We start from the raw sequence: 57,671 nt of genomic DNA on the forward strand, positions 1-57,671 counted from the left end.
ACGATAGCACTAAACTACAGCTAAATTCCTGATGAAAATACTATTAAATAAAAGCTGCTGGACATCTATTGGACATAATTAAATATAATAAAACACAAGTAAAAGTTACATGATTTGATAGTTTTTTTATTGTGAGGGAGGAATTATGGAACGATTAGGTGTATTTGACAAAAAGCGGAAGGTTGCTGAACCAATAAATAGTTCAGCAACCTTCTTTTTTAAATATAATCCTTTATGAAGAAGCACTCTCTTTACTTAATCAAAGCAGTCCTCGCCAAATCTAACCTTGGCATATGCCTTGATAGCCTCAACACACTTTGCAAAGCCAAGCTTACCACTGTCGAGGCAGAGGTCATAGTTCAGTGCGTCAGTCCAGTTGTGGCCAGTGTGGTACTCGTAGTAATCCGCTCTTGCCTTGTCAATCTGGGCAATGTATTTCTCAAGATCCTTACCTGTCAGGCTCTGCACTTTTCCAGCCTCCTGCATAAGGAAGTCATGATCAGCATGAACGAAAACTCTGAGTGCGTTGTCGTAGTCCTTAAGGACAAAATCAGCACAGCGGCCAACGATTACACAAGGCTCACCCTTTTCAGCAAGGCTCTTTATTGCCTTGGCCTGATAGCTGAAGATATTTTCATCGGAAGTAAAATCGGAATCTCCGGGCTTTTTTACACTGCCGTCATAGATTGTTGAGATAAGAGAGAGCTTGTTTTTCCAACTCTTCTTTACCTTCTCATCTGCATCCACAAAGTAGCTCTCGTTGATTCCGCTTATTTCGGAAGCAACCTTGGAGAGTTCTTTGTCGTAGTAGTGGATTCCAAGCTCATCTGCCAGCATTTTGCCGACGGTTCTTCCGCCGCTACCGTATTGCCTTGCTATGGTTATGACTATGTTTTTCATGCGTTATTCCCCCAGATATGCTTTTCTGATCGATTCGTCGTTCAGGAGGTCGTTTGCGTTGCCTTCCTTTACGATACTTCCTGTCTCAAGGACGTAGGCTCTGTCTGCGATGGTGAGCGCCTTGCGGGCGTTCTGTTCAACCAGAAGGACAGTAACTCCGTCCTTGTTAACATCCTCGATGATGCTGAAAATCTCGTTAACAAAAATGGGTGATAATCCCATTGAAGGTTCGTCCATAAGTATAATATCGGGATGCGACATGAGTGCTCGTCCCATGGCAAGCATCTGCTGCTCACCGCCGGAAAGTGTTCCGGACAGCTGCTCCTTTCTCTCCTCAAGTCTGGGGAATCTCTTATATACCATCTCAAGAGTTGACTGGAATTCAGCTGTATCTTTTCTTGTGTAGGCTCCCATCTTGAGGTTCTGCAGAACTGTCATATCCTTAAAAACTCTTCGTCCTTCAGGAACATGTGCCATTCCCAGAGATACGATTTTGTGTCCCGGTGTGGTTACCAGGTTCTGGTCTTTATATGTAATTGTTCCGCTCTCAGGCTTAAGAAGTCCTGAAAGGGTATGAAGTGTTGTGGTTTTGCCGGCGCCGTTTGCACCGATAAGGGCTACGATTTCTCCCTTGTCTACGTGAAAGGAAATGCCCTTAAGGGCTTTGATAACGCCGTAGTTCACGCTTAAGTTTTGTACGTCAAGTAATGCCATATTTTTTATTCTCCCAGATATGCCTTTATAACTTCCGGATCTGCGAGTACTTCCTTAGTCTCGCCCTGTTTTAAAACTCTTCCGAAATTAAGCACCGTCAATTTTTCACAAATACCGGATACCAGCTTCATGTCATGCTCAATAAGAAGAATTGTCATATCAAATTCCTTACGGACAAGCGCAATAGTATCCATGAGCTCTGCTGTCTCGTTGGGGTTCATACCTGCTGCAGGCTCGTCGAGAAGAAGGAGCTTTGGTGATGTCGCCATCGCTCTTGCTATCTCAAGCTTTCTCTGTTTTCCGTATGGAAGATTGCTTGCAAGAACATCGCGCTCTCCATCTAGATCAAAAACCTTAAGGAGCTTCATAGCTTCTTCATCTATCTGCTTTTCCACGCTCTTATATCTTCCAACATGAAGAATTCCTTCAAGTGCGCTGTATCGGAATCGTTCCGTGAGTCCTACCTTTACATTGTCTATTACCGGCAGTTGATGAAAAAGACGGATGTTCTGGAAGGTTCTTGCTATTCCGGCATGATTGATTTTTATTGTATTGTCTCTGGTGATATCCACACCATCGAGTTTAATTCTCCCTTCATTAGGCTTATAAACACCTGTGAGAAGATTGAAAACTGTTGTTTTTCCTGCTCCGTTGGGGCCTATTAGTCCGTAGAGCTCTCCCTTTTCAATATTGATGCTAAAATCGTCTACAGCACGGAGTCCGCCAAATGCGATGCTAAGGTTATTTACTTCAAGTAGTGCCATGGCTTCCTCCTTTCCTGAATCTCGCCAAAAGTTTCTTGCGGGTATCAATTACCCCGGGTGACCAGTTAAAGATCATCATTACTATAAGAACAACTGCATAAATGAGCATACGGTAGTTATTCAGTCCTCTAAGAAGCTCAGGCAGCATATAAAGAATAACCGCTGCGATAACTGAGCCTCTGATGTTTCCGATTCCGCCAAGTACAACATAAACAAGAATCATAATTGACGCATTGTATCCGAAATACTGTGAAGCCGCTGTAAGTGATGTGATGTTGTGTGAAAAAAGTACACCTGCAGCTCCTGCAATTGCAGCGGAAATTGTAAACGCCATCATTTTATATCCTGTGACATTTATTCCCGTTGACTCAGCCGCAATGCTGTTATCTCTGACAGCCATGATTGCACGGCCATCCCTTGAATTTATAAGATTCAGTACTACAAAAAGTGAAAGAAGCAGAACCACAACAGCAATTGTGAAATTGGAATCATGAGGTGTTCCTGTAATTCCCATGGCTCCGTTTATGATAATCTCACCTCCGGGCTCAAGATTTAAATCCATTGAGCTCTTAAGTGACATATGTATTCCCTTTGAATCGATGCCCAGATAGATGGCATTTATTACATTTTTAATAATCTCACCAAAAGCAAGTGTAACGATTGCAAGATAGTCACCGTTCAATCTCAAAACCGGAACACCAATGAGAAATCCAAACAGTGCCGCAAAAGCAATTCCTATTACAAATGCCAGGAAAAATCTGGGTGCAGTGGGAAGAATATTTTCAGTAACCTTTGAAAAGAAGGCACTGAAAAATGCTCCGATACACATAAAACCGCAGTGTCCGATACTAAGCTCACCAAGTATTCCGACACAGAGATTAAGTGCAACCGCAATAACCGCATAATAAGTCATTGGTACCAGAAGACCTTTCATATGACTTGAAAGGTTGCCGGTTTTTATAAGTATTTCCATTATGATATAAGCCGCTATCACAATTCCGTAGGTGATAAGCTGGTCTTGAATTTTCTTATTTTTCATATATAGCCTCAAATCGACCTTTCATAAACTATTTGACACCTTTTTAATGAACTTCGATCAAACTTTGATCTGTATCTTTTTACCTAAAATTCCGGTAGGCTTCACGAGCAATACTATTACAAGAATTCCAAATACGATTGCATCGGAAAGCTGTGATGAAATATAGGTCTTACTGAGAATTTCAATAATCCCCAGAACGAGGCCGCCGATCATGGCTCCGGGTATTGAACCTATTCCGCCGAGAACCGCTGCCACGAATGCTTTAATTCCGGGCATTGCTCCTGTATAAGGTGAAAGTGAAGGATATGCTGAGCAGAGAAGCGCTCCCGCAACTGCTGCAAGTGCAGATCCTATTGCAAAGGTAAGGGTTATTGTTCTGTTTACATTGATGCCCATAAGAGTTGCAGCACCTCTGTCCTCTGCAACCGCAAGCATAGCCTGACCTTCCTTTGTCTTATGAATGAAAAGCTGTAAAACTATAAGAATTACAACACTGACAGCGATAGTTACAATTGTAACTCCCTGGATCTTGAGGGCTCCATCTGCGAAGGATAAGCCGCTCCATTTAATTACAGAGGAAAATGATTTGATATCTGCACCAAATATAAGAAGTGCAAGATTTTCAAGAAAATAGCTGACACCGATTGCAGTAATAAGAACTGCCAGCGGTGATGCCGCTCCCCTAAGTGGTCTGTAGGCAACCTTCTCAGTTGTGATACCAAGCAGGGTGCAGAGAATAATTGCCATTATTATTCCCACTATTGTATTACCGCTCAGTGTGGAGCAGATGGTGAAAATAACATAGCAGCCAACCATGATGAAATCACCATGTGCAAAGTTCAGCATTTTAGCGATTCCATAGACCATTGTATAGCCAAGTGCGATGATAGCGTAGATACTACCAAGGCTCAGGCCATTGATCAGGTAGGTTAAAAAGCTCATACAAGTTCCTCCAAAAAAAACTAAATTCAAATTCTATAAATATTTTACAACAAAACTTTGTGTTGTAGTTAAAAAACTGCGAGGGGTGCCGAATTTTCAGCATCCCTCGCCGATAGTCCATGAAATAATATTCTTTTTCACAAGGAAGTTCTGCTCTACTCTGTATGACATCTCACCAAACTCGATAATACCTCGTTAGGTGATCTGCACATCGCTTCGCTCGCCAGAACGACGTTCACACTAGGTTCGACAAAACCTCACCAAGTGTTCTCAGTCTGCAGTTACGTAAGCACCATCCTTGATTACGACAGCCTTAGGCTCTTTGTTGGGCTCGCCGTTAGCTTCCCATGTCATCTTAGCTGATGTAAGACCTGAAGCCTCAATCTCTGTCATAGCGCCCTTAAGAGCTTCGCAGAGGTCGCTTGTGCTCATGTCAGGTGTTGCTCCCTTAGCTTCGAGTGCCTGCTTGATGATGAAAACTGCATCATAAGCATCTGCTGCGAACTGGTTCGGAACCTCACCGTATTTTTCCTGATAATTCTTAACGAAGTTAACTGTAAGATCATCTGTTGCATCTGCTGCAAAAGGTGTAAGGAGCATAAGTCCCTCAGCAAGAGATGTGTCGAAGTTCTCAACTGTAAGGATACCGTCCATACCATCTACACCGAAGAATACGGGCTTGTAACCCATTGTGTCAGCCTGTGTAAGGATAAGTGAAGCATCCTTGTAGTAGATAGGAAGGAATACGAGGTCAGCACCTGCATCCTTAGCCTTCTGAAGCTGTACTGAGAAATCTGTGTTGTTATCTGCTGTGAAAGCCTCAGCTGAAACTACTTCGTAGTTCTTACCGTTTGACTCTTCAACGAACTTCTGATAAATACCGCTTGAGTATACATCTGAGCTGTCATAGATGATACCAACCTTTGTAGCAAGGTTGTGATCATTGATGTACTGAGCTGATGCAATACCCTGGTTAGGATCTGAGAAGCATACACGGAAAACATTGTCATATTTTACACAGTCCTCAGCAGAACCTGAAGGTGTGATCTGGAACATGTTGTCCTCTTTTGTATACTCTGAAACTGCGATTGAGCAGGCACTGGTTGTTGAACCAACAAGAATCTGCATACCCCAATCCTTAAGTGTGTTGTAAGCATTAACTGACTTCTCAGCGTTGAGCTCGTCGTCTTCCTTGCTGTACTCAACCTTGTAACCATTGATACCGCCTGCTGCATTTACTTCTTCAACCGCAAGCTCTGCCGCGTTACATACTGCGTTACCGTAAGCTGCTGCACCGCCTGTAAGGGGTCCGATGGCACCGATCTTGAATACACCGCCTGCGCTCTCTGATCCGCCCTGAGCCTCAGTAGATGTCTCCGCTCCTGCATCTCCGCCTGCATTACCACCTGCATTACCACCTGCTGCATTTCCACCACAACCAGCGATAGTGCCAAGAAGCATTGCTGATGCTGCCATTACACTTACTACGCTTTTGAATCTCTTCATAATTTTTTGTCCTCCTCGTAATAATCACGCTCTCGCGTTTCTTATTCGCATTGTATAAACAGAAAATACGTGTATACAATGTAGTTATTTAAAACTTTACAGTAATGAAGTGATTATGTCAACCAATAAATATTCTCTGATGCCTTGTAATTATTTTACTCAGATTTCGCACACCGGATAGTTGACTGAGTTATCTTATCATATTCACCGCTTCCTGAATTGAGGAAACACCTATTATTTTTATATCTTTAAAAGAACTCTTCAGCTTAGCCTCAGCTGACTTGGGAACAAGACAGGTCTTAAAGCCAAGCCTGGCAGCCTCAGATACCCTGACATCCGGCATTGTAACCGAGCGTACTTCACCGGAAAGCCCAACCTCGCCAAAGGCAATGACGTCATCAGGTATAGGCCTGTTGCGGAAGCTTGAAACTATCGCCATGCACATGGACAGGTCAAGCGCAGGTTCTATAAGCTTCATTCCACCTGCAAGGTTTATGTAGCAATCGTAGGACGAAAGCTCTAGTCCCACTCGCTTTTCAAGAACTGCCATCAATAGATTTACTCTGTTGTAGTCAGTTCCATTGGCCTGCCGCCTTGGGAAGTTAAAGTTGGTATGACTGACAAGCGCCTGTATCTCTATAAGGATTGGTCTTGTTCCTTCTATTGAACAGGTAACCACTGATCCACTGGCATTCTCAGGCTTTCCCTCAAGCATGAATTCGGAAGGATTCTCAACTTCAGCAAGTCCCTCCTGCCTCATCTCAAATACTCCGATCTCATTTGTGGATCCAAAACGGTTTTTCACCGCTCTGAGTATTCTGTAGGAAGCATGTCTGTCTCCCTCAAAGTACAGTACAGTATCAACCATGTGCTCGAGAACCCTTGGTCCTGCCACAGTTCCTTCCTTCGTAACATGTCCCACTATAAAAACCGAGATTCCAAGCTGCTTCGCAATACGCATCAGAACTGCTGTGGACTCTCTTACCTGGGATACGCTTCCGGGGGCAGAGCTTACATTCTCGTTAAACATGGTCTGAATTGAATCAATAATCACAACTTCAGGAGCGTCACGCCTTATGACCTCTTCTATAGTTCCAAGGTCTGTCTCACACAAAAGCGTCATGTCGTCCGTAAACTCACCTATTCTGTTGGCACGAAGCTTAATCTGCTGAAGTGATTCCTCACCTGATATGTAGAGAACCTTTCTATGGTCTGATGCCAGAAGTCTTGCTGTCTGAAGGAGAAGCGTTGATTTACCTATTCCCGGATCTCCTCCGACAAGTGTAAGAGAACCTTTTACAAGACCACCACCCAGTACCCGGTTTAACTCTCCAATATGAGTATCAAATCTGTCTTCCTCATTTAATGTGATTTCTGAGAGCTTCATGGGCTTGTTCTGACCATCTCCCGCAGAGCCATAACCACTTCCACCAATTCCTCTTCCCCCTGCACCTTTTCCTGATTTTCCGGTAATCGAGGGTTTTATTGTCTCCTCCACAAAGCTGTTCCACTCCTTACATCCCGGGCATTGTCCCATCCACTTCGCAGATTCATATCCACAACTCTGACAAAAGAATACTGTCTTAATTTTTGTTGCCATTAGTTATTGTTTTCCTCTTCTTAAATTCATAATTTTAATTTTCTTAAAAAAGGCTTCACATAATAAGTTGTGCCTATAGAAATATTCTCAATCTGAAAAATCCATTTCAAGTTGATACATTTTCTATAAATGATACCACAGTATTTATGCGATGATATATGTACTTTTTTATATAATATGGCGCGTTACAACTAATGCCCTGATATCATCGAGATTTGTTGTTTTCTGGGTAATCACAGTACAACTATTACCCTGATTCTTTCTTATTTTGTTGTATGCAGGGCAGGCTTGTACAACAACTACCCTGAAATCAGCATATTTTGTTATTTTCAGGGTTATCACTGTACAGCTAGTACCCTGATATTATCTTATTTTGTTGTATCCAGGGTAGACCCTCACAACAACTACCCTGAATCCAGCACATTTTGTTGTTTTCAGGGTTATCACTATACAGCTATTACCCTGATTTTATCTTGTTTTGTTGTATTCAGGGTAGACCCTCACAACAACTACCCTGAATCCAGCATGATTTGTTGTTTTCAGGGCTTTCCCATTACAGTAAATGCCCTGATTTTATCTTGTTTTGTCGCACACAGGGTAACTGCCATGTAAACATAATACACAGCAAAAAGGGCTGTAAATACAGCCCTCTTAATCTAACACGATATTTATTTATGAATTTCTACTTTTGATGGAGCTGTACCAAGTGGAACACTGAAGCTAAGTTTGCCTCCTACTCCTGTCTGCATCGGACCAATATTCTTACCATCCACGAGGATGTGATAACCTGTATTTTCCTCAAGTCCGACTGTAATCTGTGCGTCGCCGGGTCCTTCAACCTCAAATGCTACGCCTCCTTCACTCTCCTTAAAGTGAGTGACCGTTGTCCCCGGAACAGATTCGTAAAGGAACATCTCGTTCTGCTCAAGCTTTGTAATGTCCTTAAAGGTCTTTACCTTCAAAACATTACCTTCGTGCTTGAAGTCATCAAGCTTCTGTTTAGCAGGTAACTCATAATTGCCAAAGCTAATTGTCCCATCAGATTCCGCCCTTAGTAACTGTTCTACGACAGCCATTTTCTACCTCCTGTTTTAGGCACTGCACAGAATACTCTGTGACAGTAAATAATAGAATGTTTTCTCACTTAATTATAAAGCATATACCACTATAATTTTATTAAAAATTTATGAATCCTTAAGAGCCTTTGGCGACATTTTTGCAAATATCCGCATTTTAAGTCTTAGTCAGCATTTATAAAAATATGATTATTTTTTTGTACCCGTTTTACCTGCGGTAGTTTTCTTTGTTGTAGACTTTTTAGCAGATGCTTTCTTTGCAGGTGCCTTTTTTCCTGAAGACTTACTACCGGATGACTTTGATACTTCGCCCTTATCACCTTTTTGCGAAAAGACAATCTTATCGTCCTTAAGTCCAATAGTAACCTTGCTGTCGCGCTTGATATTACCCTTAAGAAGCTCCTCAGCCATAGCATCCTCAATAACTGACTGGATTGCTCTCTTAAGAGGTCTGGCACCCATCTTAGCATCCGAGTATTTCTTAACAAGATACTGCTTAACCGGCTGTGACATCACGAGATCGATGCCAAGCTGCTCCTTGCATCTCTTACTGAGATTCTTACTAAGAAGCGCCACAATCTCCATCATTTCCTTCTCATTGAGAGGATGGAATACCATAATCTCATCGATACGGTTTATGAATTCTGGTTTGAAAAGTCGTTTAACCTCTTCCATAACGCCGCTCTTCATGTGCTCATAATCCTTCTTTTCATCGGAAGCTGTATCAAAACCAAGCTTCTTGGGCTCGATGATTCGCTGAGCACCGACGTTTGAAGTCATGATAAGAATCGTATTCTTGAAGCTGACCTTACGTCCCTTGGCATCAGTGATATGACCATCATCAAGAACCTGCAGGAGCACATTGAAAATATCAGGGTGTGCTTTCTCAATCTCATCAAAGAGAATGACTGAATACGGATGTCTTCTTACCTTCTCTGAAAGCTGCCCGCCCTCATCATATCCAACATAACCCGGAGGTGAACCGATCATCTTGGATACTGAATGTCCTTCCATATACTCGGACATGTCAACTCTTATAAGGGCATTCTCATCACCGAACATAGCCTCTGCAAGTGCCTTTGAAAGCTCTGTCTTACCAACACCTGTGGGTCCGAGGAAAAGGAATGACCCGATGGGTCTGTTTGGATCCTGCAGACCTACGCGGCCTCTTCTTATTGCCTTTGATACAGCAACTACTGCATCCTCCTGCCCGATAACTCTCTGGTGAAGGATTTTCTCGAGCTTAAGAAGTCTCTCGGATTCCTTCTCGGCAATCTTCTTAACAGGTATCTTGGTCCACATCGCAACTACTTCCGCAATGTCATTTTCAGTAACAATATAGTCTGCGTTCTTTTCCTTCTTATCCTCTGCAGCCTTCTTGCGGTTGTACTTTTTGATAAGTGCTTCCTGCTCACGGTGTACCTGTCCTGCGCCTGCAAAGTCCTCCTTTGCAAGGAGCTCTTCAACCTGAGAGTCCATCTCTCTGATCTCCTGCTCCATGTCACGAAGTGCAGATGATGATCCTGTAAGTCTCAGCCTTACAGCTGATGAAGCTTCATCAATAAGGTCAATGGCCTTATCGGGAAGATTTCTGTCATTTATATAACGACTACTGAGGTCAACAGCTGCCTGAATAGCCTCAGGTGTAATCTGCACATGATGATGCTCTTCGTATTTTCCGACGATTCCATTCATAATAGCAAGTGTCTCGTCCCTGTCAGGTTCCTCTACACTTACAGGCTGGAAACGTCTCTCAAGAGCTGCATCCTTCTCGACATACTTGCGGTACTCAGTTATGGTTGTAGCACCTATCATCTGAATCTCGCCTCTTGCAAGAGAAGGCTTTAAAATATTTGAAGCGTCTATTGCACCTTCAGCACCACCGGCACCGATAAGTGTGTGCATCTCATCCACGAAAAGGATAATATTTCCGTCATCAATAACTTCACGGATAACTCTTTTTATACGCTCCTCAAATTCACCTCTGTACTTGGAACCCGCAATCATTCCTGATAAGTCAAGTGTAAGCAGTCTCTTATTCTGCACAGTAAAAGGAACATCACCTGACACGATTCTCTGGGCAAGCCCCTCCACTACTGCTGTCTTACCTACACCGGGCTCACCGATAAGGCAGGGATTATTCTTGGTTCTGCGGCTAAGGATCTGTATAACACGCTGAATTTCATTGTCTCTGCCAATTATGGGATCGAGCTTATTATCAGCAGCAAGGGCTGTAAGATCGCGACTGTACTGGTCAAGCATGGATGCTTTTTTCTTGGCATTGTTCTTTCTTCCAAGATCCTCTTTTACCAGACTTGCATCCTCTCCCATGGCTGAAAGTGTCTCAGCATAAATCTTCTGAATTGAAACATTCATGGTGCCAATCAGACGAACGGCAACATTCTCACCCTCCTTAATAAGCGCAAGAAGAATGTGCTCCGTACCGATCTTGTCAGCACGAAATCTTGATGCCTGCCTGTCAGCCTCATCAAGTACGCTCTCCGCACGGGGAGAAAAACCTTCCTTATCAAGGAGTGTAATATTACCACCCTCAACAATAAGGTCTCTGATGACATCCATCATCTTGTCTTCATTGATTCCGTTATCAATAAGTATTCTTGAAGCCACGCAGCCCTCTGTCCTTATGAGTCCCATAAGCAGATGCTCCGTACCAACATAATTAAGTTTAAGTGTTCTTGCGGTTTTTCTTGCAAGCTTAAGCGCTTCCTGCGCTTTCTCAGTATATTCTTTGCTCAAGCAAACTCCTTTCTGACTCTCACAGTCAAGTCCCGGATATTAGTCATTCTCACATTCCATAGCTGCCGTAGATTCTGTCTACCATCTCGTGTATCTCATCCTTGGTCACGCCCTTACACATGGCCCTGGCAAGAACCACACTGAGCATATCCTGGGCCTCCTCAAGTGCTTCCAGCTTATTTAAGTCAATGGCTATTATGGCACCACGCCGTCTGTCTATCTTGACAAAGCCTTCCCTCTGTAAAATGGAATAAGCCTTGTTGACTGTATGCATGTTAATGCCAATCATGTCTGCAAGCTGTCGTACACTTGGAAGCTGTTCACCCTCCCGGAACTGAGACGTTGCTATGCCCATTATGATCTGATTACACAGCTGAACATACAGGGCTTCATCACTGTTAAAATCAATTTCAATTACCATGAACAGTCTCCTTTCCTGTGATACATCTAGTATAACAAAGGAGACTCTCATGTCAATAAAAAAAGCTATGTGGTTTTCTAAAATAAAAAACATGGATATCTCCTCTCTCGTTGTTCGAAACAGTCGATATCCATGTTTTATTAAATTTTGAAAACCATCTCCTCGTCCGAGAACTGCAAATCTATGATACCCACATCCTGGGCTAAATAAAATTTACTTTATGGTTTAAATATTAATTCTTATCATCATTGTCTAAATCAAGGAACTCGAATTCAAAGTCCTCATCGTCGATTAAGAAATTACGTGATTTACGTGTTGCAGGCTGTGCCGGCTTGGGTTCAACAACTCTGCTCTCACTTCTGTCTCTGGAAGGAGCCGGTCTCTCAGGTCTCTCTACTCTTTCAGCCCTCTCAGCTCTTGAATCTGAAACAGGTCTTCTTGAAGGCTTATCATCAGAAAGAAGAGATGCAGCTGTTCCCATGGGTGCTCCCCTTCTTACTGCGGAAGAAGCAGCGGGCTTTTTGCTGTCTGCAACAACTCTGCCTGCTGACTTGGGCTCATCATCAACCTTATCTCTGTCAAAGAACTTTCTGGCCGGTTTCTGAGGCGGAAGCTCCTCATACTTGTTTTTCTTTGAATTGGACTCCTCTTCGTCATCCTCGTAGTACATATAATCACGAAGCTTGTAAACAAGAAGAAGTACTGCAAGTACCAGAACCAAAATAACAATGCCCATTCCGATAAGTGCACCGCGAAGCTTTTTAACCTGACCCTCAAGGGCAGTAGCCTGCTGGCCTGTCTTAGCATAGTCGAGAAGATCGTTAAGCTTAACCTGTGTACTCTCAACATTATCGTAAAGGTACCATGTCTCTGTACCTGTTCCGTCATCCTTATACGCAAGTGAGAACTCGCCGTTGCCTACTACTGAAGTGTCAACTGCAGGCTGTTCTGTAGGCTGCTCACCCTCTGCAGGCTGCTCTCCTTCTACAGCTTCACCGCCCTCAGCTCCTTCTGCAGGTTGCTCACCCTCTGACGGAGCCATCTCTCCGTCTGTCTGGGGATCATCTGTCTGTGCAGGTGCAGGAGCGCCCATCTGAAGAAGATCTGCGCGAACAAAGCCTGTTCTGCCGCTGTCACCAAACTTTATCTGATACCACTGTTTACTATCTGTTCCTGTAGCTTCACCGGTTACGGTAACACCCTCACCACTTTTTACAGTACCAACTGTGCTGTATCCGGTTCCTGCTCCTGATCTTACATTTGCACTTGCAACCGTTACTGTTGCAGCCTGTTCTTCAACAGCAGTTACCTGTGTCTCAGGCTGTGCAGCATTACTTGTTCCGGCATCAGTACTCTTAGTCTCTCCTGACTTAGAAATCAGATCACTTCTTACATAGCCGTATTCCTGGCCGTTTACATAAATTCTGTACCATACATAGCCCTGTGCATCAGTTGTCTCATCTATGATATCAACCGTATCTCCTGAATCCAGGCTTGATACCTGCTGAGAAGATGTGCTTGCCTCTGATCTGACCTTTACATTTGAAGATGTTACGGTTCCTGTAGCAGCAAGAGCCATTATGGGCTGGCCAAAAACCAAAGCACCTGCAGTAATTACTGATGCAGCATATATGGCCTTGCGCCCGTATTTCTTGTTTATCATGTGTTCTACCTCCGGTATGTGCAGCGATGATATTTAAAAAGCATAATATAATGAATGAGTATCGCTATACACACATTATTAACAACATTTGGTGTCATTATAGCATATAACCACTATATTTACAGCTTAAATGTAATATTTTTGTAAAAATTCAAATGTCATAATCATGATAAGTAAAAACCGGCTCCCAAACGAGAACCGGCCTTATTATGTATTTTTGTTTAAAGCTTACGCTTCATCAATCGCTTTTCCTATGTCATGGCGCATGTATTTATTCTCGAAGGAAACCCATTCTGTTGCTTCGTAAGCCTTCTTTCGAGCCTCGGCAAGCGTATCTCCCTTAGCGGTAATTCCAAGGACACGGCCTCCGTTTGTAACAACCTTGCCATTCTCGTCGAACTTCGTTCCGGCATGGAAGCAATAGTAACCATCCTTGCCCTTAAAGTTCTCAAGTCCTGTTATTTCCTTGCCCTTTTCATAGCTTACGGGATAGCCGTCGGATGCAAGAACCACGCAGACTGCTGCCTTATCTTCAAATTGAAGGTCAAGCTTATCCAGAGTTCCGTCTATTACTGCCTCGCAAACTTCAATCATGTCGGTCTGTAGTCTTGGAAGCACAACCTGTGCCTCAGGATCTCCAAATCTTGCATTGTACTCAAGAACCTTAGGGCCATCCTCTGTGAGCATCAGTCCGAAGAAAATTACTCCCTTGAACTCTCTGCCCTCTGATCTCATGGCATCAACTGTCTTCTGATAGATGTGCTCCTTACAGAACTTATCTACCTCTTCAGTATAGAAGGGGCTTGGTGAAAAGTTGCCCATTCCGCCTGTATTCAGACCTGTATCACCGTCTCCTGCTCTCTTATGGTCCTGAGCAGAGCTCATAAGCTTAATTGTTTTTCCGTCAACGAATGAAAGAACCGATACCTCGCGCCCTGTCATGAATTCCTCGATAACCATGCGGTTTCCTGCATCCCCAAACTTCTTGGTCTCCATGATTTCGCGCACACCTGCTTCAGCATCTGCCTTTGTTTCGCAGATAAGAACGCCCTTCCCGAGAGCAAGTCCGTCAGCCTTAAGCACGATGGGGAACTTTGCTGTCTCAAGATATTCAAGCGCTTCCTTGGGATCATCAAAGGTCTCATAGGCAGCTGTAGGTATGTTGTATTTTTTCATAAGGTCCTTGGAAAAGGCCTTACTTCCTTCAAGTATAGCTGCGTTTTTCCTAGGTCCGAATACCTTAAGTCCCTCGGCCTCAAATGCATCAACTATGCCGCCAACAAGTGGATCGTCCATTCCGACTATTGTGAGATCAATCTGCTTTTCCTTAGCAAATGCGACCAGTTTATCAAATTCCATCGGGGAAATCGGAACACATTCAGCAAGCTCTGCGATTCCGGCATTACCGGGCGCACAGTATAATTTATCCAGGTGCTTGCTTCTGGAAACTGCTTCTGCTATGGCGTGCTCACGGCCGCCGCCACCAACTATAAGTACGTTCATTTCATCCTCCTAATATAGTCCGGCGCCTCGATAATATATGCAAATTTTTCTCTCGTTGCTTCCGCATAATCGTTCAAAATTTGCATATATAATCTCAGCGCCTCACTCATCTATCAGCACTTTTCTTATTCATTTCACGATTTATTCAGATAGTATCCGGGTCGTAGTCTTCTATCACAACCTTACCGTCAACCACCTTTACCTTATTATTTGCGATGAGATCGATGGCCTTGGGTAGTAGCTTCCATTCAGCCTGCTCCATGATGCGCTGCTGAAGCGATTTTGCAGTATCATCAGGACGAATCATCACGGGTTTCTGAAAAATAATCGGTCCTGTGTCAGTACCCTCATCAACAAAATGAACTGTCGCTCCGGACACTCTCACACCGCGCTCAAGCACCTTTTCATGAACCTTAAGTCCGTAATAGCCTGTTCCGCAAAAGGACGGTATAAGCGAAGGATGGATGTTTATTATCCTTCCCGAAAAAGCCTTTACAATCTTCTCCGGAATTACCACAAGGCAGCCGGCAAGAACAATAAGATCGGGATTCTCGGTCACTAAGAGGTTATAAAAAGCTTCATTAAAAGCATCGCGGTTTTCAAATTCCTTTGGAACAAGAACCTCTGTCTTTATCCCATGCTTCTTCGCTCTCTCAAGAGCATAGGCATTGCGGTTATTTGAAAAGACCATTCCTATTTTAGTATTGGTAATAGTGCCGTTTTCCACAGCATCTATTATGGCCTGAAGATTTGTTCCACCTCCGGAAACAAGGACTGCAATGTTTAGCATATCTCCACTCCCTTGTCACCTGCTTCTACGGAACCTACAATCCACGCCTTCTCACCTGAAGCCTTGATTGCTTCAAGAGTCTTATCAGCATCTGCAGGATCCACAGCTATAACCATTCCAAGACCACAGTTAAAGGTATTGAACATCATCTTTTCATCAAGATTACCAGTCTTTTTCATGAGTGCGAAAATAGCGGGAGCTTCATAGCTGTCCTTCTTAATTACAGCCTTCACACCATCGGGAAGCATTCTCGGAATGTTTTCATAAAAACCGCCGCCTGTGATGTGACTGCAGCCCTTAACCTTGACGCCTGCATTTTTAATGCTTTTAAGCATCTTTACATAAATTCTTGTGGGCTCAAGAAGTGCCTCTCCAAGTGTGCATCCGAGTTCGTCATAGTACTTCTCAAGGCTCTCTTTTGTCATGTCGAATACTTTTCTTACAAGTGAAAAGCCGTTTGAATGAACACCGCTGGAGCCTACGCCGATAAGTGTATCGCCGGCCTTTATTGTGCTTCCGTCGATCATATCCTCTCTGTCGACGACACCTACTGCAAAGCCTGCCACATCATACTCATCCTCAGGCATAAGTCCGGGATGCTCAGCAGTCTCACCACCGATAAGAGCACACTCTGACTGCTTGCAACCCTCAGCAACACCCTTAACAATTGCAGCAATTTTCTCAGGATAGTTCTTGCCGCAAGCTATGTAATCAAGGAAGAAAAGAGGCTCACCACCTGCGCAGATTACGTCGTTTACACACATTGCAACGGCGTCAATTCCGATGGTGTCATGCTTATCCAAAAGGAAAGCCAGTTTAATCTTTGTTCCTACTCCGTCAGTTCCGGACAAAAGCACCGGATCCTTCATATTCTTAATATTTGCAAGGGAAAAGGCTCCAGAAAACCCTCCAAGACCACCAAGGACCTCAGGTCTCATGGTCTCCTTTACATATCCCTTGATCATCTCCACTGACTTGTAGCCCGCTTCGATATCGACACCTGCGTTTTTGTAGTTAAGCTCTGCCATGTTTTCCTCCATCCCCTCATCCGGCACTTCGTGCCACCTGTCTTCGCTCCGCTTCGGTCCGCGCAAAACCGACGTCCCCCGGACGTCGTGCGCCCCCACGGGGAAGGCTTCTAAGGGTTCTTGCATTTTTATTTGTAATTTTGATAACCAACTTCCTGAAGATGCTCGTCCTTTTTGATAACGGCTTCCTTCAGGCCTTTGGAATAATCCTTAAGCTTGGATAAAAGCTGTGCATCACTTGTAGCAAGAATCTTTGCTGCAAGAAGTCCTGCGTTAGCTCCTCCGTTTATAGCAACAGTCGCAACAGGAATACCTGTAGGCATCTGTACAATACTGTAGAGCGAATCTCTACCGCCTAATGAAGTTGTATGCATGGGAATTCCGATAACAGGCATTGGGAAAATAGCGGCGCACATACCAGGAAGATGTGCTGCCATTCCTGCTCCGGCAATGATAACTTTGAAACCTTTGTCCTCGGCGCTCTTCGCATAGTTAAAGAACTCCTCGGGTTCACGATGTGCTGAAATAATGTTCATCTCGTAAGAAATACCGAGCTCGTCAAGTATTCCAGCTGCTTTGGCCATGACCGGCATATCCGAGTCAGAGCCCATAACAATTCCAACCTGTGCCATATTTTCCTCCGAACTTGATAAAACAGCAAAACTTGATATAATAGAAGTATCAAAGGGTGATAGCAGAACCCTTGTTAGTAATTAACGATTAAAAACCGCTCACTACTATCGCAGGCAGGAGCGGTTTTTGATTACTTTCTGCTTATAGTATAGACAAGTCCTATAAGCTCTACCAGAAAAATACCCATCGTGAATATCTCTGTCATACTCATAGGCTGCCCCTTTCCCTAATACAAGGGAAACCACTACCACCAGAAAAGAATATATCATAGTTTCCATTAACAATCCAATAAGCAATTTTAATAAAATTTACCCATGCGCTTCACTATCCCCGAGCATATATAACAGTCCGAAAGCACCGCTGCCATGTATAGCAGCCATGGATGCAGATTCCTTCTGGACGATTATCTCATCAAAAACCATTATGTTAGCGATCCACCTCTTGATTTCCTCAAGTTCGGCAACCGACAGATCCGTATGCGTCAGGAACAGAAGCTTCCTGTCGATTGGTGCAAAGCGTGTAAGCTGATCATCCACATAATTTTTTCTGCACTTCTGGGCAGGCCCCACCATCATCCTTCCAAGAGTTCCTCTTCCATCCCTGAAAAGTATGGCCGGTTTCAGCATGAATACTCTGCTAAAGCCACCCACTCTTCTTTTAATTCTTCCCATACGTATCAGATAATCAATATTATCAACAAGGAAGCTGGTATGTACGCGCTTTTTGATCACGTTGAGCTCCGCTATACATTCCTGAACATTTCTGCCCTCCTGACAAAGTCTTATTGCCTGAAGGACAAGTATGCCAATGCCGCTGGAGAGGCTCTCGGAGTCAATTACAGTGACCTTATCAAAGGAAGCTGCTGCCTCCCTTGCCACATGGTAAGCACCACCCGCTCTTCCCGACATACTGATATGAATGATGTTCTCAGCATCAGATAAATGCGCAGCAAAGAAATCCTCATACTCCTGAACTGACGGAATATCCGCCGCAAGATCTTCGGAACCGCCTTCGCTCATGTACTTTAATATTCCCTCTGTCTCTACCTCAACGCCATCCAGGAAAACTCCGGTCTTGGTTTTTATATAAAGCGGAATTGTAGGAATTCTGAGCTTTTCAAGCATCTCCTTTGGTATATCGCAGGCACTCTCCGTCGTAATGAGAATAGGCAGTCTCTCCTTATCCGACATAAGCTTGTCATCCTCGGGATTAATGTACATAGGAGTGATTCTTCTGACCTTGTCTGCAGGAAGAACACGAAGTAACGTGTTTTCAAGCATCTCTCCGGAAACAGGCTTAAGCAGATATCCATCAAAACCGGCTACCCTGTACTTCGCCTGGTCATCAGCTGATGAATATGCGGTAATAACTATGACAGGAGTCTCACGGCACATACCACCCACCTGGGAACGGAGCTGTCTGAGCGTCTCTATACCATCCATTTCAGGCATCTCGTAGTCCATGAAAATGCAGTCATATTCCACATCAGCACATCTGGACAGACATTCTGCACCGCTCTCTGCCTGATCGATGACCATCTTGGTATCCCTTAAGAGCTTGGCAGTCACAATTCTGTTCATAACATTGTCATCAACAATGAGAACCCTGCATGACGGAGCTTCAAAGCTCTGTCTGTAGAACTGTGTTGCCTCACGTTTTTTAAGAGTTTCAAGCGCAAGCTCTCCAACAGGATCAGGATTAACAACCTCCTGCGGAATAGTAACCGTAAAGGCAGAACCCTTTGTATAAATACTGTTTACCTGTATCTCGCCATTCATGGCATCAGTCAGCTGTTTTACAATCGCAAGTCCGAGACCGGTGCCGCTTATTCCTTTTGTCTCCTCAACATTTACTCTCTTGAACTCATCGAACAGGTATGGCATGCTGTCCCTCTTAATACCCATTCCGGTATCTTCTATGGAAAAAGACAGCGATATCTGGCTATTACTGAGAGGTTTCCACTTAACTGTAAGTTTTACACTACCCTCACTTGTATACTTGATAGCATTACCTATGAGATTCATAAGTATCTGCTCTATTCTTACATCGTCACCAAGAAGTCTCTTTGGAATTGTTTTATCAATATCAACATGAAAAGCCAGACCTTTTCGTGAGGCCTCTCCCCATATCAGATTAACCGTCTCCGACAAAAGCAGCGCCACATCATACTCCGCAGGAACGATTTCCATCTTCCCGGACTCAAGCTTACTCATATCAAGAACGTCATTCATAAGCGACAGAAGAATTTTGCTTGCACTTTTTATATTACTTGCATTCTCTGCAATCTCATCAGTAGTCGCATTCCTGAGGATCATCTCATTGAAGCCCAGTATGGTGTCAATGGGAGTTCTGATCTCATGACTTACGCTTGAAAAGAATCTGCTCTTCGCCTGTCCAAGCTCCTGAATCTCTTCCTTCTGCTGCTCAATCAGCTTATTCTCAGATTTGTATATCTGATTCTGAAAAAGAATCATGACCGTCATCAATGCGCTGACAAGCAACACACTTGTAAGCGAGTCAAAATGCGCAGCCTCAACAGTATGCTGCGTTACAAAATTTGGAAAGGTATAGGAACAATAATATGAAACGGCTGTCATTATTCCGCCGATTACAAGAAGAACATATTTCCTTAGTCCCTCCACCGTCATTCCGATAAAGGTAAATCCAAATACAAACCAGATCGGTGATCCGCCATAGATTCCGCCACCAAGAATAAAAGCCACAGGAAGAATGAAAAGCACAAGTATGGATGCTATTATCGTCGCTCCAAGCTGTACCTTTCTCTTTTTTATGGAGAACATTACAATGCCCGAAAAGATTACAAGAAAGACAGATATAATAAAGATATTTATAATATCATCACCAACCAGTATTCCTATAAAAATGAGCAAAAACATGGTAAGAAGCCCTATTACAGGAATGACGGCAAACATCTTTTCCTGAAGGGTTTTGTTCCTATCGTATGCCACGTTGAACAAGCGCTTAAAAATCATGATGCACTACCTCCGTAAAGCCGCATAATATCCGATCTTACGGCATCAATTTGTCGTTTCAGGTCATCGTGATTTGCAACAACAAAAGCTTCCCATTTTTCTTCGGCAGCCCTCTCTATCTCGCCTGCCTTCCTGGAAAGATCATTTGCACCTATTATTCTTGATGAGAGCTTAAGCCCCTCAAGCTTTATCCTGTAGTTATCCCAGTCTCTTGCATCGTAAAGCCCCTGAAGCTCTGAGATAATTCCGTCCGCCTCTCTGTCAAATTCAAAGAGCATCTCAGCATAAAATTCATTGCTTCCGCGGCATATTCTCACGCCGTTTTGCTGATTGAGCATTCCAAAATTCATGGGCATATCTGTACCGTTATAGCCACTTAATGCACTTGCTTCGTCAACTTCCTCCTTGACTGTCACATATTCCCACATGGTTGAAGGCAGCAGCTTTTTCAGAACTCTTTCAAGCTCTGACAGTTCGATGGGCTTTGCAAGGAATTCATCAAAGCCTTCCTTCATGAACATTTCCCTGACACCACTAACCGCATTTGCAGTAAATGCAATTATCGCAGTGCGGTCATCGGAGCCTGCATTTTGTCTTATGAGCTTCATCGCCTCCACACCGTCAACATCAGGCATCATATGATCCATGAAAACAATGTCATACTTCTTTTTCTCGCAGAGAGTAACAGCTTCCATTCCGCTATGGGCAAGATCTGCATCCATTCCATAGCCTGCCAGAATCCCCTTTGCAACTATAAGGTTCATTTCCTCATCATCAACAATGAGAGTATTTACATTCTTAAATACAAGCTTTTTACCGCTTGTCTCAGGATCAAACTCCCATACAGCCATTTTTCTGTTAACCGCATTAACAATGGAATGGCTGAAAATGGGCTTTCTGATATAGGTAACATTGCTGTTTTCAGGTATTCTAAAGCCCGGTGATACTGTAGCAATTACAGAAATCTCCGACTTAACATTCTCATAGTATTCTGTATTCTCAAGGTATTCTTCCTCAGCTATGATAATATGCGTAATCTGACTCTTAGCGCACAATCTCTTAAGCTCGTCGAATTCAACTACTCTGTGGATTGGAACAGAGAGTCCCTTAAGAATATGCATTATCATTGTTGTATAATATTCTCTTACAGCAGGGCTCTTATACTTGTCGTTTCTGAGATAGCAGGCTATCTCCAGCTTTTCGGGGTGATCTACTACTACACTTGGCTTTTCATCGATTACCTTCTGTGGAACACTGACTGTTACTTTGGTTCCATTTTTCAGCTCGCTCTCGATTCTTGCAAAACCTCCCATTTTTTTAGTAAAACCATATACTATGGAAAGTCCGAGACCGATTCCCTCTACCCTTCTGCTTCTTCCGGAATCAATCTGATAGAGTCCTTCTATAACCCTTTTTCTCTCCTCATCAGTCATACCGATTCCGGTATCCGTAACCTCTATGCACAGGTTTACGCCATATTCCTTTTTTCTGGCAAAAACATGAAGATTAACACAGCCATTGCCATCCGTAAACTTGACGGCATTGACCATAAGATGCCTTATTATCCTTTTTATTCTTGCGGAATCTCCTACCATTCGCGCAGGAATATTTGCATCCATATCTATGATTATCTCAGGTGCGCCCTCCTTCTGGAGTCTGAACTCGGTTGAAATATCATTAACCACTGAGGATATGCGATATTCATCCTCCGACAAAACAAGGGAGCCCGTATCTATCTCAGTATAGTCAAGAATATCTTCGATCCTGCTGAAAAGTCTGCGACCTGCACCCTGAATGGCACTTAGATCGGCCTTCTTTTTTTCTTCCTTTTCACTGTTTAAAAGAAGTCCCGAAAGACCTGTTACCACGTTGATTGGTGTACGCAGTTCATGTGAGATGTTGGCCATGAAATCCTCTGATTTTTCCTTCATCTCAGCCATCTCTTCTTCCAATTCATCAGCCATACTCTTGGAAACAGCGAACATTTCGCAGATATAGCTCGCAACTCTGTCAGCAATTGTTACTGCCATACAGTCCAGTATAATGGTTCCCACATTAAACTGACCTCTCTGCTCAATATTTGTCAGTATCATAATGAGGTGATACCCCAGAAGCATCGCATATGCCATAAAAAATATGCGAAGAACAGGCTTTTCCTCAGTAAGAGAAAAAAGCATCATCGCAAGTACAAATATTAGCGCCGCATTATTAAACTGTTCAACATGGGATCCGTAATAGAACACCGCGAGCGAGATAAAGCCCGCATAAACGAAGACCCGGAACCTGAAGACAAACTGTCCGGATATATAAATACTCCAGGAGGTAACGGTTCCGATTACAATAATCGGAATCGCCCACAACTCCCATTTTTCAATAATTGAGACAACAATAAGCCCAAGCGAATACAGCGAATAGCACACAAGTATCACTATCTGTATACTTTTTCGCATTTCCTCATTCCGCCTGCCTCTGTCCATAGCTGCACCTCATAAAAATGAAAAGTACAATAGCAACCCTACCCATATGAGCGAAAGCACATTGAGTATTATCCCCAAAGTCGGAAATAGCCTAAATATATCCTTTTCCATCCTGGACATTATTCCAAGTACAAGACCCGCTATGGAGTACACCAGGCAGATCATAACTGCCACGGCGTACTTACCTTCAGCCTCTCCGCCATTTTTATAGCTTAGAAAAACAGCATATATAATGGTGACTACCGAAATAAGTCCCAGTGCCGCCGAAAGAACTCCTTTCTCAGGATGTTTCTTGTCAGTAAACACGTATCTGCCGTGCCCCCGGCCAGGAAACTTTATATTCAGTTTTCTCCTCTTTTTTCTCTCCTCCATATATCAGTCAGTTCGCAGAAGCTCCGCCTGCGCCATACTCCTTGTAGTACTCATCGATGGCTTTCTTGATATTCTTGTCGATAATGACCTCGCCATCAAAGGTCTTACCATAAAGATGCTCAACAACCTCCTGCATTGTTACAATAGCACCTGCCTCAAATCCGTATCTCTCACGAATCTCGTCAAGGGCACTCATATCTGTCTCAAGGCCCTTCTCCTGTCTGTTGAGTGAAACCATAAGGCCTACTATATCTGCATCCGCCTGCTCTCTGATGATTGGAACTGTCTCCTCGATGGATTTACCGGAGGTTGTGACATCCTCGATGATCATGACTCTGTCGCCGTCTCTAAGCTTTGTGCCGAGAAGGATACCCTTATCACCATGATCCTTTATCTCTTTTCTGTTTGAGCAGTAGCGGATCTCTCTTCCGTAAAGCTCGCTGATAGCGATTGTTGTTGCAACAGTAAGGGGTATTCCCTTATATGCAGGTCCAAATAACACATCGAACTCAAGTCCGAAGGTGTCATGAATTGCTCTTGCGTAGTATTCGCCGAGCTTCTTAAGCTGAGCGCCTGTAACATATGCTCCGGCATTCATGAAAAACGGCGATTTACGTCCACTCTTTAAAGTGAAGTCTCCGAATTTAAGGACATTGCTGTCCACCATGAATTCAATAAATTCTTCTTTGTATCTTTCCATTGTAGATATTCTCCTTTGTTCCCCTCATCCGCCCTTCGGGCACCTTCCCCCAGAGGGGGAAGGCATTATATTGTTCTTACCCCTTTGGGAAAGGCATTATATTGTTCTTACCCCTTTTGGGGAAGGCATTATATTGTTCTTACCCCTTTTGGGAAAGGCATTATATTGTTCTTACCCCTTTTGGGGAAGGCATTATATTGTTCTTACCCCTTTTGGGAAAGGCATTATATTGTTCTTACCCCTTTTGGGAAAGGCATTATATTGTTCTTACCCTTTTGGGAAAGGCATTATATTGTTCTTGCCCCTTAAGAAAAAGATTTCGGATGATATTATTCATATTTTATCTGAGCGCGCCTGCGATGTCTTCCTTCATATCAAGAACTGCTGCTCTTGCTGCTTCTCCGAGGAGTTCCTTTGAAGGATCCGCGAATTTTTCATTTTTCCATGCGGCTATTATTCCTCTTGAGGAATTAACAATTGCTCCGAGTCCGTCCTTGTCAAAGAAATGAACCAGGTCAGAGCCCTTACCACCCTGTGCTCCGTAGCCGGGAACAAGGATAAATGCGTGGGGCATGATATCACGAAGTACCTTACCCATCTCAGGATAGGTGGCTCCTACTACCGCACCGACATTACTGTAGGATCCGTCCATTGATTCCTGTCCCCAGGTTTCAACCAGCTCTCCTACTGTCTCATAGAGTGGCTTACCATCTGCGATCTTATCCTGAAGCTCACCACTGCTGGGATTTGAAGTTTTTACAAGGACGAATATTCCCTTGTCAAATTCATTACATACATTTATGAAGGGCTTTACTCCATCTGAGCCAAGATATGGATTGACTGTTGCAAAGTCTGCATCAAAGCCTTTTACAAGTGTATCGCCAACCTTGGATGCTCCGAGATGAGCAACTGCATAGGACTCTGAGGTTGAGCCTATGTCTCCCCTTTTCACATCAGCGATAACAAGGAGTCCCTTTTCATGACAATAATCTATGGTCTTCTTGTAAGCAATAAGGCCCGGCAGTCCATACTGCTCGTACATTGCAACCTGAGGCTTAACTGCAGGAACAAGGTCATAGATATGATCAACTATTTCCTTATTGAATTCGAAAAAGCTCCAAGCCACAGCCTCGGCTGTCTGCCCGTACTCTGAAAAGGCCTTATCAAGGATCCTTTTAGGAATGAAATCGGTCTTAGGATCAAGACCTACAACAATAGGTGCTTCTGTCTTTTTGATTCCGTCAATCAATCTTTTTATCATGGGGTTCTCCTTGTGAAAAATATTCAGTTACATTCCACGATAGTATACATGATTTTTATATGTAAGTTAAGATTGATTTTATCATTTTTTATCATCAAAAAAATCATCTATGCTGCTTATGAGCTTTGCCTTGGGCATGGTCTTAAGAAGATACTTCTCAGGCCTTAGTGCCGCAACGGAAACCACGCTCTCCTTGTCACTCTTGGAGGTGAGGAACATTACGGGTAAATTCTTTAGCTCATCGCTTTTTCTTATCTGCACAAGAACCTGCGGTCCGTCCATCTGAGGCATCATATAATCAAGAAGGACCAGGTCAACATCATTGCTCTGTAAAAAATTCAAGGCAATTTTACCTGAGCTTGCCATATAGACTCTGTATTTTACCGAAAGCCAGGTCTTTATCATTCTGAGCATTGTGCCATCGTCGTCCACTACCAGAATCTTCTTTTTCTGCTCGTCTCCAAGGGCATTGCTCTGAACAACCATATCAAGCTGCTCTGCAAGCTGGTTGACATCAAGAGGTCGCAGGAAGCTCTCCGTGATTTTAATCTTGGACAAAAACTTTGCTGCATATTCCAGCTCATCGGTATTTCCCACTTCATATAGATAGAAGCGTTCCTTGTCGATGGCTTCGTCCAGATATTTCAGCTGTTCTATGCCGTTTCGCTCGGGACTTGCAGGGTCTATATCACCGAGGTAGAGAACGTACATCTCGGGCTTGTTCTCAATTGCTTTGATATCCTTTTTGGTAAATTCGCTTTTTATTACTTCATAGCCTGCATTTTCAAGTCCTTTTGCAATGGCACTTACCATGAAGCTTTTTTGTGATCCTATAAGTAGTACGCGTTTATCCATAGTATCCCCTCATCCGGCACTTCGTGCCACCTTCCCCCCTAGGGGAAGGCTATAGATTGTTTATATCCTTTTTCCCAAAGGCTTTATATTTTTTCCAAAGGCTTTATATTTTTTCTAAAGGCTTTATATTTTTTCTAAAGGAATCAGATTTTCAATAATTCCAACAATCCGTCTCTGTCTACTGCTGCCAGGAGTCGTTTTATCTCCCTGTAGGTACTCTTGAAGTCATCCGGCATCCGGTAATCATCCATCATGGAAACTACATCATCTGCACTGTCAAAATAGGATCCTTCCACAAATTCCCTAAGGCTCGTCAGGGCGCCCTTTAGTTCCTCCGGTTCTATCAGAGGTTTGTTCATATCCTCCTCTGTATCACCTTCCGCCACTTCGATAAGTGACTTGAAAAAATCCAGATATCGTTTGTAATTTTCAAGCAGCTCAGGTGTGCGTCTCTCAATTTCATCTATGTCCTTCTTAAGTCCACACTGTTCAAGGTACGCCGCCAGATTGGAAAGCTCCGCGGCACCTATTGCCCGTGCTGAACTCTTAAGTCCGTGGACATAGGTAGTATAGTTCTCATAATCCTCGTAGTGCCAGGAATCCTCAATGGATTTGGCATTGGACTCTATTGCAAGAGCAAAGTTGGTAGCAACGTCTTTTAATGCAGCAGGACCTCCACAATTTTTGCAACCCGCTTCGTAATCGATGCCATCAAGGTTGGCAACCATTCCGATCGCTTCAAGCTCATCTGCTCCAATTGCCTCAGCTTCCATAACAGCGTCAAAGCCTTCATCCTCAGGCCTTATTACCAGCTCCGGAGGAAGAGCCTTCAATATGGCATCCTCAAGCTTAGCTGAATCTATCGGCTTTGGAAGATATCCTTCGAAGCCTTCCTTTAGGTACAACTCCCTTGCACCGCTTATTACATTGGCTGTAAGTGCATATATCGGCACGTCCTTGTTTAAGTTTTCATCAAGATCCTTCATGGCGCGTAGCGTCTCTACACCGTCCATCTTGGGCATTCTGTGATCCAGGAAAATTATGTTGTACTTATTTTCACATACCTTTTCAAGTGCCTCAAAGCCACTCTCTGCAATGTCCACCTTAATCTGTGTCTGCTTCAAAAGTCCCTGGACTACCGTCAGGTTGGCAATGGTGTCATCCACAACAAGTATACGTGCTTCCGGTGCGTGGAAGGCCTCATGGTAAGTCTCCTGTCCAAGCAGTGATTCTTCATAAGTAGCAGCGAAATCGCCCATAGGCGTTCTGCTTATAACTTTCTGTTTTATCGAAAATGAAAACTCACTGCCCTTTCCGTATTCACTACTGACAAGCAACCTTGAATCCATAAGCGCAAGGAGCTGCTTTACAATGTTCATTCCAAGCCCCGTGCCCTCTATAGTACGGTTCCTGTTTTCCTCTATGCGCTCAAAGGGAGCAAAGAGTTTATCCATATCCTCCTTGCGGATTCCGATTCCCGTATCCTTCACCCTGAATCTGAGGAGTATATTTTCATCATCAAGTTCCTTGTAATCGATGCTTATCGTAACGCTGCCTTCATTGGTATATTTGATGGCATTTGTAATGACATTCATAGCGCACTGCTTTATGCGGATTTCATCTCCCATGAGCATGCAGGGAATGTCAGTTGATATGTTGGTTTTCAGCTCCAGATTCTTGCCCTTCATACGCATGTAAGCCGTATTCACAAGATCATTTATCATCGAACTAAGGTCATACTCAACCGGAATTATCTCCGTTTTTCCTGCTTCTATTCTTGAAAAATCAAGAATATCATTTACAAGACCAAGAAGGAGCTTTCCTGAGCTGCTGACGTTGGAGGCATACTTTATTATCTCCGGATCCTTACTTTCCCTGAGTATCATTTCATTAAATCCGAGCATGGCATTTATAGGTGTTCTTATCTCATGCGACATACTCGAGAGGAAATTGTTCTTTGCCTCGTTTGCAAGTTGCTGGGACCTGAGCTCATCCGCAAGTGATTTCTGTGCCTGTATCATTTTGATATAGTTCACCATGGTCTCAGCTGTTTGGGTAAAATTGGTATACATATACTCAATTTCATCATTGGTGTGAATATCCAGTTCGCGAAGCTGCTCCAGATTTTCATCCATTCCCTTGGCACCCTTGTCATAGAATGCCTGTATAGAATCAGCCAGCTTCATTATAGGTCTCGCTATTCTGTACTGCGCGTACTGGTTTGCAATCAAACTTAACGGAATGACCACTATCAGAATAAGCAGGATAAGCTTGGTATCGAAAATAAGCGTGTCATTGTTTAATTCAAGCCTTATATATCCCGGAGTCTTAGCTGCCTCAATCTTACTTACTTCCTGCTCCAGCACTATGATATTTGTCATAGTACTCCAGTCGATTTCATCAGTTATACTCCTGACTTCCTCATTGACGTCCGTATCAACCGAATTTTTAATAGTAGGTATCAGGGTGTTGGCATATATAGCCGCTGTCAGTCCAAGAGCTATTGACAGCACAAAAATAATCTGTGCCACTATCTGGCTAAGTTTACTTTTCCTGATATCCGCCATTTTTCTTGTAAGCGAATCTATATCACTTCTGTAATATACTCCGCTGAAAAACAGAGCCTTAACACTGTCAGGCATTTTGGCATAAACGACGTAGATTATGACAACTGCCACAAAAGCTTCAGGCATCTCGTTTATGAAATAGAAAAAAGAGCGCGTGGGCATAAACTCTTTGAACCCGCGTCCTGCAAGAATTCCCAGGCATCCGCCCCATACACTCCCATATAAAAACATGTAAAACAGCATGACCATAAGCGCTGTTCTTTTCTTTTTAAAAAACTCACTCATGGTGAAGTAATGAGTAGCAGCTGCTCCTACAATATATATACCGGTAACAAATGCAAGCTCTTTGTTTATTGACGTCTTAACCGCAAAAAGAACAAAGCATGACAAAATTGAGGGAATAACTCCCTCAAAAGCAGTAAGTACAATCAGGGGTGAAAACTTGAAAAGATAAACAGATACATACTGCCATTTGGTCAGAATATCCCCATTATCTATATGCAGGTTATTTTTGATTGTGATTGTTGTAGTAAATATAAACAATGCTATCAGAACAATAATTCTGATATAAAACTGTTTATCACGCTTACGGTTCATGTCTTTAACCTCTTTATCACAAGAGTGTATTGCCTGTTATTGTTTATACATCATTCCCATTCCTTTTCCGGCATTTTTTGCAGCACAAAGTGCGGTATCAGCTTTTCTGTACAGGTCATGGTATCCCCTGCCCTGATCAGGATGTATTACATATCCTGCTGAAACAGTAAAAGTAATCCTGTCTTTATGGAAGCCTACCTTAAAGATATTATCGCAGAGCTCGGAAATCCTGCTTTCAAGATTACTCATCTCCACATTTTCAATAAAAATCAGGAACTCATCCTGATCGATATGGCAAACTATTCCATCTCTTCCGAAGATTTCATCAAGCTTTGCCGATATACGCCTAAGGACCTCATCTCCCGCAAAGCTTCCGTATTTGTCATTGATTGTCCTGAAGTTATCAATATCCGCCATAATAAGCGCAGACTTACCATTCTGATGTCTGTAAAGTCTGTTTCTTATAAGCGGCACAGCTGTATGTCTGTTGTAAAGTCCTGTGAGAGAATCCCTCTCAGCCATCTGTCTCACAAGATCCTTGGATCTCTTGTACTCATCAATATCAAAGGACAGGAAATATGCAATAATATCCCCATCTTCCTCCAAAATCTGATAGATGGTGTGAGTCCATCTCGGTGCCATTTTTATATCAACGATCCGGTGGAATTCAAAATCATCAAAGGTTATTCCACTGTGATACGCAAGTATGAGTCTGTCTTTATTAAAAAATTCCAATGCAATGCTATGCTCGTCAGCTATGACAGATTTTTCAACGATTTCATCTATCATGGCACTGTAGGATTCCTTTTTGTGATAGGACTTATCAAGGATCTTGCGCTTGCTGCTAAGATGTACTCTCAGAAGCTCATCCCTGGACAGGTTGGCAACTATGAAGAAGGAATGCTTCTGGAACTGAGAGTATGAGTTGTATTCAAGGAGCGATACAAAGCCTCTTGCCGCAAGGCTCAGATACACAGGAGATTCCGACATAAATATTTCATCGTCCTCTATACCTGTGCGGTCCTCTTCCTCCTCTTCCTCCTTTTCTTCCTCTTCCTTCTTAAGCTCAATTATGTTTTTCCCATAATCAAGCGCTGCATTATCCTCTGTCTCTGCCTTTTGTGCAGGAGAACCTTTTTCCTTGTCCTCATCAAGATAGTCGAGGCACTCTTCCTTGGTCATTGGTCTTCCAAAGAAGTATCCCTGAGCCTTCTCACAGCCCACGCGCTTAAGGAAATCCCAGGCTTCAAGCGTCTCAACACCTTCTGCCAGTGTCTGTATTCCAATCTCCTCAGCCATGTTTATAACGTTCTCCCAAATGGCTGTCTCTCTGGGATTAGAACCGAAATTCTGCAAAAACTTCATGTCGAATTTAAGTACGTCAAATTCATAATCCTTCAACAGATTAAGAGATGAATATCCTGCTCCGAAATCATCCATCCAAACCTGATATCCGCCACGTCTGAATTTATCGATAGTCCCCCTGAGGACATCCTGATTGTCGTCCATGGCACTCTCAGTAACCTCAATGTGAATGAGGCTTTTAGGAATGTTGGATATTTTAACCGCATCATTAACCACGCGGTACATGTCTCTCTGATGAAAATCTGTACGTGATAAATTTATTGAAACAGGGTGTGGCTTTAATCCCTGATCCATAAATTCCCTGATATCCTCGCACACCTGTCTGACCACAAAGGCATCAAGCTTGTAAATAAGATGTGCATCCTCTAAGATAGGTATGAAAACTCCGGGCATAAGAAATCCGTGAATAGGATCAACCCAACGCGCAAGCGCCTCGAATCCGCAGACTCTTCCTGTAATTACTCTTACAACAGGCTGATAATAAACCTGTATGTATCCTTTGAGAACTGCTTCGCTTATGTTATGAATAATGTAATGAGCAAGGTCAAGCTGATTTCCCAGTTCCTGGTCATAATATCTGAAATTATAGTCGTAGTTTTTCTTAATACTGTTGCAGGCAATCCTTGCCTTGTCACAGGCTATACTTATATCCGTGTCGTCGGGCTCAAGCTCATATATTCCGGCTCTCAGTTCTATACCCGCATCCGGATTATAGCTGTGTACACGTCTCTCCAGATCATCAATTCTGGCTTCTATGCTGTTAAAGGATGACAGCGCAACGAAATGGTCATCGGAAAATCTGGCAACAATAAGCTCCGGGAATATCTTCTGAATATGTTTAGCCATATTCTGCAGAAACCTATCCCCAGCCTCAAATCCATATCTGGAATTGTAGTTTTTGAAATTCTGCACATCAAAATAGATGATGGCGAATTCTCTTTCACTCTTTTTCCTCTCATCCATCAACTTCTGTGCATCTTTTCTGAAAGAATACAGATTTGGCAAACCTGTCAGCTGGTCAATCTCTTCATTTCTTAGCATAATTTCCTCACAAGAAACTATATCGTTCCTATTAATTCACAGTTCTTACAGCAAAGTACTGATTATTCTTGTTTATGATCACAGGTGCTGTACTGAATACTTCATCACCTATATAGCATCTGTCCTTCTGTTCATCACATTCAAAGGTTCTTCCGTCAGGGTCATTTTTTATGACCTCCTCAAGAGCCTGACTTAAGGTCTCATCAGGCTGGCACAAATACATTTTCATTTACTCCTCCTGCTATTATTGGCAATTATAATCTAATGCTATTCTACAACGAAATATCCCCTAAAAAAGGTTTTTTATTGTTTTTTAAGGAACTGTTCAGAAATCAGTCTTAAAACTAAAAAGCTCCCGCAGAAAATAACTGCGGGAGTGTAAAACAAAACAATAATTTATGCAAATTTGAATACCTTCTTTTTAAGGAACATGCCTACAGCAGTAATTGTAGGGCCAAGAAGAAATACCATAAGGATTGTACAGATCTCAAGTCGTCCGCCAAAAAGGAGACCGATCAAAACCACTGTTCCGTCAAAGGCAATGCGCACAAACTTAAACGGTACTTTCTTAAATACCAGATTGCTGAGTATATTTGGAATCGCATCGTAAGGGGCAACTCCCATATCTGCATTCATATAAAATGATGCTGCTACAACAAAGCAAAGAAGCGCAACTATAAACACAGCTGCTCTGTAGGGCCACTGTTCAAAAACAAACCTTGGAATGGTCTTACTCCAAACCCATCTGCAGAAATCAGAAATGTATCCGATAAATACCATATTGGCAATTGTTCCGGGTCCTATCTGATGGCGATCAAATAATACGACAAATACAAAAAGTACCAGGTTCAGTAACACCTGCCAGGTTCCGAAAAGAATGCCGAGACGCCCTGAAATTGTAAGATTCATAAATGTGCAGGGATCAGTCCCAAGACTTACCTCGATAAGAAATGAAAGGAAGAATCCCATAAGAGCTACACCCAGAGCCATTATGATGAATTTCTTTTTAAAGCCTTCCTGATGAAAATATTTGTCAATCTTTTTCCCGATATTCATATATATATAAACCTCCCGGAATAAATCATTCTTAGATTTGTTCAAAAACGCAACACACCTATTTTGATTTATTTCGAGAGGTTTGTAAAGACAATTTATTTAATTCTCTTCTTCAGTTTTTGTATCTGTATCAGCCTTATTCTCTTCTTCACTCTTCTCGAGCGTCTTATCTATCAGGTCCTCACAGGTTATGAGTCTGATATCATCAGCGGTAGGCTTCTCCATTCCTGCAATTCTTCTTGCCTGATTGGTTACGATTTCCTCGAAGAGGTTACGTATTTCACGGGCGTTGGCAAAGTTCTCAAGGCGGGTGAGTTTTCGCTGGTTTATCATCTCACGAATATGCTTCTTGGCATCCTCTTCAAGCTCATACTCGTATTTGTTCAGGTTCATGTTGAAGATTTCCTCAAGCTCATCCACGGAATAATCCGGGAATTCAATGTACTTGTTGAAACGGGACTTAAGTCCGGGATTGGAGTTTATGAACTTCTCCATAGGCTCTGTGTAGCCTGCAACAATGACAACCAGGTCGTCTCTGTGATCCTCCATCGCCTTAAGGATTGTGTCTATTGCTTCCTGACCGAAGGCATCATTTTCCTGAGAGAGCGCATATGCCTCATCTATGAAAAGTACACCGCCAAGTGCCTGATTTATCTTTTCCTGGGTCTTAAGAGCTGTCTGACCAACATAACCTGCCACAAGTCCCGAGCGGTCTACCTCAATAAGCTGTCCCTTTGAAAGGACACCAATCTGTTTGTAGATTCTTGAAATGATACGGGCAACGGTTGTCTTACCTGTTCCGGGATTACCTGTAAATACGAGATGAAGTGAAACCGGAACGGACTTCATTCCCTCGTCTTTTCTAAGCTTCTGAACCTTGGCAAAATCCGTAAGTTCCCTGACATCGTGCTTAATTGATGTAAGTCCGATAAGTGCGTTTAAATCATCCATGGGATCTGTCTCAGGTTCCTTTGGCTTTTCCTCCTGCTCAGGTACCTTCTCCCCGGTTGCTGTCTGAGTCGGCAGCGGAGCCTTAGGCTTATTGGCATTTTCGAAAAGAGCGCGGGCTTCATTTAAGGCTTCATCTGCACTTACACGACTCTGTTCATCATTTGAAAGCTGCTCTATTTTGTCAGGAACAGGTCCTGTTATATCCTTGCCTTCTTTTATTTTTTTGAAATCCTCGCTAACCTTTTTCTCTATTTCTTTTCCCTTGTCAGGATCATCAAAGACCGGAGGTTTACCATCTCCGCCTGATCCGGGGCCAAAAAAATCATTGTACATGTTACCTAAATAGTTGTCCGACATTATTAATGCTCCTTGATTTAGTCTTAATTATATAGATGCCTCAAGCAGTCTCCTGCCTGAGGCATTTAGGAAATTCATATTACTTGTACCAGTTTGATACATCACAACGGTTTGCTACACCATATCCTGTTGCATTTGAAGTATACTGCCATGCGAACTTACTTCCGCCATATCCGCAATATCCACGGTAATCAGCAACCCATACGGAGAAAGGAAGCTGAGACATATCAACTCTGTTATACAGCCAGCTTGTAGAACCGTAAACACCTGCGGGAACTCCACGAGCCTGAAGCTGTGCACAGGCAGCTCTTACAGCTGTTGTTCTGTCTCCCTTGCTTAAGTTGTCTGATCTTCCGTTACCGGTTCCACTGCTCTCAGTATCGATAAATACAGGCATTGCAATGTTCATTCCCGCAAGCTCATTAGCGATCCAGTTACCCTCTTCAGCACCCTCAGCTGCATTTACAGCTGTTGTAAAGAAGTATACTGAGAAAGGAATTCCATGCTGCTGACAGTTATATACATTACTTCTGAACTTGATGTCCTCCTGAAGTGTTCCATTAGTATATCCTCTGTAGCCCACTCGGATAATTACGCCATCGCAGCTATTCTTAAGCTGTTGCCAGTTGTTTACAGTATTATGGCTTGAAATATCCACCAGCTTACCCGTGTTATATGTAAGGGAAGAGATTCCGGATGAGCCGTTATTCTCTGAATCGTCAGGATTCTTGACCTTCATGGTACATTTTGCAGTAATGCCGTTTGAACCTCCCTTACAGTATATCTGGCAGGTTCCGTAACCCGTAATCGTTACCAGTCCTCTGTTATTTACTTCTGCAACACTATCATCAGTTGTGCCCCAAAGAAGCGGAATATCTGTATGTTTCTTAGGCTTTACTTTTGCTTCCAGCTGGAACGTCTTTCCAATCTTCTTAAAGTTCTTGCTTGTCTCATTAAGCTTAATGCTTTTTACCTTGACCGTTTTACCGACTGTCATGTGGATAACGTAAGGAACGCCATCCTTTTTATTGGTTACAGTGATATCACACTTGCCTGCTTTTAATGTGGTAACAAGTCCCTTCGCAGAAACCTTCGCTACTTTTTTATTGGATGATCTGAATTTGAAATTCGACTTGTTCTTGTTTGTGTTGACTTCATCACCGTATCTCGTCACACCGATAACAAATTTCATGCCTGTCATTACACGTACGCTTTCGGACTGTACATCCTCAGGATTAGCCACTGTAGCACCTGTAGTGGCAGCTGCAGATGACGCTGTAGCTGATGCCGATGATGCACTATTATCGACTTCATCGATTGAAATCTCTTTGGTGTAAACACCTGAATATTTCAGTGCAGCCGCATTTGCATGAAATGCAGGCATAGCCATAGCTATAACAGCAGCGGAAAAAAGACCCGCGATTATACTTTTTTTGATTTTCATGGAAAATACCCCCGAACTAACAAAACTTCTACATCAAATTAAGTATAACATATGAGGTTTTGCTATGCCATATAATCAGGGTGAAAAAAAATCGCGCAAGAATTCTGAGTTTCTTTTAAAGAACACAGAATTCTTGCGCAGTTTTAAAACACGTAGTCAAATCTTTCTTGCCTTAAGTTCAGGATGCTCAGCATAGAAAGCTTCCTTATCCCTATACATTTCAAGATCAGCATTTCTCATGGCTATACGTATATCATCGCCATTCCCCGAGTAATGTGAACCGATGGACATGGTAATTTCTGCGGGATATGAAGTCTTTTTTCGTAAGTGTTCTATTTTTTCATAGAAACTATCCTCTGAATCCTTCGTACAGAAAACTGTAAACTCATCTCCACCTGCTCTGTAAATCTCATCTGCACCGAATACCGAAGAGATGATTGACGCTGCAGTCCAAAGCATCTGGTCTCCGGCCTCGTGACCGTGTTTGTCATTAACATATTTTAATCCGTTCAGATCTATGAAAACCACGCCATAGGGTCTGTTTCGCAGCTCAGCATCCGAAACATAATTATCCACGCGAAGGTTCATCGCATTGCGGTTCATGACCCCGGTGAGCATATCGCGATTGCTAAGCTCCTTCATCTGCTCCATAAGCGTGTTGTTTGCAAGCTCTGCAGCCAGGAAGAATGAAGTATGTTCCAGAAGCTCTTTTATTTCAATCGTTCTGCTTGTGTCAAAATTGATAACATAAAGATATCCGATAGTTATCTTGTTTTGCATAAGTGGTACAAAGCATATGCTTTTAATACCATTTTCCATAAGTGAATCAGCCCATCCGGGATTTCTCCCTGCAAGGCTCTTCATGTCGGATTCATCAGTTATAATAAGGCAGTTGCTCTGCTCAATAGTTTTTGCCCAGGTTTTGACAACATCAGGTGGAATATTTTCTACTTCCTGCTCGCGTTCGGTCTCATCATCATATCTTGAAGTTCCGCCAATATATCTGAGTCCCTGTGTCAATTCATCGACACTTACAACGAATACGCGTTCTGCATCGCATTTTCCCAAAAGCTCATTGACCACCTCGCTCACAGCACTTTTAAAGTTGTCTGCGGTACGAAATACAGCGCAGCTCTTTATAACGGAAGTTGCTGTATTCATGGTAACATTGCCTAATCTGTCCGGATCCATTGAATCTGTAAGCTCATATAAAAAAATACAATAGCCTATATCTTCTCTGTCTGAAGTCAGTGGAATATATAGCTGATCCATCCATTTATTTATTACTTTGGCTTCAATATATGTATGAATCTGCTTATGCTTTAGTGCAGCGGTTGCGACGAAATGCTCAAATTTCCTATCCATCGGAAACAGCTCAGTATAAAGCATTCCATCATAATATATGGGAGGCAGGGAATTCCTGTAATTATCGTTAGCTGCAACAATACGCAGTTCCCCTATATCTCCATTTGGAAGCTTCTCCACCGACAATATACACGCTATTGAGTTAATCGAATTTACTACAGCTGAAAAGTCCATACACTTCACCACATAAAAAGAAATCTAAAAAAGCATTCTTTCACAAATATCATAGTTATAGCTTTACTACTATTGTATATGATATATCGTGAAAAAATGCTTAAAAGAATATAAACTTTTTCTTGATAGATTTTGCTTATTATATTTGAGTTTACACTTACAGATTTTTAATGATCAGAGCCAGTCCTGATATTATGAGAAGAACAATGACAAGTTTCTTTACCAGCTTTTCATTTAGTACTGTTGCACTTTTCATTCCGGCAAAGACACCTGCAAGCATGAATGGAACAAGACAGACAACCAGTTTTAATGAATCAGGTGTGATCAGACCAATTGTTCCATACATTATTATCCGGAAGATATTTTCAACAATAAAAATCACGCTGAGATTTGCCTTGAACTCCTCGCTTGTATTGGTGACCCGGCTCACACATGCCGCCATAAGTACACCTACCCCAAAAAGTCCGCACATGAGTCCGCCCAGAAGCCCTACTATCATGAGAACTATCTTTGAGTCCTTCATGTGTATCCTGTCGTATTCCTTAAGCATCATCTCGGTTCCCACAAGTACCACGACCACACCGAATACAATCTTGATATTGCGCGCATCAACATTTTTTAATAAAAATGCCCCCGGAATACTTCCCAGAAGGACAAGAAGAATCATGGGCAGATATATTCTTGCATCAAGTTTCTTCCTGTTTTTCCACGTTAATATGCAGTTGGAAGGGAACCCCAGTACCAGCTCCACCGGGGAAATATTCACATTGTTTACCCCAAATCCGAGTATTGTTGTAAACACCAGAGTGTTGGCAAAGCCGCATAGACCCTTAATAAAAAATGCGGCAAAGGTAGCAATAATCCACGTTATCATAGATCAATTTCACTTTCATTTTAGTTTCTTTCTTAAGCGCAACGGGTCTATGATAGAACATTTTATGCAAAAAGAAAAGCGCCGCGAAATATAAATTTCGCGACGCCATAAACTCACGCTCTTCAATAAAGTAGTGTGATCTTAAAACTTACCAGCCTTTGCAGCTTCCTCGATGGAAACGGCTGTAGAAACAGTCATACCAACCATCGGGTTGTTGCCAGCGCCGATAAGACCCATCATCTCAACGTGTGCAGGAACTGATGAAGAACCAGCGAACTGAGCATCTGAGTGCATACGACCCATAGTATCTGTCATACCGTAGGAAGCAGGACCTGCTGCCATGTTATCGGGATGAAGTGTACGTCCGGTACCACCACCTGAAGCAACTGAGAAGTACTTCTTACCAGCCTCAGTACGCTCCTTCTTGTAAGTACCAGCAACGGGATGCTGGAATCTTGTAGGATTGGTTGAGTTACCTGTGATAGATACGTCAACGTTCTCCTTCCACATGATAGCAACACCTTCCTGTACATCGTTAGCGCCGTAGCAGTTAACCTTTGCACGAGGTGAATTTGCATCCTTTGAATAGCACTTTCTGAATACTTCCTCTACCTCACCTGTGAAGTAGTTGTACTTTGTCTCTACATATGTAAAGCCGTTGATACGGGAAATGATCTGTGCAGCGTCTTTTCCAAGACCGTTAAGGATAACACGAAGAGGCTTTGTACGAACCTTGTTAGCCTTCTCTGCGATACCGATAGCACCCTCAGCAGCTGCGAATGACTCGTGACCTGCAAGGAATGCGAAGCACTCTGTATCCTCTTCAAGAAGCATCTTACCAAGGTTACCATGTCCAAGACCAACCTTACGACGGTCAGCAACAGAACCGGGGATGCAGAAAGCCTGAAGGCCGATACCGATTGCTGCAGCAGCATCAGCAGCCTTGCGGCAGTTCTTCTTGATTGCGATAGCAGCACCTACTGTGTAAGCCCACTTAGCGTTCTCAAAGCAGATAGGCTGAATGCCTTCGATGAGGCTGTATACATCAATGCCTGCTGCCATTGTAATTTCTTTACACTCTTCTATAGAAGAAATCCCATACTCCTTAAGGCAAGCCAGGATCTGGGGCTCTCTTCTTTCATATGATTCAAATAAAGCCATTATTTTTTCCTCCTTACCTTATCACTGTTTTCTGGGATCGATGAATCTTGCAGCGTCTGCTACACGGCCATACTGACCCTTAGCCTTCTCAATAGCTGTGTTTGCATCATCACCAGCCTTGATGAAGTCCATCATCTTTCCAAAGTTAACATACTTATATCCGATGATCTCGTCATTCTCATCAAGAGCAAGGTCTGTGATGTAACCATCTGTAAGCTCAAGATAACGAGGTCCCTTATCAAGTGTTCCGTATGTAGTACCAACCATTGAACGTGATCCCTTACCAAGATCCTCAAGACCGGCACCAATCTGAAGTCCATCCTCTGAGAATGCAGACTGTGTTCTACCATAAACAATCTGAAGGAACAGCTCTCTCATAGCTGTGTTGATAGCGTCACATACAAGATCAGTATTGAGCGCTTCAAGAACTGTAAGACCGGGAAGAATTTCAGCTGCCATAGCTGCTGAATGAGTCATACCGGAACATCCGATAGTCTCTACAAGTGCCTCCTGGATGACACCTTCCTTAACATTAAGGGAAAGCTTACAGCCACCCTGCTGAGGAGCACACCAGCCAATACCGTGTGTATAACCGGAAATGTCCTTAATCTCTTTGGACTGAACCCACTTAGCCTCTTCAGGAATGGGAGCAGCACCATGATGTACCCCTTGTGTTACGGGACACATATTTTTTACCTCTGTTGAGTAAATCATAAGTACCTCCTTAGAAATTTAAGATATAGTGATTTTATAGTGATGATTTTTTCAATCTATCTGCAATGGAAGATACCCTGTTATAGATGCCAAAAGGGCGCACTCTTCCCTGCTTACTACACACTACAATTGTGATACTACCAAAAATAGCTAGCATTATCAAGGTTTATCTATTCTTTTCCTTTATAAAAAATTGATAAAATATATAAGGGACTTCACCCGGATGATCTATCATCCAAAGTGACGTCCCTTATTAACGTTACAAATTTCTCCGTACTTATTATGAGAGCTTGTACTCAGTCCCTTTTATGAGAGCTTGTACTTAGCGCCTTTTGTTATCTTCTTTTTAAGAAGCTTTTTGTATGCTGTCTTGTGTTGACTGTCAGGGCAGTATACTGCGCATTTAGCGCGAACGTTCTTGAATGCATCCTTGCCAACTGTGTTAAGAACTGTTGTATTGAATCTGATTGTCTTTAATTTCTTGCAGTTGCAGAAAGCAGCCTTGCGGATTCTTGTTATATTCTTACCAACATAGAGAGTAGTCAGCTTGTTTGCTCCCTTAAAGGCATTCTTATCAATCTCAGTAACAAGATATGATATACCGTTGATTGCTACCTTATCCGGAATCTTCAAAGTCTTGGGACATGCATTTTTATCTGCAAGGCCTGTTACTGTAGCTGTACCTGTTCCATCACCCCTTACATTTGTGATCTTGTAAGTGAAGCCTTCTGACTTAGCCTGTGCATTCTTGGGAACTACTGTGGTGTAATAAACTGTAGGGGAGTAAACGCAATTTGTAACCTTAACAGTGCTTTCCAGTGCAGATCTGTAGTTCTGAATTGAGCCAAGTCTTACACGGATCTTGTTAGCAGGATATCCAAGTGCGATAAGGTCAGCATCATCTGGCTTCAATGTGTAAGACGTAACTCCACCATTACCAATCTGTCTTACTCGTGTTTCCTTTCCGTTATTAAGCTCAAGCTGGAATCCATCATATGAGCAAAGGCTGCTATATGTATTTGCCTTCTGAACATTGTTCCAGGTAAATGACATAGAACCATTGGCATTGTTTGTCATCTTGAAATCACCAGCAGGAATAAACGGAACAAACTTCACGTTCATTAAGTTGTTAACATCTATTCTCCTGTTGGAACTGTCTCCATCATATGTAGTCAGGCAAATATAATAGAATTCATTTTTGTGAAGTTCATTTGCAGGCATAACTATATCAATGATTCTTGTTCCTCCAACATCTCTGTAGCCTGAACCATTTCCTGCAACAACCTTCTTTACTACGTTTCCGTAATTATCTTTAAGCTCTGCTGTTGTCTGTGCATTTGTCTTCGTTTCGCCACTGTACACTTTAGTCTCGAAGCTCAAAAGATAAACGCCTTCGTTATTTCCTGTTTTGAACTTGTAATAATAAGGTCTGTTATCCTCAACAAACTCTTCGTAATACGATGTATTATAGTCCATGTTCTGAGCCTGTTCCTGAGTTGTGTATCCCTTTATGGGATCACCAGATTCTGCATGAACACCCATCGGAACTGCTGCTGCAAGCATCATACATGCAAGCATAGTTACTAATCTTTTTTTCATACCGTTACCTCGCTAAAAATAAAAAAATTCAAAACTCCTCGTACGTCTTTAAGATGCATTAAGGGGTCATTATGCTTATTGATTTACAGAGCATCTCTCCCCTTGCTCTGGTAAATCGCACATGATGTATCTTATCGACATACCCTATACAGCATATAGTCTACCACAAAAAAGACAATTATGTTCGATTATGTGTTATTTTCTTTTATATTTCATAGTTTTTTTGTTTTTTTAAAAAAGAGATTCTATATTATTACGATTCATTGTAGGCATTACTTCAGAATTGGCGCTATAATATTGTTCTGACTTAGCGTATTTTTTGTTGTTTATCTGGAAAAACTGTTTTCATAAATAACAAAAACATGGTAAGAAAACAAACACAATTTCATTTTTATGGAATTAACAAAAAATTTAAATCATATTAAGGAATCTAATGAAAATATATATTCTTCGCCACGGAACAACTGAATGGAACAACAAACGTCTGATACAAGGTCAGACCGATATCCCCCTGGATGAGTTCGGAATACTCATGGCAAAAGAAACAGGGAAAGGTTTGAATAAAAAAGGTATTAAATTCGACAGAGTTTACTCAAGCCCGCTTTCAAGAGCCTATGAAACTGCAAAAATAATTTTGGAAAGCTACACCCTCGAAAATACTATTCCTTCAATCATCACTGATGACCGCCTTAAAGAGCTTAGTTTTGGTTTTATGGATGGCGGAAATGTTATGGAAATGCAGGAGGACATGCATTGTCCTTTCAGATATTTCAAATCTGCACCGGATAAGTATGAAGAAGAAGTTATTGCCTGGAGAAAGAAGAATTTAAACTCTCCTAAGTCTTTTAGCGCTGTGGATTCTGACTCTCCTGAGCTTTTAAGTCATATGAGTTCCAGTGCCCCTGAGCTTCTAAGTCATGTAGATTCCGGCACCCCTAAACCTATTGGCCATGTGGATTCCAACGCCCCTGAGCTTCTAAGTGAGTTATGTAAAAGGGCTGGTGATTTTATGAATCAGGTAATTGAACCCCTTGCACTTTCCGCTGAAAACAGTTGCACCAACATCCTGATAAGTGTTCATGGTGCTCTGAGTAAGGCCCTGCTGATGTATATCCGTGGCGAATCTGATCTGGCAAAATTCTGGGGTGATGGTCTTCTTCCAAATTGCGGCATGGCAATTGTGGATTTATCATTTATGGATGATGCTCCTATCTACAATATCCTGGAAGAATCCATAGTATTCTATGATGATTCCATAAAGAATATGGCTCCCAAGCTTTTATAATTCTTATGAAATTTTGTTTATACCCTGATTACAACTTTTTCGAGTGTAATCAGGGTATTTGTTTGTACACCTTTGCCCTGATTTTAACAAATCTTCCTGCTTCCTGGGTAGTTATTGCAAGCCCTTACCCTGATTACAACAATTCTTCTAACTTTCAGGGTATTTGTTGCATCTCCATTACCCTGATTCCAACAATTCTTCTTATTTTCAGGGTACTTGCTGTAACTCCGTGCCCTGATTGCAACAATTCTTCTTATTTTCAGGGCATTTGTTGTACTTCCACTACCCTGATTGCAACAATTCTTCTTATTTTCAGGGCATTTGTTGTACTTCCACTACCCTGATTACAACAATTCTTCTAACTTTCAGGGTATTTGTCGTAATCAAACCTTTAAATCATTTTCCTCATGCCAACATAAAGCATAATAGACGTGAATTTTTAGAGACATAGTATTCCATAGACAAATAATTGACCAGAACATAAAACTTAACCAGCCCCCTACAAGCATAACCCTCAATAAACATATATCTAACAGCAAAAAACACCGTGAGTACGCTCTGCCAGCATTACTGCAAAAGATAATACTAAGCGCTCGTACTTCACGGTGTTATACAAAACCAGCGTCTCTATATAATTCCCTGCGCAACATAATTCCCTGCGCAATATAATTCCCTGCGCAACATAATTCCCTGCGCAATATAATTCCCTGCGCAACATAATTCCCTGCGCAACATAATTCCCTACGCTATACGGTTCCTCACTCTATATAATTTCCTAAATTATCTCAAAATTATCCTGGCAAAATTCATTTCATTCAAGCCTCAGTAAGCTTCACCTTAAAAGAAATCTGTCTGGGCGTCTCCATCTCATCAAACTGTACGAGGTAGCAGCCATCTACCGCGTCCACCTCAAGAATCGTTCCGATGCCAAGAATAGCATGCTGCACACGTAGTCCAGGCTCGAGGAGATTTACCTTCTCTGATCCTTTTAAGTGTCTCGAGTCGTTATCGATATATTTCCGCACGGCTGTCATCATGGAATCATCCGGTTTTTCTGTGAATTCAATATAATCAGGATCGATGTCCAAAATGAACCTGGAAGGGTATCGGGGTATTCCTTCAAAATTCATTCCGCCTGCCTCTGTAATGTAAAGCCGCTTCTTTGCTCTTGTCATGGCAACAAAAGCAAGTCTTCTCTCCTCCTCCATTCCCTCCAGGGTACGAATCTTGCGCGAAGGAAAAATACCCTCATTCATGCCACACAGGAATACATAAGGAAACTCCAGACCCTTGGCAGCATGGACTGTCATGAGGCGTACTTTATCCTCGCTCCCGGCGTCTGAGTCAGCATTTGTGAAAAGTGCCACATGCCTTAAGTAATCCTCAAGTCCGACCTCCTCACCGCAGGTTGTCTCATATTCGAAAACAGACTGCTTCAGTTCTGCAAGATTATCAAGCCTGTCCTGAGCCCCCTCAGTTCTGAGCATCTCTTCATATCCGCTTTCATTAAGGATTTTGGCCAAAACCTCAGAAACAGGAAGTCCTTCATAGCCGTCAGCAAACTTCTCTATGAGATCAACAAATCTCTTTGCCTTAGTCCCTTTCATAATTTCATTATCAAGGTTTTCACTGAGTGCCTTGTACAATGAGCAGCTGTTTTCCGCTGCATACTGCTCAAGAAAAGACATTCGTCTTTTTCCAAGATTCCTCTTTGGCACATTCGCAATGCGTCTAAAGGAAATATCATCACGATAAACAATCATCCTCAGATAACACAGCGCATCCTTGATTTCCATTCTGCCGAAAAACTGAACCCCGGAATAAATAGTATATGGAATCTTCTCCTTTAAAAGTCCCTCCTCAATAGTGCGGGTTACGTAATGTGCACGGTAAAGAATCGTCATATCGCGATACGGAATTCCCATTCCTTTCATGGCGAGAATCTCTCCCGTGATCCAGTCGGCTTCATCCGCAGTGTTTGGTGCAAGATGGCACAGCACACTATCTCCCGACGGCAGTGTAGGCACCAGTTCTTTTTTTATTCTCTGATTATTCTTATCAATCAGTGAATTGACCGCCTTGAGAATCTCCGGTGTTGAACGATAGTTGTCGTTCATCATGATAGTTTTTACATCAGGAAAATTCTTATCAAAATCCAGCAGGTACTTAACATTCGCACCTCGCCAGGTGTAGATTGTCTGATCAGGGTCACCCACTATGAAAAGATTTTTATGATAACCTGATAAAACCTCCATTAGTTCGTACTGAAGGCTGTCAATATCCTGGAACTCGTCTATCATTATGTACTCAAGCCGTTTTTGCCACTTGAGTCTGATGTCTTCGTTTTGTGAAAAAATGTAGAGAGAAAACTTTATGAGATCATTATAATCAAGTCCAAAGCACTTCTTTTCCTGGTAAAGGTAGCCATAAAAAAGGATGTCCTTAACATCTGTAGCCTTGTCGTATTTTTCCTTCAAGGTCTCAAGAGACATGGTAATCATATCGAGGTAGTACTCCGGCTCCTCGAAAATCTTGCGAATCTCAAACATATCCCGTGCCTTGCTAAAGGTCATGTCCCGAAGGGAGAGCCCTCTCTCCTCATAGATAATCTTAAGCATATCATCTATGTCTGAGTTATCGAGCACAAGGAAATTCTTGGGGTAGGAAACCGCGTGGGAATCCTCCTGCAGCACAGATACGCAGAATCCATGAAAAGTGTTGATATATCCGGTGTCATTATCGCCGGTCAGCCTATGGATTCGCTGCCTCATCTCATTCGCTGATTTATTGGTAAAAGTCACACAGAGTATATGCCCGGGCATGATTCCAAGTCCGTTTACAAGATAAGCAAAGCGGTGTGACAAGGCTCTTGTCTTACCGCTTCCTGCTCCTGCTATAACGCGCACATAGCCTTCTGTTGACGTTACTGCCTCACGCTGCGCTTTATTCAAACCTTCAAGAATATCCTGCATAACTGCTCCCTGTAGCATTTCATAGATTCTGTTTTTCATCAGAAAAACGGGAATCTGATACATAATCATTTAACAAAAAATGTACCAAACAAATGTTCTGAGAGCAAGACTTTTGTTAATCTATACCTCTCCGCTTTCCTACAGTTATAGCCTCCATCACATAACCACAGCAGGCAGGTATTTCTTATTTTCTTCCTCTATAACCTGCTTAATCCAGTCATTATCCATGATGTTTTCAGCGGCACCGGCGATAGAAGAATCGGCCGCAAAATTATCAAACTCCGCTGTTTTTTCAGCCAGAATTGCCATCATTTTTTCATCGACAGTATCCGGGCAAAGAAGATGATAAACAAGAACGTTTTTCACCTGTCCCATTCTGTAAACTCTTGAGAGTGCCTGGTTTGTGAGGGAAGGTTTTATCTGAGGTTCGCAAAAAATCACTATGCTTGCCGCCTGAATATTAAGCCCTACTCCGCCTGCCTGAATCTGGCATACGAGAACACTGCCATCCTCCGATTCCGAAAAGGCATCCACGATAGCCTGCCGGTTCTCCATCTTCGTCTCACCGCTTATTACGCCGGCACACCTTTCACCGAAAAGGCTGCTCACCTTTGCAACAGTATCTCTGAAAAATGAATAAATAACAACTTTTCGTCCTTCATCACGGGCTTCCTCGCAGAGCTCCAAAAGTCTTACGGCCTTGGACGACGTCTTCATATCCGTCTGTAAAAATGATACTCTCCGCATGTCTGCAAAGTTTCCACCCATAATTGCAGCAACGTAAGATGACTTGTCTTCATCACTCATGGCACACCATTCTTCACGTTCCTCAATAGGTGGAAGCTCTGTTAAAACCTGCTGCCTTGTACGTCTTAAATAAACAGGTGACAGTTTTTCCTTAAATTCAGGAAGACTGCTGATATGCGCAAGACTCTTTACCTCTTCTGTCATGTCGGGGCGCACAAAATCAATGAGATTGCACATTTCCTCAACCCTGTTTTCAAGCGGAGTTCCTGTCATCATAAGTATGCGACCGGACTCGTTATCAAGCCTTCTGATATACATGGTTCTCTTGGCGTCCGGATTTTTCATGTAGTGCGCCTCGTCCACCACCAGCATGGACAGGTGCATGTGGTTGTCTATTCCGTCGACGATTTTCCCCATGGATTCGTAGTTGGTTATAGCAACTCCGCCGCCATTTCGCCAGCCCAAAAAAGAATCATCAAGCCCGCTTCCATGAAGTATATATGTTTTGAGAGCACCACTCTCGCTCAGATCTCCTGTGAATTTCTTAATCTCCCTGGCCCAGTTAATGATCACGCTGGCAGGGCATATGATAAGAAAATGCGGTTTTTCCTCAATCGCGGCAATATGCGTCATCGCTGCAATCGCCTGGATTGTTTTACCAAGTCCCATCTCGTCTCCAAGAAGAACCTTTTCCTGATGGATTATATATTTTACGCCAAAGTTCTGATAGGCACGAAGATTCCCTGTAAATCCCGATAGGTTTAGCTCAACATTCTGAACCTCCGATGCTAGCCCCATGGGAATACTGTCATATAGAAAAGGTCTGTTGCCCGAGTCCGCTCCGAGATTTTCAAGAAGTGCATAAAAATCGGCACTGCTTTTCCTGAATTCAGGCAGTGCAACGTGCTGCGTGATGCGGATAGCTTCCTCATAACTGTCAAGATGACGCACCAGCTTCTCAAAGAACGGGCTGTAATAGAAGTTTGAAAGGGCATCAACAACCGCTAAGGTCGCCTGTTTTTTTGCTGAACCCGAAAAGAACCAGTGAACACCATTCCTGATGATCTTCTCACTACTGATTTTCATATAAAAATTCCTGAAGTTAGCAGAGTCTTCCCTGGCAGCTATTCTGGTGTGCTCACTTTTCATATACCGAAAAAGTTCGGTAATAAGCTCAGCATCACTCTCCTCAAGTCTTACCGACGCCCTCGCAGCAAGACTGTTGGCAAATTCTGTCACAATATTATGTATTGCTTCAAGCTGCTTCTCACCAATCCCATCAACCTTAAGGAGGTCAGCATCCGTTGCCATGGCTACATCCCCTAAGTTGTTATACCCTGCATCCATCAGAGCTGAAACTCTGATTCCGACCTTGGCTTTTTTAAATTCGTCAGTGGAAATACCGGCCAGCTTTTTTCTGGCATCTCCTGCAGTTTTCCGGGCACACAGATGCTTTATGTTGTTTTCCTGAATCTGCTTGTCTGCATACATACTTGCAAAGGCATTATCTATATCGCTCATTGTTTTTGTGAGCTTATTTAAATTGTTGAAATCAGGTTTACGCATATTTTTATAATCCTCTGTTTGCTGAGTCTTATTCTATTTTAACAACTGCACAAAACATTCGCCATACTCGTATGAATTACAATTATTTCAATTGCCTATAATTATATAGCTTATAGTATATGTATGACTTACATTTTCAGTTAAACTATCCCTATACCTTAAGGGAGACATGGTTCATGAGCGAAGATAACATTCTGATTGCTGCAAAACTTAAAGAACTTCGTAAAGCGCATGGATATACGCAGGATTTTGTAGCTGCAAATATCGATGTTAAACAGCCGACCTATCAGCAATATGAAAGCGGAAAACGCAAGCCCAGTACTACATCTCTGTATAAGCTTGCAAATTTTTACGGTCTCACCACTGATGAACTTCTTAAGTTATGCATCCCTCTCGATAATGAGATATACTTTGATGCACCTGAAACTACCATCAGAACTTTGGAGGAGGCTGAGCTTACATCCTATGGTTCCTCTGAAAAATTCAAAAAGTTCAGTGCATGGGAAATACAGATGCTCTTCTATTTTTCAAAATTAAGTGAGACTTCTCAAAAAGAACTTATCGAATATGCGAAATTCAAAATAGAACAGGAAAAGAAATGAAAAAAAAGACGCTGCCTTTGATTAAAAATCTTTGCAACGTCTTTTTATTTGCGATTTTTTGTGTTTCTGATATCATAGAACTCATTATGAATAACACACTCTCTTCAAGTATTAAAAGTGCATTATTGCTTTTTCTGGCATCTGTCGTATGGGGCGCAGCATTTGTTGCGCAATCAATAGCAGGTGGCAACGTCGGAACATTCACCTTTAATGGTATCCGTTTTCTAATCGGCGGTCTTTGCCTGCTTCCATTTGTAATAAAAAACAAGGGCATTTCTAACAGCCTTGATAATAATAGCCATATCTCTTACAGTATTCCAACTGATAAACTGATAGGTGGTACCATTTGCGGAATAGCGCTTTTTCTTGCATCTACTTTTCAGCAGTATGGTATTGAGCTTGGAGCTGACGCAGGTGAAGCCGGTTTTCTTACGGCATGCTACATCGTTCTTGTCCCTATCCTCGGAATATTTATAGGTCGCAAGTGCTCCGCTCTCGTATGGCCTGCTGTAGCAATCGCCCTGGTTGGCCTTTACCTTCTCTGCTTTCCATCCTGGGGACAGTGGCTTAGTATTTCAACTGCTGATCTTGCACTCCTTGGCTGCGCCTTCATGTTCTCTATTCAGATTCTCTGCGTTGACTACTACGCTCCAAAGATGAGTCCTGTAGCACTGGCATGCGTGCAGTTCTTTGTCAGCGGCTTTCTGTCACTGATCGCTGCATTCATTTTTGATTTTTATCCTGATCCTTCTGCATGGATACAGGCTCTATCCATCCCATCTTCATGGATTTCCATCCTCTATACAGGACTTTTTTCCTGCGGAGTCGGATATACACTTCAGGCCGTTGGGCAGCGAAACCTTAACCCAGCCATCGCTTCGCTCATCATGAGCCTTGAATCTGTTTTTTCAACTATATTCGGATGGCTGATTCTTCATCAGGTCATGACCGGACGCGAAGCACTTGGTTGTGCCTTCATCTTCGCAGCCGTAATAATCGCCCAACTACCGGTTCTAAAATAAAAACAGCCTCGAGGCGGTCGCCCCATGGGTATCAGAAATTTGGAGTTCTCGGACGAGGAGATGATTTTCAAAATTTAATAAAAATGGATGCCGATTGTCCCGAGTGACTACGAGATGAGGCATCCATTTTTTTATAATTTTAGAAAATCACGACGCAGACGTAAACCCAAATTTCTTATACCCATGGGGCAACTCGCCTCGGGGCTGATTTTTTACAGTATTTACTCCTCCACCAGTGTCTTTACCTTCTTGCCGTAAACTCTCTTGAAGAAGAATCCTGAAAGAATAAGTGAAGCAATCTCAGCAATGGGGAATGCCCACCATACCATGTTTACATCACCGGTCTGAGCAAGCAGCCAGGCTGCAGGAATCAGAACCACGAGCTGACGTCCTACAGAAACAACCAGTGAATATATACTCTCCGAAAAGGCCTGGAACACAGATCCCATTGCAATACAAATGCCGGCAATAGGGAAACTCAGGCTTATAATCCTAAGCGCAGGTTTTCCAATATTTATCATAGCAAGCGATGCGTTGAAAAGTCCAAGCAGCCTGTCAGGGAAAATCTGGAAGGTAATGGTTCCGATTATCATAATCGTAAAAGCAAGTCCCATTGAAAACTTAAGCGCTTCCTCAATTCTCTTTTTCTTTCTGGCTCCAAAATTATAAGCAAGCACAGGAATAAGACCGTTGTTAAGACCGAACACCGGCATGAAGAAAAAGCTCTGAAGCTTGAAATATACACCAAATACCGCTGTTGCAGTAGTTGAGAATGTAATCAGAATCAGATTCATTGCATAGGTCATGAGTGATCCGATCGACATCATCAAAATTGATGGTATACCTACGTAATAGATCTCCTTTACCACATCTGCTCTGGGACTAAAAATCAGGGAAGGTCTCAGATGAATGTCAGGGTTAAGACTCATATTACAGTAAAGACCTAGACATGATCCTACTATCTGTCCGATAACCGTCGCAAGTGCTGCACCTGCAACTCCCATCTTGGGAAGACCAAACATTCCAAAAATAAGAATGGGATCCATTACAATATTTATTATCGCTCCGGACATCTGCGAATACATACTGTACAGCGTACGTCCTGTGGACTGAAGCATTCTCTCGAAAGTCATCTGGCAGAAAAGTCCTATTGAGCAGCAGCAGATAATGCTAAGGTAAGACATTCCGTACTCAATGATCTTTTCATCATTTGTCTGTGTCATCAGGAACGGTCTGGCAACAAACAGTCCTATAAGCAGGAAAATAGCGTAATTTATGAAGGTAAGCATAAGCGTAGTATTCGCTGCCCTGTCTGCTCTGTCAAAATTCTTCTCACCCAGTGATCTTGAAAGCAGTGCATTCATACCGACTCCTGTACCTGAGCCAAGAGCGATCATAAGATTCTGCAACGGAAACGCAAGCGTAACCGCAGTAAGTGCGCCCTCATTGATCTGTGCAACGAAAATACTGTCCACCACATTGTAAAGTGCCTGCACCAGCATTGATGCCATCATAGGCAACGACATTGATACTATAAGCGGTTTTATCCGCATTGTTCCCATTCTGTTTTCAGTATAACCTGACATAAATAACCTCTCGTTCCTTATATTTCTTACATTCATGCAGTCAATGATAACTGCACATCTTTTTTACTCAGTAAAAAAGAATGCCCCATCACAGACATTCTTTTTCGCATGCTTAGTAATACTACTATAAACAAATAAATTAATCAATTTTGTGTAGTCGCAGCAGCATCATCCGAATTCAGATTATTCGGATCATAGGTACTTTTAATTCCTGCGGCTTTATTGAAAATCGTTGCCAGCGTTCTTCCGTCGTTAATATGAAGCTCGTGGCGATACCATCCGCCGGAAACCTTTACGAACAGAAAACCGTCACATCTAACACTTGTTTTCTTTGAGCGCCTTACAGATTTATCAAGGAAATTAGCAAGTTCGCTTCCGTTGTAAATATATGCAGCGGGAATATACCATCCGTTGTACTTTCTAATGAAAGTATATTTTCCGTAGGTAACGGTAACATTGCCATCCGCGTCTTTTCCCACAGTGATATTCATCTGGTCTTCCTTGATTGCTGTCTTGCCCTTTGGCGCAGCAGCAGCCGGTATGGAAACCAGTGAAATTACAAGCGCAAACATCAGTAGCGCAGCACTCAGTTTTTTAAATAAGTTCCTCATAATACTTACCCCACTTTTCTTCCCGTGACAATAACTATCCCCTTACAACTACTCCTTGTACGTCTTTCCCGATAAGCTTCATGAGCTTCTCTCTGGCTTCATCTCTGTTGTCAGCCTCAACCTCAACTCCAAAAGCGAACATCTTGACGCTTTCCATTTTTGCGTCATGTTCATCGAACTTCTCCTGCATAGCTGCAAGCGAATAATGTTGTCTCAGTTCTACAATATCCTTTGCAACAAAATCAGTGAGTTCTTTTTTCTCTTCATCCGACGGCGAATATTTTTCAATTATTCGCATGGTTGATGCAACATTGAGATAGTCAGTGGCTATATATTCCTCAAGACTTTTCCAGTGAAGACCTTCCTCATCGGGCAGCTGTGACAATCTGCTATCGATATAATCATCAAAGGATATACCCTGACTTTCAAGCCAATCCAGAGCGTACATTTTCCATACACTCTCGCGTTTATCGAATATCTCCTGATCATTCAGGGACTGCATTTTTCTGAAAAGCTCCTCGGCCACCGGAACAATATCTTCCTGGGCAGCCCTTTTTATATTAAATGCTCTTCCCGAATACTGCGAGCCATCCTTCACATTTTCAAGTGATAATGCAAAGGAGTTCTCATCAATGAGTGACATGGTTACCGCCAAATCGCCTAATCGGGCAACACAAATACTGCGGTTTTTAAGTATCGTGTCCCGCTGCTTACAAAATGCATGTATCATAAATTCAGGCTTAATGTAGGTAAACATGGTTTACATTTGTATCCACCTTTCAATACAATCGCTCATCATGATTATAGAATATTTTGCAAAATAAAAAACACATTTTATAAAAATTTCATTATAAAATCAGAGCGTGTTTATGTATTTCTGTATAGCGGAAGTCTCTTAAAGTCCTCAAGGCTGACAGGTCTTGAATAGTAATACCCCTGATACAGATCAACGGGATACTTGAAAAGCTTGTGCTCAGTATCTGCACTTTCAACACCGGTCGCACAAATATTCATATTCATGTTTGCCGCAAACCCTGTGATGGCCTCTGTCATGTATCTGCTCAGAGGGTTCTTACTTATATTCTCTGTTATCTCCGGTCCCAGCTTTATTATGTTAATTGGCAGGCTGGTTGCAAGATCGAGAGTTGTAAAATCCGAAACGTCAAGCGCTATCCTGATTCCACAGGACTTAAGGAATATTACCTGGCTCTTGAGGTAGTCAAAATTTATTTCCCTTGAAATATTGGAAAGCTCAATACATAAAGCAGTTCCCGGATATCTGTTATTTCTTAGCAGTTCCATTATTGTTGTACGGAACTCGCTTCGCTCAAGCTGCACATATGCAAGATTTATGCTCAGGTAAAAATTCGGATGAACCTTAAGTATCTCAAGCCCATCCTTCATGGCCTTATCAAGTATCCAGTTTCCAAGACTGTAGAATGTGCTGTCCTGCTCAAGCCAGGGAACAAATTCGCTTGGTGATACATCTCCATAGGGTTCCATTTTCCAGCGAAGAAGCACCTCTGCACCGCACAGCTTTCCGTCATTTTTGGATATTATAGGCTGATAGTTAAGATAAAATCCCCTGTAATGATTTATGACGCTCTCTCGCACTGCACCGACGAGCTCAATCGTGCTCTTATTGAATTCCAGTTCGTTATTATGAAAAATGATAAGATTTCCATGCTTCTCAGACTTGGAATGGGCAAGTGCATACTTGGCACTTGTATAGACCGCATGAACATCGATTCCCACTTCATCAACGACTATTACACCGCCGCCAAGCTCTGCAGATACTCTGTTCTGACCTATCTGCATGTTCTGCCTTACAAACTTTCTCATCTGCTGGTATAGCGCAGTCACTTCATCCAGATCCATTTTTACAGTACAAAGTCCAAGGATGGTTCCCTCTCCTCTGTACACATGCCCCTTTTCACCGGTCTCATTCTGAAGCCATTCTGCCATGAGTTTGAGCATTCTGTTTCCAAACATGTATCCGTAAAGTCTGTTTATATCACCAAAATCGATTACATTTACAAGGAGCAGAATATACTTCTCACGCTCCATCTCAAGGTGATGCATGTAATTAAACATCTCGTAATGATTGGCAAGACCGGTAATCGGATCTGTATTGTCCACAATACCCTTATTTGTAAGGGAGCAGGCATAAAAAGCGGCTTTGCCCGAATAGTCCTTAATAACAACTCCTCTGCAGGAGCAGGCGACATACTCACCATTCTTATTTCTGGCACGATATTCAAAGCTGGGATTTACGCGCTTTCCTTCAAAAGCTGTTTTCAGATGATCCCTGTAGGATTCCCTGTCCTCAGGATGAACGTGTACCTCCCACACCTGCGCTGCCTTATAGACATATTCTCCCGGCAGGCCAAAGTAGGTCACTGCGTTCTCCGACCACCTGGCCATATCGTTTTCTATATCATAAACATAGACATATCTGCTCTTGGATGTTACAGCAAATGTGTCGTAGATTTTTGCAATATTCTCATATGCCCCCTGGTTCTTTATCATACCTGTTCCTCCAACAGTTGAAGAGTTTATACTTCAAACCGTCCCCTGTAATACTATATTGTGATACAATGTTATAGTAATTATTCTAATATTATTTATATATTCTATCACATCGATAATAAAGTGGTAGTGCATATCCTTTCATCGTTTTTTAATGGGAAGTTTTCATTGCCACTTGGAAAATGGGGAAAACAATTATGTCTAAAATTTCTAATCCGGCCCAGAATGAAGCTTCTATTATGGCAAAAGGAAATCTTCAGTACAAGGAATACGGAAGACTCCTTTTATTTGGTATTCCGTGGCCCTTCAAGCACTATGAAATCTACGAAAATGAGCTAACCATTACCTCTGGGTTCCTCAGCATCAAAGAGGATGACTGCTTCATGTACAAGATCACAGACGTAGAGCTTTCAAGGTCGCTTTTCCAGCGTATGGCAGGCTTATCCACCATCACTCTCTTCACTTCTGATGTAACCGACAAGACAATAATCATGAAAAATATAAAGCACGGCCGTGAAATCAAGGATTTCATCAACCAGGAGTCCGAACGTGCCCGCCTTCGCCGTCGCACCGTCAACATGCAGAATATCGGCTTCGACAACGATGGCGACGGAAACATAGATGATATGTAATATGAAAGAGTACGAGCCAAGCGATACAGGCTGGCTAGTATGTATTCCAAAAAAATCCCCGAAAATGGCTGAACCAAAGCCATTTCCGGGGCGTATTATTTTTAGTTCAAATATGTTTCGTAGATTTCTACCTGGTCGTAGATGCAGCGCCAGGAGCTCCAGGCATTGGCGGATACACAGATGTAGTGACCACCGCTGTTAGATATTGAATAGCTTGCTGCACAGCAACCTGACTGATTTACAAAGCCTGTCTTTGCACACAGAACAGTTCCGTGAGTATCCTTATCCTCTATTCTTCTGAGGAACCAGTTGGATATTGTCATGCCCTCAGGATGCTGCTCCGTAGGACTTGTGGTGTATTTGTGTGCTGAAAGGATTTCCCTTGCAAGGTCATTTTCTACTGCTGCCTTCAAAATCATAGCCATATCAGTAAGTGTGCAGTAATGATTTTCATCATATATTCCAACACAGTTTGTAAAGTGTGCAGAATCTGAAAGACCAAGCTCCTCAAGCTTCTGGTTCATCAAATCAACAAAAGCTTCATGTGATCCGGCAACATAGGTTGCAAGACCGATTGCCGCATCAGCTCCTGACGGAAGAATTGTTCCGTACATGAGATCCCTTACTGTTACAGTTTCATCCACTTCAAAGCCTACGATGCTGCATTCATTTGAAAAAGAATAGTCTGTAATGTCCCTTGTTATGGTGAAGGTATCATCCAGATTCTCAACATGCTCTGCAGCGACTAAAATTGTAAGAATCTTAGTCATTGAAGCAGGGGAAATTCTTACATCCGAAGCCTTTTTAGCTATGACCTCTGCCTTATCCACATCAATAAGAATCGCATTTTCACTTATGACATCTTCACTTACTATTTCTGCTGTGGAACCTGTGGTTTCAACAGTATAACCACGGGCAAAGCTCTGAACCTCGGGAGATCTCTCATCGACCTCCTCAACCGGCTCCGGCTCAGGTTCTTCCTCAACTACCTCCTGCTGAGTCTCAACCGGAAGGTCTTCCTCCGGGATACTCTCGGCTATTGTTGATATATCTTCAGCCTCACTGCTTTCATCATTCTTTTTATGCAAAACCAAAAAAATTACAGCTATGGTGGTTATCAGTACAAGCGCGGCACATACACCGGCTATAACAAATCCCTTTATTTTTTTCTTTCTGGGTTTGCGACCTATATAATAGCTGTTGTCTAATGTTCTGTAACGTTTTTTTCCCAATACTCCTTACCTTGTAGAAAGAAAGATTTCCTCTCTTTCCGCATCCGCATCATCTGGATACGCCTTCCTATATTTTTCCATTAATGTTTTAGCCTGGGCAAAATTGCCTGCATGCTCATAAGCAGTTATCTCGTTCATAAGAAGTGCTCTGCTGTAGTCACTGTTCCCAAGCGCCAGACCAGCCTCAAAAGAAGTAACTGCTCCTTCATAGTCCCCCATATTTAACTGGCAGAGTCCAAGCTGATTGTAGATGTCCGGATGGTCCGAATCTTCAGCCAGGAATGTTTTATATACACTGATGGCATAGTTGAAGTCGCCCTGTTTTTCTCCTGTCTGCCCCAGAAGAAGCACCACAGGCGCCTTCTCCGTCTCTCTCTCATTTCTTGCAAGCTCAAGATAACTCTGTGCATCAGCATTGTTGCCAAGATAATATGAAATCTGTCCCTTTTCATAATTGGTCATGTTGGGGTCAGTATTATTCAGGCACGATTGCAATATCTCTTTTGCTTCCTCCTCATAACCGCTTGCGGATAATGCTTTGTAAATCATTATCCTGAGGTCATAATTCCTTGGAGAAAGGGTCATTGCCTTATTAAAATCCACTACTGCTCCGTCATGATCAGTACTATAAAGCTTGGTCAGACCTCTCATATAATAAGCGTCTTTATCTTTCTTTCTGAGAGCCAGGATCGCATCATATACTTTCTCGGCTTCATCATATTTTTCAAGCTTCATATATGTATCAGCCAGATAGAAATTAGTGTCAAAATCCATGTCCCCGGGTATTCCGCTTGTAGCAGCAAGAGATTTAAGAAAATCGTCTATTGCCTCATCGTACTGCCCAAGATTTCTGTTAAGAATTCCGCTGGCCCTGTATAGAAGTCTGTCATTCTCTCCTGCAGCCTTTGCCGCTTCGAAACACTCGGCAGCCTCCTCGTACTCATGACTATTTATATGAGCAAGCCCAAGATCAACATTTTTATGACTGGACATGCTTCCGCAACCAGTACCAATCAGCAGTGTTCCCAACAAAATTGTAAGTGCGGCTGATTTTTTCCTTGATACCGCCATTTTCACTCTCCCCACCTGTCGTAGCTTTTACTTTAAATACGCAATAATCTCTACTTCGCAAAGAACATCCTTGGGAAGCTTCTTAACTGCTACGCAGCTTCTTGCAGGCTTACTTGTAAAGTACTTCTCATAAACTGCGTTAAACTCAGCAAAATCAGACATTTCTGCAAGGAAGCAGGTTGTCTTTACTACATGGTCAAAATCTGTCTCTGCTGCCTTGAGAATTTCACCTATATTGCGGCAAACGAGATCTGCCTGTTCCTTAATATCATTTCCTTCTATATTTCCTGTTGCAGGATTTATCGGAATCTGTCCTGAAGCGTAGAGGAAATCCCCCGCCTTGATTGCCTGTGAATAAGGTCCTATTGCTGCCGGTGCCTTGTCTGTTGATACGTACTGCATTTTTTCATCCTCCTTCGTGTAAATCATCTTTCCCCCAAGGGGAAGGCTTTTTTATATTATCATTCAATTAGGGAAAATGTTAGTCTTGTTTATCAGAATCGAAAGCGGCCGTTACATAGAAACCGCGATCGTTTTCTTCAACCTTTAATACCACG

46 protein-coding genes (1 of these 46 only partly in view) are annotated in these 57,671 nt (G+C 42.5%); 4 read left to right on the top strand and 42 right to left on the bottom strand.

Features of this window, described 5'->3' with window-relative positions; genetic code table 11:
• Positions 1-255 precede the first annotated feature (255 nt).
• From G602_RS0121195 to G602_RS0121360, 32 genes are all read right to left on the bottom strand, one after another.
• Complete coding sequence (locus G602_RS0121195) at positions 256-900, bottom strand: cytidylate kinase-like family protein (RefSeq protein ID WP_026660820.1); 645 nt, start codon at positions 898-900, stop codon at positions 256-258.
• A 3-nt stretch (positions 901-903) separates the two neighbouring features.
• A complete protein-coding gene (locus G602_RS0121200; RefSeq protein WP_026660821.1) occupies positions 904-1,614 on the bottom strand; it encodes an ABC transporter ATP-binding protein in 711 nt (236 codons plus the stop codon).
• Between the two features lie 5 nt (positions 1,615-1,619).
• Complete coding sequence (locus G602_RS0121205) at positions 1,620-2,378, bottom strand: ABC transporter ATP-binding protein (protein WP_026660822.1); 759 nt, start codon at positions 2,376-2,378, stop codon at positions 1,620-1,622.
• On the bottom strand, positions 2,365-3,417 hold the full coding sequence (locus G602_RS0121210) for a branched-chain amino acid ABC transporter permease (RefSeq protein WP_026660823.1): 1,053 nt from the start codon (positions 3,415-3,417) through the stop codon (positions 2,365-2,367). Before G602_RS0121210 ends, G602_RS0121205 begins: the two co-directional genes overlap by 14 nt.
• A 57-nt stretch (positions 3,418-3,474) precedes the next feature.
• Entirely contained in the window at positions 3,475-4,359 is an 885-nt protein-coding gene (locus G602_RS0121215; RefSeq protein ID WP_026660824.1) for a branched-chain amino acid ABC transporter permease, read from the bottom strand.
• A gap of 270 nt (positions 4,360-4,629) precedes the next feature.
• Positions 4,630-5,868 (bottom strand): ABC transporter substrate-binding protein, encoded by a 1,239-nt coding sequence (locus G602_RS0121220; RefSeq protein ID WP_442855926.1) that lies wholly within the window; start codon positions 5,866-5,868, stop codon positions 4,630-4,632.
• A gap of 187 nt (positions 5,869-6,055) precedes the next feature.
• Positions 6,056-7,465 (bottom strand): DNA repair protein RadA, encoded by a 1,410-nt coding sequence (radA, locus tag G602_RS0121225; RefSeq protein WP_026660826.1) that lies wholly within the window; start codon positions 7,463-7,465, stop codon positions 6,056-6,058.
• 668 nt (positions 7,466-8,133) lie between these two features.
• On the bottom strand, positions 8,134-8,541 hold the full coding sequence (locus G602_RS0121230; RefSeq protein ID WP_026660827.1) for a hypothetical protein: 408 nt from the start codon (positions 8,539-8,541) through the stop codon (positions 8,134-8,136).
• 189 nt (positions 8,542-8,730) lie between these two features.
• Entirely contained in the window at positions 8,731-11,298 is a 2,568-nt protein-coding gene (locus G602_RS0121235) for an ATP-dependent Clp protease ATP-binding subunit (RefSeq protein WP_026660829.1), read from the bottom strand.
• A gap of 49 nt (positions 11,299-11,347) precedes the next feature.
• Positions 11,348-11,719, bottom strand: a complete 372-nt coding sequence (locus tag G602_RS0121240; protein ID WP_026660830.1) for a GntR family transcriptional regulator — start codon at positions 11,717-11,719, stop codon at positions 11,348-11,350.
• A gap of 232 nt (positions 11,720-11,951) precedes the next feature.
• On the bottom strand, positions 11,952-13,382 hold the full coding sequence (locus G602_RS0121245; RefSeq protein ID WP_026660831.1) for an SH3 domain-containing protein: 1,431 nt from the start codon (positions 13,380-13,382) through the stop codon (positions 11,952-11,954).
• Between the two features lie 228 nt (positions 13,383-13,610).
• On the bottom strand, positions 13,611-14,885 hold the full coding sequence (purD, locus tag G602_RS0121250) for a phosphoribosylamine--glycine ligase (protein ID WP_026660832.1): 1,275 nt from the start codon (positions 14,883-14,885) through the stop codon (positions 13,611-13,613).
• A gap of 145 nt (positions 14,886-15,030) precedes the next feature.
• A complete protein-coding gene (purN, locus tag G602_RS0121260; RefSeq protein WP_026660833.1) occupies positions 15,031-15,675 on the bottom strand; it encodes a phosphoribosylglycinamide formyltransferase in 645 nt (214 codons plus the stop codon).
• Positions 15,669-16,703, bottom strand: a complete 1,035-nt coding sequence (purM, locus tag G602_RS0121265) for a phosphoribosylformylglycinamidine cyclo-ligase (RefSeq protein WP_044933214.1) — start codon at positions 16,701-16,703, stop codon at positions 15,669-15,671. Before purM ends, purN begins: the two co-directional genes overlap by 7 nt.
• Before the next feature lie 128 nt (positions 16,704-16,831).
• The gene (gene purE, locus G602_RS0121270) at positions 16,832-17,335 is read right to left on the bottom strand and encodes a 5-(carboxyamino)imidazole ribonucleotide mutase (RefSeq protein ID WP_026660835.1); all 504 of its coding nucleotides are present in this window, start codon (positions 17,333-17,335) and stop codon (positions 16,832-16,834) included.
• A 309-nt stretch (positions 17,336-17,644) separates the two neighbouring features.
• Positions 17,645-20,329: a DegV family protein gene (locus tag G602_RS27875; protein ID WP_049945388.1), complete on the bottom strand. Its 2,685-nt coding sequence runs from the start codon at positions 20,327-20,329 to the stop codon at positions 17,645-17,647.
• Positions 20,326-22,806, bottom strand: a complete 2,481-nt coding sequence (locus G602_RS0121285; protein WP_026660837.1) for a hybrid sensor histidine kinase/response regulator — start codon at positions 22,804-22,806, stop codon at positions 20,326-20,328. The genes G602_RS27875 and G602_RS0121285 overlap by 4 nt, the downstream gene beginning before the upstream one ends.
• A 9-nt stretch (positions 22,807-22,815) precedes the next feature.
• Positions 22,816-23,178 (bottom strand): DUF6142 family protein, encoded by a 363-nt coding sequence (locus tag G602_RS0121290; RefSeq protein ID WP_026660838.1) that lies wholly within the window; start codon positions 23,176-23,178, stop codon positions 22,816-22,818.
• A 7-nt stretch (positions 23,179-23,185) separates the two neighbouring features.
• Complete coding sequence (gene pyrE, locus G602_RS0121295) at positions 23,186-23,878, bottom strand: orotate phosphoribosyltransferase (RefSeq protein ID WP_026660839.1); 693 nt, start codon at positions 23,876-23,878, stop codon at positions 23,186-23,188.
• A 340-nt stretch (positions 23,879-24,218) separates the two neighbouring features.
• Positions 24,219-25,139: an orotidine-5'-phosphate decarboxylase gene (gene pyrF / locus G602_RS0121300; RefSeq protein WP_026660840.1), complete on the bottom strand. Its 921-nt coding sequence runs from the start codon at positions 25,137-25,139 to the stop codon at positions 24,219-24,221.
• Positions 25,140-25,220: 81 nt separating this feature from the next.
• Positions 25,221-25,994 (bottom strand): response regulator, encoded by a 774-nt coding sequence (locus tag G602_RS0121305; protein ID WP_026660841.1) that lies wholly within the window; start codon positions 25,992-25,994, stop codon positions 25,221-25,223.
• 143 nt (positions 25,995-26,137) lie between these two features.
• The gene (locus G602_RS29450) at positions 26,138-29,158 is read right to left on the bottom strand and encodes an ATP-binding protein (RefSeq protein ID WP_049945389.1); all 3,021 of its coding nucleotides are present in this window, start codon (positions 29,156-29,158) and stop codon (positions 26,138-26,140) included.
• Between the two features lie 36 nt (positions 29,159-29,194).
• Positions 29,195-31,564 (bottom strand): EAL domain-containing protein, encoded by a 2,370-nt coding sequence (locus G602_RS29455; protein WP_049945390.1) that lies wholly within the window; start codon positions 31,562-31,564, stop codon positions 29,195-29,197.
• Positions 31,565-31,595: 31 nt separating this feature from the next.
• A complete protein-coding gene (locus G602_RS0121320) occupies positions 31,596-31,793 on the bottom strand; it encodes a hypothetical protein (protein ID WP_026660842.1) in 198 nt (65 codons plus the stop codon).
• Between the two features lie 167 nt (positions 31,794-31,960).
• Positions 31,961-32,620, bottom strand: coding sequence for a YczE/YyaS/YitT family protein (locus G602_RS0121325; protein WP_044933076.1), 660 nt, complete (start codon positions 32,618-32,620; stop codon positions 31,961-31,963).
• A 99-nt stretch (positions 32,621-32,719) separates the two neighbouring features.
• On the bottom strand, positions 32,720-33,928 hold the full coding sequence (locus G602_RS27890; protein ID WP_081676111.1) for an AAA family ATPase: 1,209 nt from the start codon (positions 33,926-33,928) through the stop codon (positions 32,720-32,722).
• 79 nt (positions 33,929-34,007) lie between these two features.
• Complete coding sequence (locus tag G602_RS29460; RefSeq protein WP_026660844.1) at positions 34,008-35,372, bottom strand: GH25 family lysozyme; 1,365 nt, start codon at positions 35,370-35,372, stop codon at positions 34,008-34,010.
• Positions 35,373-35,528: 156 nt separating this feature from the next.
• On the bottom strand, positions 35,529-36,911 hold the full coding sequence (locus G602_RS0121340; protein WP_026660846.1) for a sensor domain-containing diguanylate cyclase: 1,383 nt from the start codon (positions 36,909-36,911) through the stop codon (positions 35,529-35,531).
• A 157-nt stretch (positions 36,912-37,068) separates the two neighbouring features.
• On the bottom strand, positions 37,069-37,785 hold the full coding sequence (locus G602_RS0121345; RefSeq protein WP_026660847.1) for a sulfite exporter TauE/SafE family protein: 717 nt from the start codon (positions 37,783-37,785) through the stop codon (positions 37,069-37,071).
• Positions 37,786-37,926: 141 nt separating this feature from the next.
• Complete coding sequence (locus G602_RS0121350) at positions 37,927-38,946, bottom strand: GGGtGRT protein (protein ID WP_026491969.1); 1,020 nt, start codon at positions 38,944-38,946, stop codon at positions 37,927-37,929.
• 21 nt (positions 38,947-38,967) lie between these two features.
• Positions 38,968-39,660 (bottom strand): iron-sulfur cluster assembly scaffold protein, encoded by a 693-nt coding sequence (locus tag G602_RS0121355; RefSeq protein WP_022763478.1) that lies wholly within the window; start codon positions 39,658-39,660, stop codon positions 38,968-38,970.
• Positions 39,661-39,966: 306 nt separating this feature from the next.
• A complete protein-coding gene (locus G602_RS0121360; protein WP_026660848.1) occupies positions 39,967-41,259 on the bottom strand; it encodes a leucine-rich repeat protein in 1,293 nt (430 codons plus the stop codon).
• Between the two features lie 433 nt (positions 41,260-41,692).
• Here G602_RS0121360 and G602_RS0121365 point away from each other — a divergent pair, with 433 nt between their 5' ends.
• The gene (locus tag G602_RS0121365; protein WP_026660849.1) at positions 41,693-42,544 is read left to right on the top strand and encodes a histidine phosphatase family protein; all 852 of its coding nucleotides are present in this window, start codon (positions 41,693-41,695) and stop codon (positions 42,542-42,544) included.
• Positions 42,545-43,359: 815 nt separating this feature from the next.
• Here G602_RS0121365 and G602_RS0121370 read toward each other — a convergent pair.
• Both G602_RS0121370 and G602_RS27900 read right to left on the bottom strand, forming a co-directional pair.
• Complete coding sequence (locus G602_RS0121370; RefSeq protein WP_330369239.1) at positions 43,360-45,555, bottom strand: ATP-dependent helicase; 2,196 nt, start codon at positions 45,553-45,555, stop codon at positions 43,360-43,362.
• A 117-nt stretch (positions 45,556-45,672) separates the two neighbouring features.
• A complete protein-coding gene (locus tag G602_RS27900; RefSeq protein ID WP_049945391.1) occupies positions 45,673-47,829 on the bottom strand; it encodes a DEAD/DEAH box helicase in 2,157 nt (718 codons plus the stop codon).
• Positions 47,830-48,005: 176 nt separating this feature from the next.
• On the opposite strand from G602_RS27900, the gene G602_RS29465 reads away from it, so the two are divergent.
• Entirely contained in the window at positions 48,006-48,431 is a 426-nt protein-coding gene (locus G602_RS29465) for a helix-turn-helix domain-containing protein (RefSeq protein ID WP_049945392.1), read from the top strand.
• Entirely contained in the window at positions 48,428-49,453 is a 1,026-nt protein-coding gene (locus G602_RS0121385) for a DMT family transporter (RefSeq protein ID WP_330369240.1), read from the top strand. The genes G602_RS29465 and G602_RS0121385 overlap by 4 nt, the downstream gene beginning before the upstream one ends.
• A 221-nt stretch (positions 49,454-49,674) precedes the next feature.
• Here the strand turns inward: G602_RS0121385 and G602_RS0121390 are convergent, their stop codons facing one another.
• The 4 genes from G602_RS0121390 to G602_RS0121405 form a co-directional block, all read right to left on the bottom strand.
• Positions 49,675-51,039, bottom strand: coding sequence for an MATE family efflux transporter (locus G602_RS0121390; RefSeq protein WP_044933080.1), 1,365 nt, complete (start codon positions 51,037-51,039; stop codon positions 49,675-49,677).
• A gap of 143 nt (positions 51,040-51,182) precedes the next feature.
• A complete protein-coding gene (locus G602_RS0121395; protein ID WP_155830015.1) occupies positions 51,183-51,650 on the bottom strand; it encodes a hypothetical protein in 468 nt (155 codons plus the stop codon).
• Between the two features lie 34 nt (positions 51,651-51,684).
• Positions 51,685-52,293, bottom strand: coding sequence for a hypothetical protein (locus tag G602_RS0121400; protein WP_026660854.1), 609 nt, complete (start codon positions 52,291-52,293; stop codon positions 51,685-51,687).
• A 224-nt stretch (positions 52,294-52,517) separates the two neighbouring features.
• Positions 52,518-54,179 carry a sensor domain-containing phosphodiesterase gene (locus G602_RS0121405; protein WP_026660856.1) on the bottom strand — a complete coding sequence of 554 codons (1,662 nt, stop codon included), beginning with the start codon at positions 54,177-54,179 and terminating at the stop codon, positions 52,518-52,520.
• Positions 54,180-54,376: 197 nt separating this feature from the next.
• Here G602_RS0121405 and G602_RS0121410 point away from each other — a divergent pair, with 197 nt between their 5' ends.
• Positions 54,377-54,811 (top strand): PH domain-containing protein, encoded by a 435-nt coding sequence (locus G602_RS0121410; protein WP_026660857.1) that lies wholly within the window; start codon positions 54,377-54,379, stop codon positions 54,809-54,811.
• Between the two features lie 101 nt (positions 54,812-54,912).
• Here G602_RS0121410 and G602_RS0121415 read toward each other — a convergent pair whose 3' ends face one another.
• From G602_RS0121415 to G602_RS0121430, 4 genes are all read right to left on the bottom strand, one after another.
• Positions 54,913-56,043 (bottom strand): D-alanyl-D-alanine carboxypeptidase family protein, encoded by a 1,131-nt coding sequence (locus G602_RS0121415; protein ID WP_049945393.1) that lies wholly within the window; start codon positions 56,041-56,043, stop codon positions 54,913-54,915.
• A gap of 6 nt (positions 56,044-56,049) precedes the next feature.
• Positions 56,050-57,114: a tetratricopeptide repeat protein gene (locus G602_RS0121420; protein ID WP_026660859.1), complete on the bottom strand. Its 1,065-nt coding sequence runs from the start codon at positions 57,112-57,114 to the stop codon at positions 56,050-56,052.
• Positions 57,115-57,141: 27 nt separating this feature from the next.
• Entirely contained in the window at positions 57,142-57,516 is a 375-nt protein-coding gene (locus tag G602_RS0121425) for a RidA family protein (RefSeq protein WP_026660860.1), read from the bottom strand.
• A gap of 79 nt (positions 57,517-57,595) precedes the next feature.
• On the bottom strand, positions 57,596-57,671 hold the final stretch of the coding sequence (locus tag G602_RS0121430) for a hypothetical protein (protein ID WP_026660861.1). Its footprint extends 170 nt past the window's final position; the window shows 76 of its 246 coding nt (coding positions 171-246); its start codon lies off the right edge, out of view; the stop codon is at positions 57,596-57,598.

This window comes from Butyrivibrio sp. AC2005 (assembly GCF_000424145.1).
Classification (GTDB): domain Bacteria; phylum Bacillota; class Clostridia; order Lachnospirales; family Lachnospiraceae; genus Butyrivibrio.

Bases quoted from the DNA above. Each gene is read 5' to 3' on its own strand.
- G602_RS0121195 (WP_026660820.1), bottom strand. From the start codon at position 900: ATGAAAAACATAGTCATAACCATAGCAAGGCAATACGGTAGCGGCGGA.
- G602_RS0121200 (WP_026660821.1), bottom strand. From the start codon at position 1,614: ATGGCATTACTTGACGTACAAAACTTAAGCGTGAACTACGGCGTTATC.
- G602_RS0121205 (WP_026660822.1), bottom strand. From the start codon at position 2,378: ATGGCACTACTTGAAGTAAATAACCTTAGCATCGCATTTGGCGGACTC.
- G602_RS0121210 (WP_026660823.1), bottom strand. From the start codon at position 3,417: ATGAAAAATAAGAAAATTCAAGACCAGCTTATCACCTACGGAATTGTG.
- G602_RS0121215 (WP_026660824.1), bottom strand. From the start codon at position 4,359: ATGAGCTTTTTAACCTACCTGATCAATGGCCTGAGCCTTGGTAGTATC.
- radA (WP_026660826.1), bottom strand. From the start codon at position 7,465: ATGGCAACAAAAATTAAGACAGTATTCTTTTGTCAGAGTTGTGGATAT.
- G602_RS0121230 (WP_026660827.1), bottom strand. From the start codon at position 8,541: ATGGCTGTCGTAGAACAGTTACTAAGGGCGGAATCTGATGGGACAATT.
- G602_RS0121240 (WP_026660830.1), bottom strand. From the start codon at position 11,719: ATGGTAATTGAAATTGATTTTAACAGTGATGAAGCCCTGTATGTTCAG.
- G602_RS0121245 (WP_026660831.1), bottom strand. From the start codon at position 13,382: ATGATAAACAAGAAATACGGGCGCAAGGCCATATATGCTGCATCAGTA.
- purD (WP_026660832.1), bottom strand. From the start codon at position 14,885: ATGAACGTACTTATAGTTGGTGGCGGCGGCCGTGAGCACGCCATAGCA.
- purN (WP_026660833.1), bottom strand. From the start codon at position 15,675: ATGCTAAACATTGCAGTCCTTGTTTCCGGAGGTGGAACAAATCTTCAG.
- purM (WP_044933214.1), bottom strand. From the start codon at position 16,703: ATGGCAGAGCTTAACTACAAAAACGCAGGTGTCGATATCGAAGCGGGC.
- purE (WP_026660835.1), bottom strand. From the start codon at position 17,335: ATGGCACAGGTTGGAATTGTTATGGGCTCTGACTCGGATATGCCGGTC.
- G602_RS27875 (WP_049945388.1), bottom strand. From the start codon at position 20,329: ATGATTTTTAAGCGCTTGTTCAACGTGGCATACGATAGGAACAAAACC.
- G602_RS0121285 (WP_026660837.1), bottom strand. From the start codon at position 22,806: ATGGACAGAGGCAGGCGGAATGAGGAAATGCGAAAAAGTATACAGATA.
- G602_RS0121290 (WP_026660838.1), bottom strand. From the start codon at position 23,178: ATGGAGGAGAGAAAAAAGAGGAGAAAACTGAATATAAAGTTTCCTGGC.
- pyrE (WP_026660839.1), bottom strand. From the start codon at position 23,878: ATGGAAAGATACAAAGAAGAATTTATTGAATTCATGGTGGACAGCAAT.
- pyrF (WP_026660840.1), bottom strand. From the start codon at position 25,139: ATGATAAAAAGATTGATTGACGGAATCAAAAAGACAGAAGCACCTATT.
- G602_RS0121305 (WP_026660841.1), bottom strand. From the start codon at position 25,994: ATGGATAAACGCGTACTACTTATAGGATCACAAAAAAGCTTCATGGTA.
- G602_RS29450 (WP_049945389.1), bottom strand. From the start codon at position 29,158: ATGAACCGTAAGCGTGATAAACAGTTTTATATCAGAATTATTGTTCTG.
- G602_RS29455 (WP_049945390.1), bottom strand. From the start codon at position 31,564: ATGCTAAGAAATGAAGAGATTGACCAGCTGACAGGTTTGCCAAATCTG.
- G602_RS0121320 (WP_026660842.1), bottom strand. From the start codon at position 31,793: ATGAAAATGTATTTGTGCCAGCCTGATGAGACCTTAAGTCAGGCTCTT.
- G602_RS0121325 (WP_044933076.1), bottom strand. From the start codon at position 32,620: ATGAATATCGGGAAAAAGATTGACAAATATTTTCATCAGGAAGGCTTT.
- G602_RS27890 (WP_081676111.1), bottom strand. From the start codon at position 33,928: ATGTCGGACAACTATTTAGGTAACATGTACAATGATTTTTTTGGCCCC.
- G602_RS29460 (WP_026660844.1), bottom strand. From the start codon at position 35,372: ATGAAAATCAAAAAAAGTATAATCGCGGGTCTTTTTTCCGCTGCTGTT.
- G602_RS0121340 (WP_026660846.1), bottom strand. From the start codon at position 36,911: ATGGACTTTTCAGCTGTAGTAAATTCGATTAACTCAATAGCGTGTATA.
- G602_RS0121345 (WP_026660847.1), bottom strand. From the start codon at position 37,785: ATGATAACGTGGATTATTGCTACCTTTGCCGCATTTTTTATTAAGGGT.
- G602_RS0121350 (WP_026491969.1), bottom strand. From the start codon at position 38,946: ATGGCTTTATTTGAATCATATGAAAGAAGAGAGCCCCAGATCCTGGCT.
- G602_RS0121355 (WP_022763478.1), bottom strand. From the start codon at position 39,660: ATGATTTACTCAACAGAGGTAAAAAATATGTGTCCCGTAACACAAGGG.
- G602_RS0121360 (WP_026660848.1), bottom strand. From the start codon at position 41,259: ATGAAAAAAAGATTAGTAACTATGCTTGCATGTATGATGCTTGCAGCA.
- G602_RS0121365 (WP_026660849.1), top strand. From the start codon at position 41,693: ATGAAAATATATATTCTTCGCCACGGAACAACTGAATGGAACAACAAA.
- G602_RS0121370 (WP_330369239.1), bottom strand. From the start codon at position 45,555: ATGAAAAACAGAATCTATGAAATGCTACAGGGAGCAGTTATGCAGGAT.
- G602_RS27900 (WP_049945391.1), bottom strand. From the start codon at position 47,829: ATGCGTAAACCTGATTTCAACAATTTAAATAAGCTCACAAAAACAATG.
- G602_RS29465 (WP_049945392.1), top strand. From the start codon at position 48,006: ATGAGCGAAGATAACATTCTGATTGCTGCAAAACTTAAAGAACTTCGT.
- G602_RS0121385 (WP_330369240.1), top strand. From the start codon at position 48,428: ATGAAAAAAAAGACGCTGCCTTTGATTAAAAATCTTTGCAACGTCTTT.
- G602_RS0121390 (WP_044933080.1), bottom strand. From the start codon at position 51,039: ATGTCAGGTTATACTGAAAACAGAATGGGAACAATGCGGATAAAACCG.
- G602_RS0121395 (WP_155830015.1), bottom strand. From the start codon at position 51,650: ATGAGGAACTTATTTAAAAAACTGAGTGCTGCGCTACTGATGTTTGCG.
- G602_RS0121400 (WP_026660854.1), bottom strand. From the start codon at position 52,293: ATGTCACTCATTGATGAGAACTCCTTTGCATTATCACTTGAAAATGTG.
- G602_RS0121405 (WP_026660856.1), bottom strand. From the start codon at position 54,179: ATGATAAAGAACCAGGGGGCATATGAGAATATTGCAAAAATCTACGAC.
- G602_RS0121410 (WP_026660857.1), top strand. From the start codon at position 54,377: ATGTCTAAAATTTCTAATCCGGCCCAGAATGAAGCTTCTATTATGGCA.
- G602_RS0121420 (WP_026660859.1), bottom strand. From the start codon at position 57,114: ATGGCGGTATCAAGGAAAAAATCAGCCGCACTTACAATTTTGTTGGGA.
- G602_RS0121425 (WP_026660860.1), bottom strand. From the start codon at position 57,516: ATGCAGTACGTATCAACAGACAAGGCACCGGCAGCAATAGGACCTTAT.